Origin of the sequence: Sphaerisporangium sp. TRM90804 (assembly GCF_029846175.1) — a bacterium.
Lineage (GTDB): Bacteria > Actinomycetota > Actinomycetes > Streptosporangiales > Streptosporangiaceae > Sphaerisporangium.
Genome location: NZ_JARWAC010000042.1, coordinates 1 through 49911, shown reverse-complemented (window position 1 = coordinate 49911; position 49911 = coordinate 1). Strand labels below are relative to the sequence as shown.

Below are 49911 nucleotides of genomic sequence, written 5' to 3'. Positions count from 1 at the left end.
CGGGGTTCGTGGCGCTGCAGCGCCGGGACCAGGATCAGGCCGTGACCGTGATGCGGGGTCTGGCCCAGCTCCACGCGAACGGTTTGGCGGTCGACTGGGCCGCGGTGTTCGCCGGGACCGCAGCCGCGCAGGTCGACCTGCCCACCTACGCCTTCCAGCGCCAGAAGTACTGGATCGACAGCGTCGCGCCCGGATCGGCGGAGCAGGCCGGTCCCGGCCCGAACTCCACCGGCCACCCGCTGCTGACCTCGGCCGTCACGCTGGGCGGCGACCAGGGCGCCGTGCTGACCGGCCGGCTGTCGCCGCGCACCCACCCCTGGCTCGCCGGTCACACCCTGGGCGGCACGGCGTTCCTCCCCGTGTCCGCCCTGGTCGACCTGGCCGTCCGCGCCGGTGACGAGGTGGGCTGCCCGCTGCTGGCCGAGCTGGAGATCACCGCGCCGCTGGCCGTCCCGGAGCGCGAAGCCGTCCAGATACAGGTCGTGGTCGGGGCTCCCCGGGACGACGGACGGCGGCCGGTCACGGTCGACGCGCGGCAGGCCACCCCCCCGAAGGCGACGGGCCGTTCCGGCGTCTCCAGCGGGTCCGGGCCCGTCCAGGACCCTCCGGGCTCGTGGGTCCGTCACGCCACCGGCCTGCTCGCCGAGTCGGCGCCAGCGCCGGTGTTCTCGCTGGCCGCGTGGCCGCCGCCCGGCGCGGTCCCGGTCGAGCTCGACGGCTTCTACGACGGGCTCGCCGCGCACGGCCACGGGTGCGGGCCGCTGTTCCAGGGCCTGCGCTCGCTGTGGCGCCAGGGCGATGAGCTGTTCGCCGAGGTGCGGCTGCCCGGCGACGCCGACGCGGCGGGGTTCGGCCTCCATCCCGCCCTGCTGGACGCGGCGCTGCATCCGCTGCTTCCCGGCGCCGGCCCGGCCGCCACGGGCGTGTCGTGGCGCCAGATCGCCCTGCACGCCACCGGAGCGAGCGCGCTGCGCTGCCGGCTCACCCCCGAGGGCCCGGACGCGTTCCGGCTCCGGGTGGCCGACGAGGCCGGGGAGCCGGTCGCCGAGGCCCGCTCGGTCACCCTGCGCGCGCTGCCCGCCGAGGCGGACACCCCGGCCGACGACCTCGCGTCCGGCTCGCTGTTCCGTGTCGCCTGGTCACCGGCCGCCCTCCCCGACGCCGGTGACATCACCGGCCGCTGGGCGCTGCTCGGCGAGACCGGCGGCCGGCTCGGAGCCGTCGCGGGGCTCGGGCTCGCCACCCTGGCGGAGGCCGCCGCCGCCGGAGATCCGGTGGACGCGCTGGTCGTCGTCGCCGGCCGGGACCCGGCCGCCGAAGGCGATGTCGCGGGCTCGGCGCGGCGGGCCACCACCCGCCTGCTGGAGCTGGTGCAGGACTGGCTGGCCGGCGACTGGCTCACGCGCCCCCGCCTGGTGGTGATCACGGGCAACGCGGTGGGCACCCACGCCGGCGAGGACGTCGATCTCACCACGGCCCCGCTGTGGGGCCTGGTCAGGGCGGCCCAGATCGAGCATCCCGGCGGCATCACGCTGATCGACGCCGACGACGACCCCGCCACCACCGCCGTCCTGCCCGCGGCGATCGAATCCGGCCACGACCAGCTCGCCGTCCGCGCGGGCCGCGCGAGCGTCCCCCGCCTGGCCAGGCTGTGCCGAACCCCCCAAGGAGCCCCGGAACCCGGCACGAACGGCACGGCGCCGCCGCTCCTCGCGGGCGCACCCCACCCGGCCATGCCGCACGGGAACGGCGGCCCGGCGCCGGCCCCCCACCCCGACCGCACGCCGCCGCCACTCCGCACGAGCGCGTCCCGGTTCGCCGGGCCGCGGGGGATCGGCGGGCGGGCGCTCGATCCGGACGGAACGGTGCTCGTCACCGGAGGCACGGGGTCGCTCGGCGCGTTGTTCGCCCGGCACCTGGTCACCGAGTACGGGGTCCGGCGGCTGGTGCTGACCAGCCGGCGCGGGGGCGACTCTCCGGGGGCGGCCGACCTGCGCGAGGAGCTGACCGGGCTGGGGGCGCGGGTCGAGATCGTGGCCGGAGACGTCGCCGACCGGGCCACGGTCGCGGCGCTGCTGGCCGGCATCCCGGCCGCGCATCCGCTGACCGGGGTAGTGCACACCGCGGGTGTGATCGACGACGGGATCATCACGTCGCTGACCCCCGGCCGCCTCGCCTCCGTGCTGGCCCCGAAGGTGGACGCGGCCCTGCACCTGCACGAGCTGACCGCGGACCTCGACCTGGCGATGTTCGTGCTGTTCTCCTCGGTCGCGGGCATCATCGGCTCACCCGGGCAGGCGAACTACTCGGCGGCCAACCTGTTCCTGGACGCGCTCGCCCACCACCGCCGGGGGCGCGGGCTGCCCGCCGTCTCCATCGCCTGGGGCGCCTGGGCGCAGACGCACGGCATGGCGGCCCGCCTGACCGAGGCCGACTGGAACCGCGCCACCCAGGCGGGCCTGCGGCCGATCTCGCCGGACGAGGGGCCCGCGCTGTTCGACGCCGCGCTCGCCGCCGACGACGCCGTCCCGGTGCCGATGCACCTGAACCTCGACGTGGTCACCCGGCAGCACGGTCCCGTCCCGCCGTTGCTGCGCGGGCTCATCCGCAAGCCGGTCCGCCGGATCGTCACCTCGGCGGACGGCGGCGGCGCGCTGGCCGACCGGCTGACCGCGCTGGACCCGGCCGAGCAGCGGGCGCTGCTCCTCGGGCTGGTGCGCACCGCGGTCGCCGCGGTGCTCGGACACGGCACCACCGAGGACGTCGCCGACGACGCCGTCTTCACCGACCTCGGCTTCGACTCGCTGACCGCGGTCGAGCTGCGCAACCGGCTGACGTCGGAGACGGGCCTGGCCCTGCCGCCCACGGTGGTGTTCGACCACACCACTCCGGCCGCGCTGGCCGACCACCTCCGCGCGGAGGTGCTCGCCGGGGCGGCGCCGGCCGACTCCGCGCCGTCCAGGTTCGACTTCGACGCGGAGATCCGGCTCGCCGCCGACGTGGTGCCCGCCGCCGAGGTCACCACCGAGCTGGGCGACCCGGCGCACGTCCTCCTCACCGGCGCGACCGGGTTCCTCGGCGCTTTCCTGCTCCGCGACCTCATGCGGTCGACCCGGGCGACGGTGCACTGCCTGGTTCGCGGCGCCGACGAGCGGACCGCGCTGGAGCGGCTGCGGGCCAACCTGGCCTGGTACGGGCTCCTTGACGAGGTGGACGTCCGGCGGCTGGCGATCGTGCTGGGCGACCTGGCCGAACCGCGGTTCGGCCTCGCCCCGGCGGCGTACGACGCCCTGGCCCGCATCGTGGACGGGGTGTACCACGCGGGCGCGACCGTCAACTGGCTGCATCCGTACAGGTCGTTGAAGGCGTCCAACGTCACCGGCACCGAGGAGGTGCTCCGGCTGGCTGCGCTGCACCGCACGGTGCCCGTGCACCACATCTCCAGCACCGGAGTGTTCGCCGGCCCCGCGGCTGACGGCGCCGGGCTGGCGCCGGAGGACCCGATCGGGCCGCCCGACGCACTGACGAACGGGTACCGGCAGTCCAAGTACGTGACCGAGAAGATCATCGAGCTGGCCCGGGAGCGCGGGCTGCCGGTGTCGGTCTACCGGGTCGACGTCGTGTCGGGCGACCAGCGCACCGGCGCGTGCCAGACCCAGGACTTCGTCTGGCTCAGCCTCAAGGGCTGCCTGCAGGCCGGGGCGCTGCCGAAGGGCGCCGACGCCTTCTTCCCGATGGTTCCGGTGGACTACGTCAGCGCGGCGGTGACGCGGCTGTCGCAGGCGCGGGCCGCCGGCGGCACCTTCCACCTCGGCAACCGGACGCCGGTCGCGTTCCAGGACATGGTGGCCTACCTGCGCGACTCCGGCTACGCCGTGGCCGAGACGTCCTGGGACGACTTCGTGGCGACCGTCAAGGCCGACCGCGGCAACGCCCTGTTCCCGGTGATCGACATCTTCCGCGACTACCTGACCGCCGGCGAGGCCGTTTACATGGCCATCGACGCCGGCTCGACCGAGCGCGCCCTCGCCGGCTCGGGCATCGGGTGCCCGCCCATCGACAGGGACCTGTTCGGCAGGTACGCGAGGTTCTTCGCCGAGGCGGGCTACTTCCCCGGCCGCCCGGCCCTGGCCGACGCGGGCTCCTGAACGACCGGCGCGCCTCTCCGCACGGGGGCGCGCCGGCCGTGCCAGGCCGTACCCGGGCCAAGCCGGCCCCGGGTACGGCCGGGCCTGGTTCAGTCGACCTCGACGTCGTCGAGGAGGCGCAGCAGGCGCGAGAGCACGCGCAGGCAGGAGTCGACCTCGACGTCGGTGAGGTCGCCGCCGGCCAGGCGCAGCACCGAACGCTCGCGGTCGAGCACGGCGATGACGGCGGCCCGGCCCTCCTCGGTCAGCCGGATGAGCGAGGACGGGCGACGTGGACGCCTCGGTCGAGGCGTTCCTGACCCTCGGCGCGGGCCCGCACCGTCACCTGAAGGACGTCGACCCCGACGTCGTCGACCGCCTGCGCCGGATGGCCACGACCACCATGTCCAAGCACACCGCCGGCGAGCCGGACCACGTCGTCCCGGTACGCGACACCTGGGAGCGCGTCGGCCGCATCGGCGTCCCCGTGCTGGCGATCAACGGCGCCGCCGACTCCCCCGACCATCTCGCCATGGCCGAACGCCTGGCCGGCGCCGTCCCCCGAGGCCGCTCGATGCTCATCGACGGCACCGCCCACTACCCCAACATGGAGCGCCCCGACCTCTTCACCAAGGCCCTCGAACACTTCCTGCACACCTTGTGACCCCGCCCCCACCCGGCGGCCTCCCGAAACCACCGCCCACGATCGACCGCCCCGGGAACCAGCCGACCACCGCCCCCTGGATGGCGCCTTCGGCACAGCCTTTCTAGGCGACTCCCACCCAGCCCACCACCCACAGTCGCGCAAGCGAAGCCACCCCCGAGTCGACGTGGGCGGGGGTGAGGAGGGTCTTACAACCCTGAGAACAACGGCTTGCGCGACGGGCGCGCGGCGACACTCAGCGATGCCGCCTCTAGAAGGCGCGCCGAAGGCTTCAGGGCGGGCGCCGTCGTGTGGTGGGTGAGGCGGCGTGTCCGCTTGGACGGCGGTTCAGCGGGAACCGCCGTCCAGGAAGGCGAAGAGCTCGTCGTCGGTGGCGTCGTCGACGTCGATGCGGCCGGGGCCGCGGGCCGCGTCACTCATGGCGGTCAGGCGGGCCAGCAGCTCTTCCAGGCGGGCCGCGATGCGCTCGCCCTCACCTCCGGTCACGTCCCGCAGTGCCGACTCCAGCCCGTCGAGGTGCGTGAACGCCGAACCGGCCGGCGGCGTGCTCTTGGAGGCGCTCAGGATCTCGGCGGTGAGGCGGTGGGCCAGCTCGGCGGGGGTCGGGTGGTCGAACACCAGCGTGGCGGGGAGGCGCACCCCGGTCGCGGAGCCCAGGCGATCGCGAAGCTCGACGGCGGTCAGCGAGTCGACCCCGAGCTCCTTGAACGCGCGACCGGCCTCGACCTCCTCCGTCGACGGGAACCCCAGAACATCGGCGAGCTGGGCGCGCACCAGGTCGAGCACCACCCCGTGGTGCTCGACCTCGGGCAGGGCCGCCAGCCGCGACGCCACCGGCGACACCGCGCCCCCGCCGGGCCGTGACGCCGGCCGGGCCCGCCCGCCGGCCAGCCGGCGGAGCAGCGCCGGCACGACCGGCTGGACCCGCACCGTCGCCAGGTCCAGCCGGACCGGCGCCAGCAGCGGCTCGTCCACCGTCAGCGCGGCGTCCAGCAGGGCGGCGCCCTGCTCGGCCGACAGGGGCAGCGCGCCCGTACGCGAGATCCGGCGCAGGTCGGCCTCGCCCAGATCCCTGGTCATCTCGCTGCGCTCGTCCCACATCCCCCATGCCAGCGACACCGCCGGCAGGCCCCGCGCCCGGCGGTGGCACGCGAGGGCGTCCAGGTAGGCGTTCGCGGCGGCGTAGTTGGCCTGCCCCGCCGCGCCCAGCATGCCGGACATGGAGGAGAACAGCACGAACGCCGACAACGGCAGGCCCTCGGTGAGCTCGTGCAGGTTCCACGCCCCGTCCACCTTCGGGCGCAGGACGGTGTCCATCTGCTCCGGGGTCATCGTGGCCAGCAGGCCGTCGGCGAGCACGCCCGCGGCGTGCACCACCGCGGTCAGCGGGAAGCGCGGCGAGATCCCGGCCAGCAGCTCCGCCGCCGCGTCACGGTCGGCCACGTCACACGCGACCACGGTGACCTCGGCGCCCAGCGCCGCCAGGTCGGCCACCAGCCGACCGGCTCCGGCGGAGGCCATGCCGCGGCGGGCGGCCAGCAGCAGGTGCCGCACGCCGTGCCGGGTGACCAGGTGCCGCGCCACCCCCGCCCCGATCATGCCGGTGCCCCCGGTGATCAGCACCGTGCCGTCGGGGTCGAACGCGGCGGGCACCTCCCCGGTGCGCGCGCGGTCGAGCCTGGGCGCCCGCACCTCCCGCGCCCGGACCGCCAGCTGCGGTTCGTCCCCGATCAAGCTCGCGACCGCGGCCCATGGCACGGGCCCGCCGTCCACGTCCAGGAGGCCGAACCGGCCCGGGTGCTCCGTCTGGGCCGAACGCACCAGGCCCCAGACCGCCCCCTGGGCCAGGTCCTCGACCGGCTCCCCCGGCGTGGCGGCCACCGCGCCGTTCGTGACCAGCACCAGGCGCGCGGACGCGAACCGCTCCTCGGCCAGCCAGTCCCGCACGATGCCCAGCACCGTGTGCGCGACCCGCCGGACGTCCGGGCCGGACGGGCACGGCAGGAACACGACGTCCGCGCCGGCCTCCGCCTCGGACAGCGCGTCCGCGCGCGTCCACCGCGGCTCGGCCCGCGGTGAGGCGGGCACCGCCTGCCAGTCGACCCGGAACAGCGCGTCGGCCGGCGCCCCCGCCTCGTCGCGCGGCACCGGCCGGAACCGCAGACCGTCGATCGACGCCACCGGCGCGCCGGAGGCGTCGTACATCCGGACCGAGAGCGTGCCGGGACCGGTGGGCGTCAGCCGTACCCGCACCGCCGGCGCCCCCGGGACGTGCACGGACACGCCGGTCCACGCGAACGGCAGCGCGATGCCGTCCATGCCGCTGAGGAACGGCCCGAGACCGACCGCGTGCAGGGCGGCGTCCAGCAGGGCGGGGTGGATGACGTACCGGCCGGCCTGGCCCGCCTGTTCGCCGGGGAGCGCGACCTCGGCGAACACCTCCTCGCCGCGGCGCCACATCGACGTCAGCCCCTGGAAGACGGGGCCGTATCCGTAGCCGCGCCCGGCCAGCTCGTCGTACGCGCCGTCGACGGCGACCGGGGTGGCGTCCCGCGGCGGCCAGCTCGGCTCTCCCCCGTCCGGCGTGGCGGCGGCCGGGGCGGCGACGCCGGTGGCGTGCAGCGTCCACGGGTGCGGGTCGGGGGTGTCGGGCCGCGAATGCACCCGCACCCGGCACCGCCCCGACTCGTCCGGCCCGTCCACCGTCACCTGGACCCGTGCCCCTCCCCGTCTCGGGAGCACCAGGGGGGCGTGCAGGGTCAGCTCCTCGACCGACGCGCACCCAGTCTCGTTCCCGGCGCGCAGTGCCATCTCGACGAACGCGGTGCCGGGAAGCAGGATCCGGCCGCCCACCTCGTGGTCGGCCAGCCATGGCTGGGCGGTCACCGACAGGCGGCCGGTCACCAGCACGCCACCGGACTCCGGCGCCTCGACCATGGCGGCCAGCAGCGGGTGCCGCACCGTGGACAGCCCCGCCGAGGTCACGTCACCGGCCGGGGCGTCCAGCCAGTAGCGCCGGCGTTGGAAGGCGTAGGTCGGCAGGTCGACGTGGCGGGCCCCGGTGCCGGCGAAGACCTCGGTCCAGTCGACGCTCGCGCCGTGGGCGTGGGCCCGGGCGAGCGCGGTCAGCGCGGTGGCGGCCTGGGGCCGGTCACGGCGTTGCAGGGCGATGAAAGCCGCGTCCGCGACGGCGTGCCCCAGGGCGGTGAGCACGGCGTCGGGTCCGATCTCGACGAAGCGGGTCACGCCGTGGTCGTGCAGCCACCGGACCTGGTCGGCGAACCGCACCGGCCGGCGCACCTGCTCCACCCAGTAGCCCGCCGCCACCCGTTCCGCGTCCCCGGTCAACGGGATGGCCGGGTCGGTGAACGCCACCCCGTCGAGCACCTCGCCGAACTCCGCGAGCATCGGGTCCATCAGCGGGGAGTGGAAGGCGTGGCTCACCCGCAGCCGGCTGGTCCTGCACCCCCGCTCGCGCAGCCGCTCGGCGACCTCGACCACGGCCGCCTCGACACCGGAGATCACCACCGAGTCCGGCGCGTTCACCGCCGCGACCCCCACCTCGGCCTCCCGGCCGACCAGCACAGACACGACCTCATCCTCGGTCGCCTGCACCGCGACCATCGCCCCACCCGACGGCAACCCCTGCATCAACCGCGCCCGCGCCGCCACCACCCGGCACGCGTCCTCCAGCGACCACACCCCGGCCACATACGCCGCAGCCAGCTCACCGATCGAATGCCCCGTCACATAATCCGGAACCACACCCCACGACCGGACCAGCCGGAACAACGCCACCTCGAACGCGAACAGTCCCGGCTGCGTCCACCCCGTCTCATCCAGACCCTCACCGCAGAACACCACATCCTTCAACGACCCGGGCAACAACCCGTCGAAGGCCGCGCACACCTCGTCGAACGCCGCCGCGAACACCGGGAAGTCCGCGTACAGCTCCCGGCCCATCCCCGCCCGCTGGGCGCCCTGACCGGTGAACAGGAAAGCCGTACGACCCGCGCCCGCCACACCGCGCACCACGCGGGAGTCCGAACCGTCCTCCGCCAGCGCCCGCAACCCCGCCAGCAGACCCTCACGGTCACCGGCCACCACCGCCGCACGATGCTCGAACACCGACCGCGACGACACCAGCGAGAACCCCACATCAACCGGATCGATCTCCGGCCGGGACTCCACGAACGACACCAACCGACCCGCCTGCGCCCGCAACGCCCCCGGCGACTTCGCCGACAGCACCCACGGCACCACCCCACCAGGCACGGCCCCCACCAACCCGGCCCCCACCGGCTCGATCGCCTCGGGCTCAGCCCGCTCCGGTCCTACGGCCACCGCGCTCGACGCGGGCTGGACCGGCTCCGGCCCCGCATCTGCCTGTGGGTCCGGCTCGTCTTCGGGGGCCTGCTCCACGACGACGTGGGCGTTGGTGCCGCTGATCCCGAACGACGACACCGCGGCGCGCCTCGGACGTCCCGCCTCGGGCCACGGGCGGGTCTCGGTGAGCAGCTCGATCGCACCGGCCGTCCAGTCGACCTCGGGCGTCGGCTCGTCCACGTGCAAGGTCTTCGGCATCATCCCGTGCCGGAGCGCCAGCACCGTCTTGATCAGGCCGACGACCCCGGCCGCCGCCTGCGCGTGCCCGATGTTCGACTTGACCGATCCCAGCCACACCGGCCGGCCCTCGGGGCGCTCCCGGCCGTACGTCGCCAGGATGGCCCTCGCCTCGATCGGGTCGCCCAGCCGCGTTCCCGTCCCGTGCGCCTCCACCAGGTCGACCTCGGCCGCCGGGACGCGGGCGTTCGCCAGCGCCTGCCGGATGACCCGCTGCTGCGCCAGGCCGTTCGGCGCGGTCAGGCCGTTGGACGCGCCGTCCTGGTTCACCGCCGAGCCGCGGATCACCGCCAGCACCCGGTGCCCGTTCCGCCGGGCGTCGGACAGGCGCTCGACCACGAGCATGCCCGCGCCCTCGGACCACCCGGTGCCGTCCGCGCCGGCCGCGAACGACTTGCACCGGCCGTCGGGCGCCAGCCCGCGCTGCCGGGAGAACTCCACCAGGATGCGCGGGCTCGTGGTGACCATCGCGCCCCCGGCCAGCGCCAGGTCGCACTCGCCCGACCGCAGTGCCGCGATCGCCAGGTGCACGGCGACCAGGGACGACGAGCACGCCGTGTCGACCGTGAGCGCCGGGCCCTCCAGGCCGAGGGAGTAGGAGATCCGGCCGGAGGCGACGCTGCCGAGCGTGCCGGTCATCAGGTAGCCCTCGGCGCCGCCCGCCGTGACGTCGGACTGCGCGCCGTACCCCTGCGGGCCCGTTCCGGCGAACACCCCGGTCCTGCTGCCGCGCAGCGTGTGCGGGTCGATGCCCGCCCGCTCCACCGCCTCCCACGACGTCTCCAGCAGCAGCCGCTGCTGCGGGTCCATCGCGACGGCCTCGCGCGGCGAGATGCCGAAGAACGCCGCGTCGAAGTCCCCCGCGTCGTGCAGGAACCCGCCGCCGCGCGTGTAGTAGGTGCCCGGCCGGTCCGGGTCGGGGTCGTACAGGTTCTCGACGTCCCAGCCGCGATCGGCCGGGATCGCGCCGACCGCGTCGACGCCCTCCACGACCAGGCGCCACAGTTCCTCGGGCGTGGTGACGCCGCCCGGGAGGCGGCACGCCATTCCCACGATCGCGACCGGCTCGTCCGGGGCGGCGGGCGCGGTCGTGACTTCGGGCGGTGCGGGGCGGTCGCCGACCAGCACGGTCAGCAGGTGCTCGCCCAGCGCCTCGGGCGTCGGATGGTCGAACACGACGGTCGCGGGCAGCGCGAGACCGGTGCGCGCGACCAGCCGGTTGCGCAGTTCGACGGCCGTCAGCGAGTCCAGGCCCAGCCGGCGGAACGGGACGTCCCCCGCCACTGCGCCGCCGTCGGCGTGCCCCAGCGCGGCCGCCACCTCGTCGCGCACCAGGCCGACGAGGAACTCCTCGCGGTCGGCGGCGGACATCGCGATGAGACGGTCGGCCAGCCCCGTCCGCCGCACGCCGGTCGCGGCCACGCGGCGGGCGGCGCGGCCGGTCAGCCCGCGCAGGATCGGCGCGGCCACCCCGGCCTGCGAGCGCAGCACCGCGAGGTCGTACCGGGCGGGCACCACGGCGGCGCGACCGGTGCGCGAGGCGCGGTCGAACAGCTCCGTGCCCTCGTCGGTGGAGATGGGCCGCAGGCCCGACCTCAGCCACCGGTCGAGCTCCTCCCGCGGGACCTCGGTCTCCATGCCGCCTGCCGCCCACAGCCCCCACCCCAGCGACGTCGCGGGCAGGCCCCGCGCCCTGCGGTGCGCGGCCAGGGCCTCCAGGAACAGGTTGCCCGCGGCGTAACCGCCCTGGCGGGGGCCGCCGATGGTGGCGGCCAGCGAGGAGAACAGCACGAACATCGTCAGGTCGGTGTCGCGGGTCAGCTCGTGCAGGTGCCAGGCGGCGTCCACCTTGGGACGCAGCACGGCGGAGACCCGGCTCGCGGTCAGCTCGGTGAACGCCACGTCCTCGGCCACCCCCGCCGAGTGCAGCACCCCGGTGAGCGGGTGCTCGGCCGGGATGCCGGCCAGCAGCTCGGCCAGGGCGTCCCGGTCGGCGACGTCGCAGGCCACGATGCGCACCTCGGCGCCCAAGGCCGACAGCTCGTCCCGCAGCTCGGCCGCGCCCGGGGCGGCGGGCCCGCGCCTGCCCGCCAGCACCAGGTGCCGGACGCCGTAGTGGGTGACCAGGTGCCGGGCGAACAGCGCGCCCAGCGCCCCGGTGCCGCCGGTGATCAAAACCGTGCCGTCCGGCGCCGGGTTCGAGTTCGGGTCCGGGTTCGAGTTCGGCTTTCCATCCGAGTTCGGGTTCGGGTTCCCGTCCAGGTTCGGGTTCCCGTCCAGGTTCCGGTTCCCGTCCAGGTTCCGGTTCCCGTCCGGGTTCGGCGCCTGCGCCTGCGGCTCGGTCTCGGCGGGCCTGGCGAGCCTGGGGACCAGCGCCGCGCCGGCCCTGATCGCCACCTGCGGCTCCCCCGAACGCACGGCGGCCGGCAGCAGGCCGGCCGAGGAGGGGTCGTCGTCGAGGTCGACCAGCGTGACGCGCTCCGGGTGCTCGGACTGCGCCGAGCGCAGCAACCCCCACACCGCCGCGCCGGCCAGGTCCGCGGCGTCCTCGCCGGGGCCGGCGGCCACCGCGCCGCGGGTGACCACCACCAACCGGCCGGCGGCCGGCCGCTCGTCGGCCAGCCACCGCTGGACGAGGTCCAGCGCCTCACGCACCGCCGCGTGCACCGCACCGGCGACCTCCGCGCCTTCAGGCGCCTCTCCGGCCCGCACGGCGAGAACGACGCCGGCGCCGTCCGCCCCGGCCGGCTCGCCGTCCGAGCGGGCACGCACCCCGGCCGGCGCCCCGCCGCTCGGCATGGCCACGACGATCTCGGCGCCGTCCGCCCCGGCGAGGTCGCCGCAGCGGCGGACCGGCACCCCGGTGGCCGTCAGGGCTTGTTCGACGCGGTCGCCGGCGGGGCCCAGCAGTGCCCATGGGGCGGACTCGGCGGGCGGGGCGGGCAGGCCGGCCGGGATCCAGTCCACCGCGTAGAGCGCGTCGAGGGCGCCTCCGGTGGCGGTGAGCCGATCGGCGGGCACCGGCCGTGTGAGCAGCGACCGGGCCTCGGCGACCGGCTGCCCGGTCTCGTCGGCCACCTGGAGCGTCGTCGAGTCGTCGTCACGGCTCACCCGCACCCGCAACGCGGTCGCGCCGGTCGCGTGCAGGGTCACCCCGGCCCACTCCAGCGGCAGGGCGATCCCGTCGTCGCCGGCCGGGACGTCGAGCAGCGCCGGGTGCAGGGCGGCGTCCAGCAGCGCCGGATGGATCCCGAAGCGGACGGCCTCGGCGGCCACCCGCTCGGGCAGCCGCACCTCGGCGAACACCTCGGCGCCGCGCCGCCACACCGACTCCAGGCCCTGGAACACCGGCCCGTACCCGTAGCCGCGCCCGGCCAGGTCGGCGTACACGCCGTCGACGGCGACCGGGGCCGCTCCCACAGGCGGCCACGCCTCCAGCGTCCAGTCCGGCGCCGGACCGGGGGCGCCGAGCAGGCCGCCGGCGTGCGCCGTCCACCGCTCGGCGTCGGCGCCGTCCGGGCGGGAGTAGAAGGTCACCGGACGGTTCCCGTCCTCCCGGGGGCCGCCGACCACGATCTGGACGAGCACTCCCGCCCCGCCGGGCACCACCAGCGGCGCCTCGATCACCAGCTCCTCCAGCACCGGGCGGTCGACCTCGCCGCCGGCGCGCAGGGCCAGCTCCACCAGGGCGGCCTCCGGGAGCACCACGGCCTCGCCGACGGTGTGCTCGGCCAGCCAGGGGTGCGTCCCCATCGACAGGCGGCCGGTGAACACCACCTCGTCACCGCCGGCCACCCCGACCACCGCGCCCAGCAGGGGATGCTCCGCGCCCCGCAGCCCCGCCGCGCTGACGTCGCCGGAGGCCGGCTCCGCCAGCCAGTAGAAGTCCCGCTGGAACGGGTACGTCGGCAGCTCGACCCGGCCGGCCCGCGTGCCCGCGAACACCGCCGCCCAGTCGACGCCCGCGCCCCCGGTGTGCGCCTGGGCGAGTGCGGTGATCGCGGTGGCGGTCTCGGGCTGGTCGCGGCGTTGCAGCGCGACGAACTCCGCGTCCACGGTGTGCTGGCCCAGCGCGCTGAGCACCCCGTCCGGGCCGATCTCGACGAACCGGGTGACGCCCTGGTCGCGCAGCCAGCGCACCTGGTCGGTGAAGCGCACCGTCTGGCGCACCTGCCCCACCCAGTACTCCGGGGTGCACACCTCGGCCGCGTCGGCGACCAGCGGGATCTCCGGCTCGGTGAACGCCGCGGCGTCCAGGACGCGGCCGAACTCCGTCAGCATGGGGTCGACCAGGGGCGAGTGGGCCGCCTGCCCGATGCTCAGCCGGCGGGTCTTGCGCCCCTGCCGCTGCAGGTGCGCGGCGACCTCGGTGACGACGGCCTCGACCCCGGAGACGACCACCGAACGCGGCGCGTTGATCGCGGCGATCCCCGCCTCGGACTCCAGCCCGGCCAGCAGGGGCGCGACCTCCTCTTCCGTGGCCTCGACGGCGATCATGGCTCCGCCGCGCGGGAGGGCCTGCATCAGGCGCGCCCGCGCCGCCACCACCCGGCAGGCGTCCGCCAGGGACCACACCCCGGCCGCGTGCGCCGCGGCCAGCTCGCCGATCGAGTGGCCGGTCACGTAGTCGGGGACCAGGCCCCACGACCGCACCAGGCGGTACAGGGCGACCTCGAACGCGAACAGCGCGGGCTTGGTCCACCCGATCTCCTGCAGCCCCTCGCCGGTGAACACCACGTCCTTCAGCGACCCGGGCAGCAGCCCCTCGAACCCGGCGCACACCTCGTCGAACGCCCGCGCGAACACCGGGAAGTCCTCGTACAGCCCGCGGCCCATGCCCGCCCGCTGGGGGCCGGCGCCGGTGAACAGGAAGGCCGTGCGGCCCGCGCCGGCCGTCCCGCGCGTCACGGACGGTCCCGAGGCGTCCTCGGCCAGCATGCGCAGGCCGTTCAGCAGGCCGTCGCGGTCGCCCGCGACCACCGCGGCGCGGTGCTCGAACGCCGAGCGCGTCGTGGCCAGCGAGTACGCCACGTCGGCCGGGCGCAGGCCGGCGTCGGACTCCACCAGCGACACGAGCCGGGCCGCCTGCCCGCGCAGCGCGTCCGGCGTCTTCGCCGACACCAGCCACGGGACCACCGGCAGCGCCGTCTCCGGCCCGGCCTCCTCGGGCTCGGGCGGCGGCGCCTGCTCCAGCACCAGGTGGGCGTTGGTGCCGCTGATCCCGAAGGCGGACACCGCCGCCCGTCGCGGCCCGCCGGTCGGCGGCCAGGGACGGCTCTCGGCCAGCAGCTCCACGGCCCCGGCCGACCAGTCGACCTGGGACGTCGGCCGGTCCACGTGCAGCGTCTTGGGCAGCACGCCGTGCTGGAGGGCGAGCACCGTCTTGATCACGCCGGCGACGCCGGCCGCCGCCTGGGTGTGGCCGATGTTCGACTTCAGCGAGCCCAGCCACACGGGCCGGTCCTCGTCCCGGCCCTGGCCGTAGGTCGCGAGGATGGCCTGCGCCTCGATCGGGTCGCCCAGCCGCGTGCCGGTGCCGTGCGCCTCGACCAGGTCGACCTCGGCGGCGGACAGCCCCGCGTCGGCCAGCGCCTGCCGGATCACCCGCTCCTGCGAGGGCCCGTTCGGCGCGGTCAGCCCGTTGGACGCGCCGTCCTGGTTCACCGCGCTGCCCCGGATCACCGCCAGCACCCGATGCCCCTCGCGCCGCGCGTCCGAAAGTCGCTCCAGCACCAGCATGCCGGCGCCCTCGCCCCACCCGGTGCCGTCCGCGGCGTCGGCGAACGACTTGCACCGGCCGTCGGGCGCCAGGCCGCGCTGGCGGCTGAAGGAGATGAACAGACCGGGCGTGGCCATCACGGTGACGCCGCCGGCCAGCGCCAGCCCGCAGTGGCCGGCCCGCAGGGCGGCCACCGCCAGGTGCAGCGCCACCGACGACGACGAGCACGCCGTGTCCACCGTGATCGCCGGGCCCTCCACGCCGAGCGTGTACGCGACCCTTCCGGAGACGACGCTGGTGGTGGTGCCGGTGAGCAGGTGCGCGTCGGCGTCGTGGTCGGCCAGATGGAGCCGGGGGCCGTACTCCTGGGAGATCACACCCGCGAACACCCCGGCCCGGGTGCCGCGCAGCGACGCCGGGTCGATGCCGGCCCGCTCCAGGGCCTCCCACGAGGTCTCCAGCAGCACCCGCTGCTGCGGATCCATCGCCAGCGCCTCACGCGGCGAGATCCCGAAGAACGCCGCGTCGAACTCCGCCGCGTCGCCCAGGAACCCGCCGTGCCGGGTGGAGGTGCGGCCGGGCGCCTCGGGGTCCGGGTCGTACAGCGCCTCGGCGTCCCAGCCCCGGTCGGCGGGGAACCCGGCGATCGCGTCCTCGCCGCCGGAGACCAGCCGCCACAGGTCCGAGGGCGAGGCCACGCCGCCGGGGAACCGGCAGGCCATGCCGACGATCGCGATCGGCTCCCGGGCCGACCGCTCGACGTCCTGCAGCCGCTGCTTGGTCTGGTGCAGCTCGGCGGTGACACGCTTGAGGTACTCGACGAGCTTCTCTTCGTTGCCCATTACCGCGACCCCACCCTCCCGATGGTGCGCACGCCCGGTCAGGACGTGCCGAGCTCGCTGTCGATGAAGTCGAAGAGCTCGTCGACGCTGGCCGATCTCAGGCGCTCGGCCACCTCCGGCAGCTCGCCCGCCCCGGCGGCGGGGGCCTCCCTGACGTGCGTCAGCAGGCTTTCCAGGCGTGCCATGACGGCGGCACGCAGCTCGTCGTCCGGGGTCAGGCCCACGATGCCGTGCTGGATCCGCTCCAGCTCGGTCAGCAGCGCGGACGGCGGGGGCTCCGCGGGCGCCTGGGCCAGACCCAGCTCGGCGCGCAGGTGCCCGGCCACCGCCGCCGGCGTCGGATGGTCGAACACCAGCGTGGCGCGCAGGCGCAGCCCGGTCGCCGCGCTGAGCCGGTTGCGCAGCTCGACCGCGGTCAGCGAGTCGAACCCGAGCCTCTTGAAGCTCTGCCCGGCGTCGACCTCGCTCGCGGCGCCGTGCGCCAGCACCGTGGCGGTGTGCTCGCGCACCAGGTCGAGCAGGGCCCGTTCCCGGCCCGCTTCGGACATGCGGGCCAGGCGCGCGTCCAGCGGGGCCTCGTCGGAGGCGGTGGCGGCCACGGCGGCCCGCCGCGCCCGGACGGGGCGGACGATCCCGCGCAACAGCGGCGGCACCCGGCCCTGCGCCCGCAGCGCCTCGGCGTCCAGCCGCAGCGGCACCAGCACGGCCTCGCCCGCCCCGGCCGCCGCGTCGAACAGCGCCAGGCCGTCCGGCGTGGACAGCGGGGCCAGCCCGGAGCGGGTCATCCTGCTCAGGTCGGCGGCGGCGAGCCCGCCGGTCATGCCGCCGGGCTGCTGCCACAGTCCCCAGGCCAGCGACACGGCCGGCAGGCCGCGGGCGCGCCGGTGCTGGGCGAGGGCGTCCAGGAGCACGTTGGCCGCCGCGTAGTTCGCCTGGCCCGGCAGGCCGAGGGTTCCGGCGGCCGAGGAGTACAGCACGAACATCGACAGGTCCATGCCGCCGGTCAGTTCGTGCAGGTGCAGCGCGGCGTCGGCCTTCGGCCGCAGCACGCGGTCGAGCTGCCCGGGGCGCAACGCCTCGATGACGCCGTCGTCCAGCAGGCCGGCCGCGTGCACCACCCCGGTGAGCGGATGCTCCGCCGGGACGGACGCCAGCACGGCGGCGAGCGCCTCGCGGTCGCCCGCGTCGCAGGCTGCCAGGGTGACCGTCGCGCCGAGCGCGGTCAGCTCCGCCGCGAGCGCGGCGGCGCCGGGCGTGTCGGGCCCGCGCCTGCCGGTCAGCAGCAGGTGACGCGCACCGTGCCGGGTCACCAGGTGGCGGGCGAGCATGCCGCCAAGTGCGCCGGCGCCGCCGGTGATCAGGATCGTGCCCGCGGGGTCGGGCGGCGCGGGCAGGGTGAGCACCACCTTGCCGATCTGCCTGGCCTGGCTGACGAACCGGAAAGCCGTGCGCGCCCGCGACAGCTCCCACGCGCGCACCGGCACGGGCTGGAGCGCGCCCCGGGCGAACAGCTCCATCAGCTCGGCCAGCATGTCCCCGACGAGGCCGGGGTCGGCTGCCAGCAGGTCGAGCACGCGGTAGTCCACCCCGGGACGGGTCGCCCGGACGTCCTCGGCGGCGCGCACGTCGGTCTTGCCGATCTCCACGAAGCGGCCGCCGGGGTGGAGCAGGCGAAGCGAGGCGTCGACGAACTCCCCGGCCAGCGAGTTCAGCACCACGTCGACCGCGCCGAACCGGTGCTCGAACTCGCGGGTCCGCGAGGAGGCGAGGTGCGCGTCGTCGATGCCCCGGGCGCGCAGCGCGTCCCACTTGCCGGGGCTCGCGGTGGCGAAGACCTCGGCGCCCCAGTGCTTGGCCAGCTCGACGGCGGCGAGGCCCACGCCGCCGGCGGCCGCGTGGACGAGCACCCGCTCGCCCGCACGGAGCCCGGCGTCGTGCCGGAGCGCGTGGTAGGCGGTGAGGAACACGACCGGCACCGAGGCGGCCTGGGCGAACGACCACCCCTGCGGGATCTTGGTCACCAGCCGCCGGTCGGCGACCGCGACCGGGCCGAACGCGCCGCGGAACAGGCCCATGACCCGGTCTCCCGGCGCGAGGCCGGTCACGCCGGGCCCGATGTCGAGCACGACTCCGGCGCCCTCGCACCCCATCTCCCCCGCCTCGGGGTACATGTCGAGGGCGATCAGCACGTCGCGGAAGTTCACGCCCGCGGCGCGCATCGAGACGCGCACCTGCCCGGGGCCCGGGGGCGCGCTCGCCTCGGGGCTGTCGATCGGCGCGAGGTTCTCCAGCGTGCCGCGCTCGGTGACGTCCAGCCGCCACGCCGCGGCACCCGCGGGCGGGGCCGGGGTGTCCGGCGCGGTGAACCTGGCCAGCCTCGGCGCCCGCGGCCGGCCCGCCCGGATGGCGAGCTGCGGCTCGCCTGCGGCCAGCGCGGCCGGCAGCGCCGCGACGGACGCCTCCAGGCCGTCCAGGTCGACCAGCACGAACCGGCCGGGATGCTCCGACTGCGCCGACCGCACCATGCCCCAGGCCGCGGCGCCCGCCAGGCCGCCGGGGTCCGGGGAGGGCTCGGGGGCGTCGGCCGACTCCGCGAAGACGGCGCCGCGCGTGAGCAGCACCAGCGTGGACGCGGCGAACCGCTCCCCGGCCAGCCACTCCTGGAGCAGCTCCAGCACCCGCCCGGCCACGTCCCGCGCCCCTTCGGCGGTGGCCTCCCCGGCGAAGCAGGCCAGCACCACCTCGGGCACCACCCGCCCCCCGGCACCGAGCCCGGCCAGATCCGGGGACGTGACCAGCCCCACCCCGGCGGCGCCAGGCACTCCCGGATCAGAAGACGCACCCAAACCCGACCCACCCGCACCGAAGCCAGCCGGATCAGGGGACGCGACCGAACCCGACCCACCCGCACCGAAGCCAGCCGGATCAGGGGACGCGACCGAACCCGACCCACCGGCGGCGAGGCCGGTCGGGTCGGGGGACGGGGCGAGGCCTGTGGCGAGCGCGAACTCGTCGGGGCCGACGATCGCCCACGAGCGTGGGGCGGTGGGTTCCTCCGGGACGGGGACCTCGGTCCAGTCCAGGCGGAACAGCGCGTCCGACGGGCCGGGAGGCGCGGTGGGAAGGGCGGCGGGGCGCAGGGCCAGGGACTCCACCGAGGCCACCGGGCGGCCGGTGGCGTCGGCCAGGCGCAGGGAGACCGCGCCGTCGCCGTCGGGCGCGATGCGCGCCCGCAGCGTCGTGGCGCCGGTGGCCCGCAGCGAGACGCCGCGCCAGGCGAACGGCAGGCGGCATCCCGGGCCGTCCGCGACGGCGGGGTGCAGGGCGGCGTCCAGCAGCGCGGGATGCAGCCCGAACCGGCCCGCCTCGGGCGCGAGCTCCGGGGGCAGCGCCACCTCGGCGAAGATCTCCGAGCCGCGTCGCCACCAGGAGCGCAGCCCGCGGAACGCGGGCCCGTACCGGTAGCCGAGGTCGGCCCAGCGGGTGTAGTCGCCGTCCCACTCCTCGGCCACCGCGCCGGGCGGCGGCCAGACGCTCAGCTCGAACGACTCCTCTTCTCCGGACGTGAGCACGCCGCTCGCGTGCCTGGTCCAGGCCGTCCCGCCCGAGCCACCGGAACCGCCCGAGCCACCAAGACCGGACGAGCCATCAAGACCGCCTGAGCCACCAGGACCGGCCGAGCCACCGGGGCCGTCCGTGAGCCGGGCGTGCACGGCGAGGTCGCGGCAGCCGGACGCGTCTTGCTCGCCCACGGTGACCCGGATCGCCACCCCGCCGCGCGGCGGCAGGGCCAGCGGCGCCTCCAGGGTCAGCTCGGCCACCCGGTCGCAGCCCACCTCGTCGCCGGCGCGCAGCGCCAGTTCCACCAGGGCCGTGCCCGGCAGCAGGACGGTGTCGAGCACCCCGTGGTCGGCCAGCCACGGCTGGGCCCGCAGGGACAGCTCGCCGGTGAGCACCACGCCGCCGGACTCCGGCAGCTCCACCACCGCGCCCAGCAGCGGATGCCCGGCCGCGCTGAGCCCGGCCGCGCCGATGCCCGCGGAGCCCGGGACGGACGCCGGCTCGAACCAGTAGCGCCGCCGCCGGAACGGGTACGTGGGCAGGTCCACCGGCCGGGCGCCGGGCAGGACGGCCTGCCAGTCGACCGGCACCCCCCGGACGTACACCTCGGCCGCGGAGGTCAGGAACCGCTCCAGGCCGCCCTCGCCGCGGCGCAGCGACCCCACGGCCGCCACGTCGCCGGCGGTGTCCTGGATGGCCATGGTCAGCGTCGGATGCGGGCTGACCTCCACGAAGACGGTGTGGCCCCGCTCGGCCAGCACCGTGGCGGTGTCGGCGAACCGGACCGGCCGGCGAAGGTTGCGGTACCAGTACCCGCCGTCCATGCCGGCGGTGTCGAACGGGCCGGCGGTCACCGTCGAGTAGAAGGGGATCCGCGAAGTGCGGGGCGTGAGCCCGGTCAGCAGGCCGTCGAGGTCGTCCTTGATCCACTCCACCTGCGCGGTGTGCGACGCGTAGTCCACCGCGATCCGGCGGGCGCGCACGCCCTCGGCCTCGCACTCCGCGACCAGCTCGTCCAGCGCCTCTGGCTCGCCGGCGACGACCACCGACTCCGGGCCGTTCACGGCGGCCACCGAGACGCGGCCGTCCCACCGCCGCAGCCGGTCGGCCATTTCCTTCTCGGGAAGCGAGACCGACACCATGCCGCCCCTGCCGGACAGCGCGCGCACCGCCTTGGAGCGCAGGGCGACGACCTTCGCCGCGTCCGCCAGGCTGAGCGCGCCGGCGACGCAGGCGGCCGCGATCTCGCCCTGCGAGTGCCCGACCACCGCGGCGGGCTCCACCCCCAGCGAGCGCCACAGGGCCGACAGCGACACGTTCATCGCGAACAGCGCGGGCTGCACCACGTCGACCCGCTCCAGCGCGGTGGCGTCCCGCAGCACCTGTAGCAGGTCCCAGTCGACATGCGGCGCGAGCGCGCCGGCGCAGGCGCGCATGGACTCGGCGAACACCGGCGACGCCTCCAGCAGGCCCGCCGCCATCCCCGCCCACTGCGAACCCTGCCCGGGGAACACGAACACCACCCGCGGCGTCTCCCCGGCGGTGCCGCGCACCACGCCGGGCGCCGGGCGCCCTTCGGCCAGCGCGGCCAGCCCTCGCCGCAGGGCGGGCAGGCCGTCCCCGACGACGACGCCCCGGTGCGGCAACCCGGCCCGCGCGGCGGCCAGCGAGAACCCGACATCCGCCGCGCCGGGCGCGCCCTCGGCGTCCATCAGGGACGCCAGGCGGCCGGCCAGCTCCCGCAGCGCCTCCTCGTCCCCGGCCGACAGCACCCACGGCACCACGGCCCCGGCGGCCTCACCGTCCGAGACCCGCCCACCGGACGCCTGCCCGAGCGGCCCGGCGGCCTCGCCGTTCGGAACCTGCCCACCGGACGCGCGCCCGAGCGGATCGGCGGCCTCACCATTCGGAACCCGCCCGTCAGACGCGCGCCCGAGCGGGTCGGCGGGCTCGCCGTCCGAGACCCGCCCACCGGACGTCTGCCCGAGCGGCCCGGCGGCCTCACCGTTCGGAACCCGCCCACCGGGCGCGCGCCCGACCGGGTCGGCGGGCTCGCCGTTCGGGGCGTGGTCGGCGGGGGCCTGTTCGAGGATCAGGTGGGCGTTCGTGCCGCTTATGCCGAAGGACGACACCCCGGCGCGCCGGGGACGCCCGGTCCGGGGCCACTCGCGGGGCTCGGTGACCAGCTCGACCGCGCCGGCCGACCAGTCCACCCGGGGGGTCGGCTCTTCGACGTGCAGGGTCTTGGGGACCATGCCGTGGCGCAGGGCCAGCACCGTCTTGATCACGCCGGCGACGCCGGCGGCGGCCTGGGCGTGGCCGATGTTGGACTTCAGCGATCCCAGCAGCAGCGGACGGTCGCGGTCGCGGCCGTAGGCGGCCAGCAGCGCGTCGGCCTCGATGGGGTCGCCGAGGCCGGTGCCGGTGCCGTGCGCCTCCACCACGTCGACGTCCGCGGCGGTCAGGCCGGCGCCGGCCAGCGCGCGGCCGATCAGCCGTTCCTGCGCGACCCCGTTCGGGGCGGTCAGCCCGTTCGAGGCGCCGTCCTGGTTCACCGCGCTGCCGCGCACCACGGCCAGCACCCGGTGGCCGTTCCGCCGGGCGTCCGACAGCCGTTCGAGCACGACCATCCCGGCGCCCTCGGCCCACGCGGTGCCGTCGGCGGACGCCGAGAACGCCTTGCACCGGCCGTCCGGGGACAGGCCGCGCTGCCGGCTGAACTCCACGAACATGCCGGGGTTCGCCATCACGGCGACGCCGCCCGCCAGCGCCAGCGCGCACTCGCCCTGGCGCAGAGCCTGGGCGGCCAGGTGCAGGGCCACCAGCGACGACGAGCAGGCGGTGTCCACGGTGACCGCGGGCCCCTGCAGGCCGAGCGTGTAGGCGACGCGGCCGGACACGACGCTGACCGTGCTGCCGGTCAGCCGGTAGCCGTCGTAGCCGTCCTCGGCCGCGCGCAGGCTGGGGCCGTACTCCTGTGCCATCGCCCCGGCGAACACGCCCACGTTCGCGCCCTTCTGGCGCGCCGGGTCGATCCCGGCGCGCTCCAGCGCCTCCCACGAGGTCTCCAGCAGCAGGCGCTGCTGCGGGTCCATCGCGGTCGCCTCGCGCGGGCTGATGCCGAACAGCTCCGCGTCGAACCGGTCCGCGTCGTGCAGGAAACCGCCGTGGCGGACGTAGGTCGTCCCGGGCCGGTCGGGGTCGGGGTGGTGAAGACGGTCCAGGTCCCAGCCGCGGTCGGCCGGGAACTCCGAGATCGCGTCCGTGCCGTCCGACAGCAGCCGCCACAGGTCCTCGGGCGAGGCCACCCCGCCGGGCAGGCGGCACGCCATGCCCACGATCACGATCGGGTCGTCGCCGCCCGCCTCGGGCGAACCGGGCGAACCGGGCGAGCCCGTCCCCGGTCCGGCGTCCCCGGCGCCGGACAGTGCGGCGCTCAGGTGGCGGACCAGCTCGTCCGGGGTCGGGTGGTTGAACAGCAGGCCGGAGGGCAGCCGCATCCCGGTCGCCGCGCTCAGCCGGTTGCTCAGCTCCACCGACGACAGCGAGGTGAAGCCCAGCTCCCTGAACGTCAGGCCCGGGTCCACCGCGGCCGGCGTGAGGTGCCCCAGGACGATCGCCACGTTCGTGCGGACGATCTCCCGCAGCGCCGCCTCGGCCTCGTGCGCGGGCAGCCCGGCCAGCGCGGGCGCGTCAGCGAGCCCGTCCGCCTCGGCGTCGTGCCCCGACGGCGTCCCGGCGTCCGCGGCCTCCCCCGCGGGCGGGTGGAGCCGCGGCCGGGCCGTGCCGTCGGCGGCGTCCAGCCAGTGCCGGGCGCGCTGGAAGGCGTAGTGGGGCAGGCTGATCCGCCGCGCGCCGGTGCCGGCGTACACGGCGTCCCAGTCGACGACGCCGCCCCCGGCGTGCAGCTCGCCGAGGGAGGTCAGGAACCGGCCGAGCCCGCCGTCGCCGCGGCGCAGCGAGCCGACCACGACGGCGCGGTGCTCGGCCGCGTGCTCGATGGTCTCCTGCACGGCCGGGAGCAGCACCGGGTGCGGGCTGCACTCGACGAACAGGGCGTGGCCGTCGCGCACCAGCGCACGGGTCGCCCGGTCCAGCTCGACGGTCTGGCGCAGGTTGCGATACCAGTGCCCGGCGTCCAGCCCGGCCGTGTCCAGCACGTCACCGGTCACCGTGGAGTAGAACGGCACCGGGGCCGGCCGCGGCTCCACCTCGGCCAGCACGTCCAGCAGCCGCTCGCGGATCGGCTCGACGCCGTCGCAGTGCGAGGCGTAGTCGACCGCGACCCGGCGCGCGTCGACGCCCTCGGCGGCCAGCGACGCGAGCAGCTCGTCCATGGCGGCGGGGACGCCGGACACCGTCACCGACGACGGCCCGTTCACGGCCGCGATCCACAGCGAACCGGCCCAGCGGTCCGTCCGCCGCCGCACCTCCCCGGCCGGCAGCCGGACGGACGCCATCGCGCCGCTGCCGGCCAGCGTGACCAGCGCCCGGCTGCGCAGCGTCACCACACGCGCGGCGTCCTCCAGGGAGAGCGCGCCGCAGACGTGGGCCGCGGCGATCTCGCCCTGGCTGTGGCCGACGACGGCGGACGGCTCCACGCCGTACGACCGCCACAGCCGCGCGAGCGACACCATCATCGCGAACAGCACCGGCTGGACCACGTCCACGCGGTCGGTGCCGGGCGCGCCCGGCGCCGACCGCAGCACGTCGCGCAGCGACCAGTCGACGTACGGCGCGAAGGCGGCCTCGCACGCTTCGATCTGCTCGGCGAACGCCGGGGCGGTGTCGAGGAGGGCGACGCCCATGCCCGCCCACTGCGCCCCCTGCCCGGGGAACACGAACACCGTCTTGCCCGCGACGGCGCCGGACCCGAGCACGACCCCGTCGGCGGCGGCGCCGGCGGCGAGCGTCTCCAGCCGTCGCGTCAGCTCGGCGCGGTCGGCCCCGACGACCACCGCCCGGTGGCGGAACGCCGTGCGGGTGGTGCCCAGGGACAGGCCGACGTCGGCCGCGTCCAGCCCGGGCTTGTCGGCCAGGTGCGACAGCAGGCGCGCGGCCTGCGCGCGCAGCGCCTGCGGCGTGCCGCCCGACACCGGCCAGGCCAGCGCCTTCGGCGCGGAGCGCGAGACCGGCCGGGGGGCGGGGGCGGGGCGCTCGCACAGCACCAGGTGGCAGTTCGTGCCGCCCATGCCGAACGAGCTCACGCCCGCCACCAGGGGACGGTCCGGTTCGGGCCACCCGGTCAGCTCGGTCTGGACCCGCAGGCGCAGGTCGGCCAGCGGGATGCCGGGGTTGGGCGTCTCGAAGTTCAGGCTGGGCGGCAGCTGGCGGTGCCGCAGGCTCAGCGCCACCTTGAGCAGGCCGGCGATGCCCGCGGCGCCCTCCAGGTGGCCGATGTTCGTCTTCACCGAGCCCACCAGCAGCGCGGAGCCCGCCGGGCGCAGACAGCCCAGGGATGAGCCGAGCGCGGCGGCCTCGATCGGGTCGCCCACCTTCGTGCCGGTGCCGTGCAGCTCCACGTACCGCACGTCCAGGGGGTCGACTCCGGAGCGCCGGTAGGCCGCGGCGATGACCTCCTCCTGCGCCGACCGGCTGGGCACGGTCAGCCCGGCGTCCGTGCCGTCACCGTCGCCGTCGTTGTTGACCGCGCCGCCGGCGATGAGGCAGTAGATCTCGTCCCCGCCGGCGAGGGCGGCCGACAGCGGCTTGAGCACCACGGCCCCGCCGCCCTCACCGCGCACGTAGCCGTTGGCGCGGGCGTCGAAGGTGTAGCAGCGGCCGTCCGGCGACAGGCCGCCGAACCGCACCGCGCCGAGCGTGGTCTCGGCCAGGATATTCAGGTTCACGCCGCCGGCGATGGCGACCGCGCAGTCGCCGCGCCGCAGGGCCTCGGCGGCGAGGTGGACGGCGACCAGCGACGAGGACTGGGCGGCGTCCACGGTCATGCTCGGGCCCCGCAGCCCCAGCGCGTGCGAGATCCGGTTCGCGATGATGGCGCGGCGCGACCCGGTCATGGTGTGCTGGTCGACGGCGCCGGGGCCGAGGCGGTCCTGCAGCAGGGCGTAGTCGTCACCCATCACGCCGACGAACACCCCGACCTGGCCGCCCGCGAGGGCGGCCGGCACGATGCGCGCGTCCTCCAGCGCCTCCCAGCTCAGCTCCAGCATGAGCCGCTGCTGCGGGTCCATCGCCGCGGCCTCGCGGGGGGAGACGCGGAAGAATCCCGCGTCGAACCGGTCGACCGCGTCGAGGAACCCGCCGAAACGGTGGGGCAGCGAGCCGCCGGGCCACCGGTCCTCCGGGGCCTCGGCGACCGCGTTCACCCCGTCCCGCAGCAACCGCCAGAAGTGCGCGGCGTCCGGCGCCTTCGGCAGCCGGCACGACAGCCCGACCACGGCGATCGGCTCGCCGTCCGCCTCAGCGCCCTCGCTCGGCCGGGTGGGCGCACCCCTCAGTGGATCCACGTCACCGAGGGCCGGATGTCGAGCAGGGCGCGACTGTAGTCCTCGAAGATGATCGGGGCGTTCAGGCTGTTGTGCCGGCTGCCGACGTTCAGGTCGCGCCAGTACCGCTGCAGGGGGTTCGACAGCGCGAAGCCGCTGGCGCCCGCGACGTCGAGCAGCTTGTCGACGCCCTCCCTCGCCCGGCCCAGGGCCGACGCCATGTGGGCCCTGACCCGGCTCCGCTCCACCCAGGGCACCGGGGCGGCGGGGTCGATCCCGTCGAGCGCCTCCCCCGCGTGCAGCATGTGCAGCACGGCGGTGTCGATCAGGTGGGCCGCCTCGGCGAACCGGAGCTGCACCGCCGGGGAGTCCGCCGATGAGGTGTAGGTGGTGAAGGTGATCGGCCTGCCCTTGGCGAGGATCTCGCGCGTCGTGTCCAGCGCCCCCTGGGCGGCGCCCACGAGCGCGGCCAGCGACTGCAGGCTTCCCTTGATGACGTCGGTGCCCCGGTCGTCCTCGCCGGGCTGGTTCTCGCCGGACAGGTCGTAGACCAGCGTCCGGTAGTCGGGGATGAACAGGTCCGTCGCGACGATGGTGTGGGTGCCGGTGCCGGACATGCCGGCGCAGCTCCACGTCTTCTCGACGGTCACCTGGTCGATCGGCACCAGGCCGAACATCAGCGCGCCCGGCTGCTCGCCGTCGAAAACGAAGACCGGCCCCATGAACACCCAGTCGGAGAACTCGCTGCCCGAGCTCCAGGGGAAGCGTCCGGAGATGGTGTGGCCGCCGTCGACCCGGACGGCCTTCGCGCCGCTCAGGTTGGAGGTGGACAGCACCAGCACGTCGGGGTTGCCGGCGTACATGTCGTCGAGCGCGGCCTCGGGGAAGGTGAGCGTGAAGCTGGTCGACGCGGCGTCGTTGGCGACGATCCAGCCGGTCGAGGCGCATCCCCGGCCCACCTCGAAGATGATCTTCAGCAGGTCGGGCAGGCTGAGGTCGTGTCCCCCGTACCTGACCGGGGTGGTGAGCCGGAACAGGCCGGCCTTGCGCAGCGCTTCCAGGTTGTCGGCCACGGGACGCATGTCGCGTTCGGTCTGCGGGGCGTTGGCGCGCAGCAGCGGGACGAGCTCGCGAGCACGGTCCAGCAGCTCCTTCGCGTCGTCCGGCCGCCCGATGGTGCCGCCCGACTCCCCGGGCATGACTACGGTCACAGGTCCTCCTCCGTCAGAGCGCGCACTCGCGTAGCCCTCGCCCGCCAGTAAACGCCGCAGATCCCCTGGTGCCTTGCTTCGTGGTGACAAATCCGGGCGGCCGGTCTGGTTCCCCGGACCAGGCCGCCCGGACCGTGGATCAGACGACCTGCCGGAAGCCGTGCCGCTCGGCCAGCTCGGCGATCTCGCGCACCCGCGCGCCGGTGAGGGGGCCGCCGGCGTGGCCGGAGCCGGCCAGCGCGAGGACGACGGCCTCGACGGCGGCGGCGGACATCCGCCCCTCCCCGAGGGACCCTCGCGCCCCCGGCGGCATGCCCGCGCCGTCCGGGGCGCTCAGCACGCCGCCCAGGACGAACCGCAGGTCGTCGCGGAGCGCCCGGAGGCCGGGCGAGAGGGCGCCGGACCCGGCGACGTCGCAGACCACCGTGCCGTCGGCGAGGTGCTCACCGGTGAGGACGGGGCCCAGGCCCGGGGCCGCGGAGACCACCAGCTCGGCCTCCCGCACCGCGAAGGGGTCGTCGGTCAGGACGACGAACGGGTCGCCGCCGTACCGCTCTTCGAGGTACGCGGCGATCAGCTCGCCGCTGGGGACGCTCGCGTCGCGCTTCTCCCGCATCCACTCGTCGATCAGCGGCTCCTTGGACAGCAGCGCCGGGATGCCGGCGACCGCGCCGCCCTCGGCGATCAGGGACCACGCGTCCTGGTAGACGCGGTGGGCCGTCGCCCGGAGCCGCCCGGCCGAGCCGTCGCGGCCGCTGCCCAGCAGGATGATCTTGGATACCCGTTCCGCGCCGAGCGCGGCGCAGACGGATCCGACGCGCCCGCCGCCGCCGGCGACGGCCAGCGTCAGCCCGTCCAGGCCGCCGAAGCGCTCGCGCGCCGCGGACTCCAGCGCGTTCATGGCGGACGCGACGGTGAGCGCGGTTCCGGAGGTGAGCGTGATCCGCGGCACCCGCAGCGCGGCGCCGTGGCCGCTCAGCGCCCCGATGGCGAAGCCGAGCCCGGCGACCTCGCAGCCGTCCTCCCTGGCCGCGAGGACCCGGGCCTGGATGTCGGGCAGGACGGCTCCGGCCTGTCCCGCGGCGAGGTAGCCGTTCATCTGCCCGGCGGTGGCCAGCAGCGGGTAGACGGTGAGGTCCACCGACGCGCCCTCGGAGGTGTCGACCCGCACCGCCGGGAGCGGCGTCGTCGCCTTGAGCGGCTCGTGCCTGCGGACGTACGCCTCCAGGTCGTCGTCGCCGAGCTCCGCCAGCGACGGGTCCAGCTCGCGCAGCAGCCCTGGCTCCGTCAGGTAGGTGACGAACGCGGCCTTGCGCGCGGGCGGGCCCGCCTGCTCGGCCCGGCCGCCGTCGGCCGGCGCCTGCGCGGCGGCCCGGAACTCCCTGATCTCGGCGCGCGGCTTCACCGACCCCGGCCGGGTCAGCGGGTGCACCAGGTGCAGGGCGTCGGAGGCGCGCAGGATCAGGCACAGCTGCTCGACGCCCCTCTCCAGCCGCTCGATGTCGTCGTCCGAGATGAGGATCGACGGCTCGATGCGCAGCACCCCCGGGTCGCTCGCGGTCGGCCCGATGCGGATGCCGTGGACGTGCAGCAGGTAGCTGGCCAGCGTGTAGCTGAGGGTGCCCGAGCGGGCCTTGTCCCTGACGATCGCCGACGGGGCGGCGCTCTGGTCGGCGAACTCCAGCCCGATGAGCAGCCCCCTGCCGCGGACCTCCTTGATGACGTCCGGGAACCTGGCGGCCAGCCCGTTCAGCACGCCGATGATCCGCTCGCCGCGCTCGGCGGCGACCCGGTAGGCCTGCCCCCCGTCGGCTTCGAGAAGGCGCAGCGTGGCGAGCGCGACGGCGGTGGAGAACCCGTCCTTGGCGAAGGTCGAGCTGTGCATCAGCCCGAACTCCGGGCGGTAGAGGGAGTCGCGCACCAGCGTCGCGGACACCTTCGCGACGCCGCCGCCCAGCGACTTGCCGAGGGTGTAGTAGTCGCCGCGCAGCCCGATGTGCGAGCCGGCGAAGAAGGCGCCCGTCCGGCCCATGCCGCTCTGGATCTCGTCCACGATGATCGGGCAGGAGATCTCGTCGCAGATCCGCCGCAGGTGCCGCGCGTAGTCCTCGGTGAGCGGGCGGATGCCGCCCTCGCCCTGGATCGGCTCGACCAGGAAGCCGGCGAAGATCGGGAAGTCCCGTTCGACGACCCGCACCCTGCCGTCCACCACCGCGACGTCGAACACGGTGGCGCGCTCCTCGGCGACGATCCGCTCGACCGCCTCCGGGTCGCCGGCCGGCACGAACTTGACGGCCGGGCCGAGGGTCTGGAACGCCGCCCGGTAGAGCGGGTTGTGCGTGAACTGCACGGCGCCGGTGAGCTTGCCGTGGAAGGCGCCCTCCAGGGCGAAGAAGACCGGCGGGCGGGCCAGGTGCGCGAGGTTGCCCCCGGCCAGCGCGGTCAGCGACGCCACCAGGGCCTCGACGTCGGCCGGCGGCTCGTGGCCGCCGGGCATCGTGTCCGGCAGCTCCGCCTCCCCGCCGCCGACGGCGGCGACCGCGGCGCCGATGTTCCACTCGATCTCCTCGAACAGCGCCTTCACCCGCAGCAGCCGGTCGAGCTCGGCGTGCTTGAGCGCGACCTCGATCGCCTCGGCCCCGCTGTTGGCGTAGGTGACGGCGTAACGCTCGACCCCGGGGAACTCCCGGCGCAGGACGTCGTTCAGCAGGCCGCTGAGCTCGTCGGCGGCGGCGGCAACGGAGAGCTGCGCGTGCACCGGCGAGTCGGCGTCCAGGAACTCCTTGGCCCGGGCCACGATCTCCGGAGGGTTGTGGCCGAGCAGCAGCGCGCCCCACCCGCCCACCAGGTCGAGGGCCGCCACCTCGGCGCCGTTCTCGTCCCGGTGGTACAGGGTGCCGCCCTTGGCGCGGGTGTAGACGACGTCCATCCTGCTGACGGCCAGCAGCGCGGTCAGGAACCAGTCGGAGTAGGGGGTCGGCGTGGTCATCGGGGACTCCTCGGATCGGTGGGAGGGGCGCGGATCGGCCGTCAGTCGAGGGCGCGGCCCAGTTCGTTGTCGATGAAGGCGAAAACCTCGTCCTCGGTGGCCGCCTCGATCGCGCCGGCCACGTCGTCCCCGTCGCCGGGGCCCGCCGCCTGGTTCCAGCGGGACAGGATGGCGGCCAGCCGGGCCGCGATCGCGGCGTGCTCGCCGTTCGCCGCGGGGGCGGACATCAGGGCCGCCTCCAGCTTGTCCAGCTCGGCCAGCACGGTGCGGTGCGTGCCGCCGCCGGCCACGGCCAGCCGGTCGGTGAGATGCTCGACCAGCGCGGCCGGGGTGGCGTAGTCGAACACCAGCGTGGTCGGCAGGGACAGGCCGGTCCGCTCGACCAGCCGGTTGCGGAACTGCACCGCGGCCAGCGAGTCGAACCCCGAGTCCTTGAACGACGTGGTCAGCGCGACCTGGTCGGGGGCGGCGTGCCCGAGCACCCGGGACGCCTCCGCCCGCACCAGGTCTCGCAGGTACTGCTCGGCCTCCTCCCGGCTCATCCCGGCCAGCCGGTCGGCGCCGGCCGCCGCGCCCGCCGTCCTGCGGGCGCTCGCCGGCACCAGGTCGCGCAGGACGGCCGGGACCCGCTCGCGGCGGATCCAGGCCAGGTCGAGCGGGGCGGGCGCGACCACGGCCGGCCCGGCCGACAGCGCCGCGTCGAACAGCTCGGCGGCCTCGTCCGGGGCGATCAGCCGCAGCGCGCCGCGCGCGCCGTCGGTCATCCGCCCCCACGCCATCGACACCGCGGGCAGGCCACGCGAGCGGCGATGCCGGGCCAGCGCATCCAGGACGGTGCTCGCCGCGGCGAGCGTGCCCTGTCCGGCGCTGCCCAGCACGCCGACGACCGAGGAGGACAGCACGAACATCCCGAGGTCGGCGCCGGAGGTCAGCTCGTGCAGGTGCCAGGCCCCGTCGGCGTTGTCGCGCAGCATCCGGGCCACCCGGTCGGCGGTCAGGGAGGTGAGCACGCCGTCGTCCAGGGCGCTCGCGGCGTGCACGACCCCGGTCAGCGGACGGTCGGCGGGGATGCCCGCCAGCACCCCTCGCACGGCGGCCCGGTCGGCCGCGTCGCACTCCACCACCTCGACGCGTGCGCCCAGGGCGGTCAGCTCCTCGCGCAGCTCGGCCGCGCCCGGGGCGTCCGGGCCGTCGTGGCCGGTCAGGAGCAGGTTGCGGACGTGATGCCGGGTGACCAGGTGCCGGGCGATCAGCGCGCCGACCGCGCCGGTGCCGCCGGTGACCAGCACGGTTCCGTCCGGGTCCAGCTCGGGCGCGCGGGTCGCAGCGGCCGTGACGCGGGCCAGCCTGGGCACCAGCATGGTCCCGGCGCGGACCGCCGCCTGGGGTTCGCCCGACTCGAGCACCCCGGGCAGCAGGTCGGCCGACGACGGGTCGTCGTCCAGGTCGACCAGCACGATGCGGCCCGGGTTCTCCGACTGCGCCGAGCGCAGCAGGCCCCACACCGCCGCGCCCGCGAGGTCGCGCACGTCCTCGTCCGGGCCGGCGGCGACCGCGCCGCGGGTCACGACGGCCAGCCGGTTGTCGGGGAGGTCGGTCACGCCGACCCACTCGCGCGCCCAGTCCAGCGCGCGCTCCACGGCCCGCCGTGCCGAGGCCGCCGGTTCGCCGCCCACGGCAGAGCCGTCGGAGGCGTCAGAGGCGCCGGAGGGTTCGGCGAGCAGGACGTCCCACGGCATGTACGACTCGGCGGCCTCGGCGATGTCGGCGAACGCCAGTTCCGCCACCCGGTCGAGGTCACCGGCCGCGGTGCCGAGCACCGCCAGGCCGCCCGACTGCTCCGCGGTCGTCTTCGGCGGCTCGGCCGTGATCCATCGCAGCTCCAGCAGCGCGTCCGCGGCGTCCGTCCCCGCCGGGACGAGCGTGTCCAGCGGCACAGGGCCGAGCCGCACAGAGCTCGCCTCGGCCACCGGCCGCCCGTCCTCGCCGGCCGCCTGGAGCAGGAACGCGCCCTGGCCGTCCGGTGCGAGCCGGACGCGCAGCACCGTCGCGCCGACGGCGTGCAGCCGCACGCCGGCCCACTCGACCGGCAGGCGGGTGACGTCGTCGCCTGCGGTTCCCGGCCCGGCGAGCAGCGGGTGCAGGGCCGCGTCGAGCAGGGCCGGATGCAGCCCGAACCCGGCCGCGTCGGCGGCCGCCCCCTCGGGCAGCCGCACCTGCGCGAACAGCTCGCCGCCCAGCCGGAACAGCGACTCCACGCAACGGAAGACCGGCCCGTACTCGTACCCGGCGTCCGCGAGGTCGTCGTACAGTCCGGCGACCGCGACCGGTTCGGCGTTCGCCGGGGGCCAGGCGGGCCAGGCGAAGTCCGGCTCGGCCCCTGCCGGGCCGAGCACGCCGGTGGCGTGCAGCGTCCAGTCCCGCACCACCGCCCCGGCGTCGCCGGGCCTGGCGTGCACCGCCACCGGCCGACGTCCGCCCTCCCCCGGGGCTCCCACCACGACCTGCACCTGGACGCCGCCGCGCTCGGGCACCGTCAGCGGCGTCACGGCCGTCAGCTCGGCCAGCGTCGGGCAGCCGACCTCGTCGCCGGCGCGGATGGCCAGCTCCACCAGGGCTGCCTCCGCCAGCGGCGTGACCCCGGCGACGGCGCGGTCGGCCAGCCACGGGTGCGCGCCGCGCGACAGCCGGCAGGTGAACACGACCTCGTCGGTCCCGGCCACGGCGATGGCGGCGCCCAGCAGGGCGTGACCGGCGGCGTGCAGGCCGAGGCTGCCGGCGTCCACCGCCGTGGTGGCGCGGTCGGCCATCCAGTACGACTCGTGCTGGAAGGCGTACGTGGGCAGTTCCACGCGGCGGGCGCCGGTGCCGGTGAACACGGCCGCCCAGTCGACGGCCGCCCCGGAGGCCGACAGCCCGGCCAGCGCGGCCACGGCGCTCCACACCGGGGGCCGGTCCGCGTGGCGCACGGCGATGAGCCGGTCGTCCGCCAGGCCGGCGGCCTCGTCGGCGAGCCCGCCGGCCGGGCCGACGGCCACGAACCTGGTCACCTCCCGTGCGCGCAGCCAGCGCACCGCCTCGGCCGGCCCCCGCCCGTGCTCCGGGGAGCCGGGGCCGGCGGCCGTCGTCGCGGGCCCGGCCGGGTGCTCCGGCGGGCTCGGGTCCTCGGCCGTGAGCGGCCGGCCGGTGGCCATCGACACCACCGGGATCGGCGCGGGGCCCCAGGTCTCCTCCCCCGCCGCGTCCCCGGCCGCCACGAGGCGGCAGGCGTCCGGCAGGGAGAGCGCGCCGGCGAGATGCAGGGCGGTGAGCTCGCCGATGCCGTGCCCGGCCAGGTAGTCGGGGGTCACCCCCCACGAGCGGATCAGCCGGAACAGGGCGACCTCGTAGGCGAACACCTCCGGTCCGTCAGCGCCGGGCGCCTGGCCTCGCGCCGGCTCCGGCAGCTCCTCGAACGCCGCCCGGACCCGCTCGATCGCCTCGGCGAACACCGGGAACGCGGCGGACAGCTCGGCCGTGCCGTCGGGGCCCGCCCCCTCGCCGGGGAACAGGAACGCGGTGCGGCCCGGGCCGGCCACGTCGTGCACCACGCCGGGGCCGGAGCCGCCTTCGGCGACGGCGCGCAGCCCCGCCACCAGCCGGTCGCGGTCCGCCGCGACCACGGCGGCGCGATGGGCGAACACCGAGCGGGTGGTGGCCAGCGAGTACGCCACGTCGGCCGGGCCGAGGCCGGGGTCGGCGTCCACGAACGACAGCAGGCGCTCGGCCTGCCGCCGCAGCGCCTCCGGCGTCTTGCCGGACAGCACGCACGGCGCGGGGCGCTCCGCCCCCGGCCCGGTCGGCTCGGGCTCGGGCTCGGGGACCTGCTCCAAGATGACGTGGGCGTTGGTGCCGCTGACGCCGAACGAGGACACCGCGGCCCGCCGCGGCCGGTCGACGTCCGGCCACGGGCGGGCCTCGGTGAGCAGCCCGACCGCGCCGGCCGACCAGTCCACCTGCGGGGTCGGCTCCTCCAGGTGCAGCGTCTTCGGCATGAGCCCGTGCCGCAGGGCCAGCACGGTCTTGATCACCCCGGCCACGCCCGCGGCGGACTGCGCGTGGCCGAGGTTGGACTTCACCGAGCCCAGCCACACCGGCCGGTCCTCGTCCCGTCCCTGCCCGTAGGTCGCGAGAACGGCCTGCGCCTCGATCGGGTCGCCCAGGCGGGTGCCGGTGCCGTGCGCCTCGACCAGGTCGACCTCTGCCGGGGACAGGCGCGCGTTGGCCAGCGCCTGCCGGATCACCCGCTGCTGCGAGGGGCCGTTGGGCGCGGTCAGGCCGTTGGAGGCGCCGTCCTGGTTCACCGCGCTGCCGCGCACCAGGGCGAGCACCGGGTGGCCGTTGCGCCGCGCGTCGGCCAGGCGCTCCACCAGGAGCACGCCGACGCCCTCGGACCAGCCGGTGCCGTCGGCGGTGGCGGCGAACGACTTGCACCGGCCGTCCGGGGCCAGCCCGCGCTGCCGGGAGAACTCCACGAACACCCCCGGCGACGCCATCACGGTCGCGCCGCCGGCGATCGCCAGGTCGCACTCGCCCGACCGCAGCGCCTGCGCGGCCAGGTGCAGGGCCACCAGCGACGACGAGCACGCGGTGTCCACGGTGATCGCCGGTCCCTCCAGGCCCAGCGTGTAGGAGATGCGGCCGGAGGCGACGCTGCCCAGCGTGCCGGTCATCAGGTACCCCTCGGCGCCCTCCAGCGCGACGCCCGACCTGGTCCCGTACCCCTGGGGCGCGGCGCCCACGAACACGCCGGTGGCGCTCCCCCGCAACGCGTGGGGGTCGATGCCGGCCCGCTCCAGGGCCTCCCACGAGGTCTCCAGCAGCACCCGCTGCTGCGGATCCATCGCCAGCGCCTCACGCGGCGAGATCCCGAAGAACGCCGCGTCGAACTCCGCCGCGTCCGCCAGGAACCCGCCGTGCCGCGTGGTGCTGCGGCCGAGCGACTCCGCGTCCGGGTCGTACAGCGCCTCGACGTCCCAGCCCCGGTCCAGCGGGAACTCGCCGATCACGTCGACGCCGTCGGCGGCCATCCGCCACAGGCCCTCAGGTGAGGAGACCCCGCCGGGGAACCGGCAGGCCATGCCGACGATCGCGACCGGCTCGTCCAGGTCGACCGGCACGGCGGTGCCCTCCACCGGGGCCGCCGGGTCGCCGGCCACCTCGGCCAGCAGGTGGTCGGCCAGGGCGAGCGGCGTCGGGTAGTCGAAGACCACCGTCAGGGGCAGCGCCACGCCGGTCGCCGAGGCCAGCCGGTTGCGCAGCTCGACCGCGGTCAGCGAGTCGATCCCCAGCCCGCGGAACGCCACGTCCTCGGCGATCCCGTCTGCGCCGGCGTGCCCGAGCACGACGGCCGCCTCCCCGCGCACCAGGTCGACCAGGGTCCGGCGCCGCCGGTCGGCCGGCAGCGCGGCCAGCCGGTCGGCGAGCCCGCCCGCCGCGCCGGACGCGGACCGCGCGACCGGGCGCGCGCCCCTGCCCGCCAGCCCGCGCAGGATCGGCGCGACCGCCCCGGGCGCCGACCGCAGCGCGGGCAGGTCGAAGTCGACGGGCAGCAGCACGCCGCGGCCCATGGCGTGCGCCTGGTCGAAGAGCGCGACGCCGACCTGCGGGGTGATGGGCCGCAGGCCCGACCGGGTCATGCGGTCGCGGTCCTCCTGGGTCAGCCGCGCGTCCATGCCGCCGCCGGAGGCCCACAGACCCCAGCCGAGCGAGACGGCGGGCAGGCCCTGGGCGGCCCGGTGCCGGGCGAGCCCGTCGAGGAACGCGTTGGCGGCGGCGTAGTTGCCCTGGCCCGCACCGCCGGTGGTGCCGACGAGGGAGGAGAACAGCACGAACATGCCGAGATCCATGGTTCTGGTCAGCTCGTGCAGGTGCCACGCGGCGTCGGCCTTGGGCCGCAGGACGCCGGACACGCGCTCGGGCGTCAGGGCGTCGATCACGCCGTCGTCCAGCACCCCGGCGGCGTGCACCACGCCGGTCAGCGGGTGACCGGCCGGGATGCCGGCCAGGAGGCGTCGCAGCGCCTCGCGGTCCGCGGTGTCACAGGCGACGATCTCCACCCGGGCGCCGAGCGCGGACAGCTCGGCGCGCAGCTCGGCCGCGCCCTCGGCGCCGGGGCCGCGGCGGCCGGCGAGCACCAGGTTCCTGACCCCGTGCCGGGTGACCAGGTGCCGCGCGAACACCGCTCCCAGGGCGCCGGTGCCACCGGTGACCAGCACCGTGCCGTCGGGGCGCAGCGGGGCGGGGAAGGTGAGGGCGACCTTGCCGATGTGCCTGGCCTGCCCGATGTGCCGGAACGCCGCCTGGGCCTGGGTGATGTCCCAGGTGGTCACCGGGAGCGGCCGCAGCGCGCCCCGCCCGAACAGGTCGAGCAGGAACCGCAGCATCTCGCCGATCCGGTCCGGCGTCGCCTCGGCGAGGTCGAAGGCGCGGTAGCGGACGCCGGGGTGCTCGCGGGCGACCTGGTCGGGGTCGCGGACGTCGCTCTTGCCCATCTCCAGGAACCGGCCGCCGCCGGGCAGCAGGCGCAGCGAGGCGTCCACGAACTCGTCGGCCAGCGCGTCCAGCACGACGTCCACGCCGCGGCCGCCGGTGGCCTCGCGGAACCGCTGCTCGAACTCCAGGGTGCGGGAGTTGGCCAGGTGGTCGCCGTCCACGCCGAGCGCCCGCACCGCGTGCCACTTGCCGGGGCTCGCGGTGGCGTACACCTCGGCGCCGAGGTGCCGGGCCAGCTGCACCGCGGCCATGCCGACGCCGCCCGCCGCCGCGTGGACCAGCACGGACTCGCCCTCGCGCAGCCCGGCCAGGTCGCGCAGGCCGTACAGGGCGGTGAGGAACACCATGGGCATCGTCGCGCCCTGCGCGAACGACCAGTCCTGCGGCATGACCGCCAGGTAGCGGTGGTCGGTCACCGCGACGGGGCCGAAGGCGCCGGACACCAGGCCCATCACCCGGTCGCCGGGCGCCAGCCCGGTCACGCCCGGCCCGACCTCGGTCACCACGCCGGCGGCCTCGCCGCCCATCTCCGCCTCACCGGCGTACATGGCCAGGGCGATCAGGACGTCCCGGAAGTTCACGCCGGCCGCGCGGACGTCTATGCGCACCTGGCCCTCGCCCAGCGGGGCGGCCGCCCCCGGCCAGGGGAGCAGCGCCAGGTTCTCCAGCGTTCCCCGGGCGGTGCTGTCCAGCCGCCACGGCACGTCCTCGGGCGCTGCCAGCCGGTCGCCGGCGCTCGCGGGCGTGAGCCGGGGCGCCAGGGCCTTGCCCGCGCGGACGGCCACCTGCGGCTCGCCCGACTCCAGGACGGCCGGCAGCAGGGCGGCGGACGCGGGGTCGTCGTCGAGGTCGGCGAGCACGATGCGGCCGGGGTGCTCGGCCTGCGCCGAGCGCAGCAGCCCCCACACCGCCGCGCCCGCGAGGTCCGGCACGTCGCCGGCCGGGTCGGCGGCCACCGCGCCGCGGGTGACGACCAGCAGGCGGCCGGCGGCCGGCTGCTGGACCAGGGCCAGCGCCCGCAGGAGGGCCGCGCGCACCGTCTCGCCGACGTGCCCGCCGTCCGCGGCCCCACCGGTGAGCGTCACGAGGGCCACGGGGGCGTCGGCGGCCTCGGCCGGATCCTCGTGGAGCCGCACGCCCGCGGCCGTCAACGCCCGGCCGATCCGGTCGTCGACCTGGTCGAGCAGTGCCCACGGGCCGGCCTGGGCCGGCGCGGCGGGCAGCGGGGCGGCGACCCAGTCGACCGTGTAGAGCGCGCCGGCCGTCGCGCCGCCGGCCCCGGCGAGCGGGTCGACCGGCCGCATCACCAGCGACCGCACCTCCGCGACCGGCCGCCCGGTCTCGTCGGCCACCTCCAGCCGCACCGCGTCCGCGTCCCCGCGTGCCAGCCGTACACGCAACGCCGAGGCGCCCGTGGCGTACAGGCTCACGCCGTTCCAGGCGAAGGGCACCATCACGCCGGCATCGGCGACCGACGGCCCGAAGCCGATCGTGTGCAGCGCGGCGTCCAGCAGCGCCGGGTGGACGCCGAACCGGGCGGCGTCGGCGACCTCCCGCTTGGGCAGCCGAACCTCGGCGAAGACGTCCTCGCCGCGCCGCCACACCGATCGCAGCCCCTGGAACACCGGGCCGTACCCGTAGCCGGCCTCGGCCATCCGGTCGTAGGCGCCCGCCAGCTCGACGGGCTCCGCGCCGGCGGGCGGCCAGGCCTCCAGCGAGAACGCCGGCACCGGGCCGGCCGGGGCGAGCGTGCCGGAGGCGTGCGCCGTCCAGCGTGAAGCGGGGTCGCCGTCCGGGCGGGAGTAGACGGCCACCGGGCGGTGCCCGGTCTCGCGGGCCTCGCCCACCACCACCTGGATCTGCACCGCGCCGCGGTCCGGCACCACCAGGGGGGCGGCGATCAGCAGCTCGTCGAGCACCGGGCGGTCGACCTCGTCACCGGCCCAGATGGCCAGCTCGACCAGGGCGGTCCCCGGGAGCAGCGCCACACCGCCGACGCGGTGGTCGGCGAGCCAGGCGTGGGTGCTCAGCGACAGCCGGCCGGTGAGCACGACCTCGTCGCTGCCGGCCACGACGACCATCGCGCCCAGCAGGGGATGCTCGGCGGTGCGAAGGCCCGCCGCGGTGACGTCACCGGCGGCCGACCCCTTCAGCCAGTACGAGTCGCGCTGGAAGGCGTAGGTGGGCAGCTCGACGCGGCGCGCTCCCGTCCCGAACACCGCCGCCCAGTCCACGGCCGCGCCGCGGGCGTGGGCCCGGGCCAGCGCCGTGACGGCGGCGCGGCTCTGGGGATGGTCGCGGTGGTGCAGGGGGATGAAGTCGGCGTCGACGGTGTGCTGGCCGAGTGCGGTCAGAACGGCGTCGGGGCCGATCTCGAGGAAGGTGGTGACCTCGTGGTCGTGCAGCCACCGGACCTGGTCGGCGAACCGGACGGGGCGGCGCACCTGCTCCACCCAGTAGGCGGCCGAACGCACCCGCTCGGGGTCGGCGGACAGCGGGATGTCAGGTGCGGCGAACTCGACCCCGTCGAGCACCTCGCCGAACTCCTCCAGCATCGGGTCCATCAACGGCGAGTGGAAGGCGTGGCTCACCCGCAGCCGGCTGGTCTTACGCCCCTGTGCCTTGAGCCGTTCGGCGACCTCCAGCACGACCGCCTCGACACCGGAGATCACCACCGAGTCCGGCGCGTTCACCGCCGCGATCCCCACCTCGGCCTCCCGGCCGGCCAGCAAAGGCGCGACCTCGCCTTCGCTGGCCTGCACGGCGACCATCGCCCCGCCCGACGGCAACGCCTGCATCAGACGAGCCCGCGCGGCCACCACCCGGCACGCGTCGGCGAGTGACCAGACGCCGGCCACGTGCGCCGCCGCCAGCTCACCGATCGAATGCCCCGTCACATAATCCGGGACCACACCCCAAGACCGGACCAGCCGGAACAGCGCCACCTCGAACGCGAACAGTCCCGGCTGCGTCCACCCGGTCTCATCCAGCCCCTCACCGGAGAACACCACATCCTTCAACGACCCCGGCAACAGCCCCTCGAAGGCCGCGCACACCTCGTCGAACGCCGCCGCGAACACCGGGAAGTCCGCGTACAGCTCCCGGCCCATGCCCGCCCGCTGGGCGCCCTGACCGGTGAACAGGAAAGCCGTACGACCCGCGCCCGCCACGCCGCGCACCACGCGGGAGTCCGAGCCGTTCTCGGCCAGGGTCAGCAGGCCCGCCAGCAGTTCCTCGCGGTCGCCGGCCACCACGGCGGCACGGTGCTCGAACGCCGTCCGCGTCGTCGCCAGCGAGTACCCGACGTCCACCGGGGCGAGGCCGGGAGCCGTCCGCAGGTGGGACGCGAGCTGGGCGGCCTGGGCGCGCACCGCCTCCGGCGTCTTCGCCGACAGCACCCACGGCACCACCGGCGGCGCCGCCGCCGGCTCGGCGGTCTCCGGCTCGGGTTCGGGGGCCTGTTCCAGCACGACGTGGGCGTTGGTGCCGCTGACCCCGAACGACGACACCGCGCCGCGGCGCGGACGCCCGGTCTCCGGCCAGGGGCGGTTCTCGGTCAGCAGCGCCACCGCGCCGGCCGTCCAGTCGGCCTGCGGGGTCGGCTCGTCCACGTGCAGCGTCCTCGGCATGAGCCCGTGCCGGAGCGCCAGCACGGTCTTGATCACTCCGGCCACGCCCGCGGCGGACTGGGTGTGACCGATGTTCGACTTCACCGACCCCAGCCACACCGGCCGACCCTCGGCGCGCTCCTGGCCGTAGGTGGCGAGCAGTGCCTGGGCCTCGATCGGGTCGCCCAGGCGGGTGCCGGTGCCGTGCGCCTCGACCAGGTCGACCTCGGCCGGGGACAGGCGCGCGTTGGCCAGCGCCTGCCGGATCACCCGCTGCTGCGAGGGGCCGTTGGGCGCGGTGAGGCCGTTGGACGCGCCGTCCTGGTTCACCGCCGAGCCCCGGATCACCGCCAGCACCGGGTGCCCGAGCCGTCGCGCGTCCGACAGCCGCTCCAGCACGAGCATGCCGGCGCCCTCGGCCCATCCGGTGCCGTCCGCCGCCGCGGCGAAGGACTTGCACCGGCCGTCCGGGGACAGCCCGCGCTGCCGGGAGAACTCCACGAACGTGCCGAGCGAGGCCATCACGGTCGCGCCGCCGGCGAGCGCCAGCGTGCACTCGCCGCCGCGCAGCGCCTGGGCGGCGAGGTGCAGGGCCACCAGCGACGACGAGCAGGCGGTGTCCACGGTGATCGCCGGGCCTTCCAGGCCCAGCGTGTAGGAGATGCGTCCGGAGGCGACGCTGCCGATCGTGCCGGTCATCAGGTAACCCTCGGTGCCGGCCACGGCGGCGTCGGGTTGCGCGCCGTACCCCTGGGGTGGCGCTCCGGCGAACACGCCGGTCCTGCTCCCGCGCAGCGAGACCGGGTCGATGCCCGCCCGCTCCAGCGCCTCCCACGACGTCTCCAGCAGCAGCCGCTGCTGCGGATCCATCGTCACCGCCTCACGCGGCGAGATGCCGAAGAACCCCGCGTCGAACTCCGCCGCGTCATACAGGAACCCGCCACCACGCGCGTAGAACGTGCCCGGCCGATCGGGATCAGGGTCGTAGTGACTCTCGGCGTCCCAGCCCCGGTCCTCGGGGAAACCGCCGATCGCGTCGACGCCGCCGGCGACCACCCGCCAGAGGGCGTCGGGCGAGGACACGCCGCCGGGGAAGCGGCACGCCATGCCGACGATCGCCACCGGCTCGTCCGCGCCGGCCATCGCCGCGACGGTCTCCACCGGGGCGGCCTGGTCGCCGGCCACCTCGGCCAGCAGGTGGTCGGCCAGCGCGAGCGGCGTCGGGTAGTCGAAGACGACGGTGGGGGCCAGCGCCACGCCGGTCGCCGAGGCCAGCCGGTTGCGCAGCTCGACCGCGGTCAGCGAGTCGACGCCCATCTGCCGGAACGCGACGTCCTCGGCGAGGCCGTCGCCGCCTGAGTGCCCCAGCACCATGGCCGCCTCGCCGCGCACCAGGTCGACCAGCGACCGGCGCCGCCGGTCGGCCGGCAGCGCGGCCAGGCGGTCGGCGAACCGTCCCGCCGCGCCCGTCGCAGACCGCGCGACCGGGCGGGTGCCCCTGCCCGCCAGGGCCCGCATGATCGGCGGGACCGGCCCGGGGGCCGAGCGCAGCGCGCGCAGGTCGATCGGCACGGGCAGCAGCGCCGCCCGGCCGGTGGCGAGGGCCTGGTCGAACATGACCAGTCCCTCGTCGGCGGAGATGGGGCGCAGGCCCGCCTGGGCCATCCGGCCGCGCTCGGCCTGCGTCACGCCCGAGCCCATTCCGCCGGCGGTCGCCCACATGCCCCACCCGAGCGAGACGGCGGGCAGTCCCTTCGCCGCGCGGTGCTGCGCGAGCCCGTCGAGGAACGCGTTCGCGGCGGCGTAGTTGGCCTGTCCGGCGCTGCGCATCGTGCCCGCCATCGACGAGAACAGGACGAACATGCGCAGGTCCAGGCCCTCGGTGAGCTCGTGGAGGTGCCAGGCGGCGTCCACCTTGGGGCGCAGGATGTCGATCATCCGCTGCGCGGTGAGCGTGGTGACCACCCCGGCGTCCGCCGTCCCGGCGGTGTGCACTACCCCGGTCAGCGGGTGCTCCGCCGGTACAGCGGCCAGCAGCGCGGCCACGGCCTCACGGTCGGCCGCGTCACAGGCGACGATCTCCACCCGGGCACCCAGCTCCGACAGCTCGTCCCGCAACTCGACCGCACCCGGCGCGTCCAGCCCACGACGGCTGGTCAGCACCAGATGCCGCACCCCATAACCCACCACCAGATGCCGCGCGAACAACGCCCCCAACGCCCCGGTACCACCGGTCACCAGCACCGTCCCACCCGGCTCCAGCACCGGTGATCCGGCCGCCGGGCTCGCGTCCGGCGCATCGCCGCCGGTCTCCCGCGCCGACCCGTCCCGGTCCGGCGCCGGCGACTCTCCCGGCGAGGCCGTACCCGGTGCGCCGGCGCCATCGGTGACCGGCGCCGACCCGTTCCACCGCGGCACCGGCGCCTGGCCGGCCGAGACCGCGTCCACAACACCGGTGGCCGGCGCGGTTCCGTTCGCGTTCGGCGCCGGCGGTTCACTCGGCGAGGCCGCGCCCAGTCTGGCTACCAGCAGCGTTCCCGAGCGGACGGCGATCTCGGGTTCGCCGGAGCGCAGCGCGGCCGGGAGCAGGGCCGTCGAGGAGGGGGCGTCGTCGAGGTCGACGAGCGTGATGCGGCCGGGGTGCTCGGCCTGCGCCGAGCGCACCAGACCCCACACCGCCGCGCCCGCCAGATCGGGCACCTCGTCGGCGGGGCCCGCGGCGACCGCACCCCGGGTGACCACACCGAGCAGGCGCCCTGCGAGCCGCTCGTCGGACAGCCAGTCCTGCACCCAGGCCAGCACCCGCACGGCGGCGTCGCGCACCGAGCCCGGCACCCCGGCACCCGTGGCGGGTGACTCGGCGACCAGGACGTCCCAGTCGCCTGCCGCCTCGGCGGCCTCCGCGACGCTCGTGTACCGCGCCCGGGCCAGCCCGTCCAGCCCGCCGTCCGGGGCCTCCAGCGACGCGAGCCGGTCCACGGGCTCGGCGGACACCTCCGCGTCCACGGGCTCCGTGGGCTGCCCATCCACGGGCACCGCGGCGGCCACACGGTCAGCGGGGGTCGCGGGCGGCTCGGCGCCGGCCGGCTTCGCGGACGGCTCGACGGCCGCGCGACCCACGGGCCGCTCGACGGCGGCGGAGCGCGCGGGAGGGTCGACGCGGTGCCACCGGATCTCGAACAGGGAGTCCGCCGCGCTGTCCCGCACCGTGCCGGGGGTCAGGGCGCCGAGGCGTACGGAGTGCGCGGCGGCGACCGGGCGGCCGGTCTCGTCGAAGGCCTCGAAGCGGAACGTGTCCCGCCCATGCTGCGTGAGGCGCACGCGCAGGGCGGTCGCGCCGGAGGCGTGCAGGGTCACGCCCTCCCAGGAGGTCGCCGCGCGGGCGGCACCGGGTGCCGCGCCCAGCAGGGGGTGCAGTGCCGCGTCCAGCAGGGCGGGGTGGATGCCGAACCGGGCGGCCTCGGCGAGCGACCGCTCGGGCAGCCGCACCTCGCCGAACCGGTCGTCACCCAGCCGCCACGCGGCCTCCAGGCCCTGGAACACCGGCCCGTACCCGTGGCCGGCGTCCGCCAGGTCCGCGTACAGCTCGTCCACCTCGACCGGTTCGGCCCCGGCCGGGGGCCAGCTCGGCTCCGCCGCGTCCGGCTCGGCCTCGGCCGGGCTCAGCGCCCCGGCGGCGTGCTGGGTCCAGCGCGGGCGTGTGTCGCCGGTGTCGGGGCGGGAGTGGACGGACACCGGGCGGCGGCCCGTCTCGCCGGGTTCGCCCACCACCACCTGGACGAGCACGCCGCCGCGGTCGGGCACGACCAGCGGCGCCGTGACGTCCAGCTCCTCAAGCGTCGGGCAGTCGACCTCGTCTCCTGCGCGGATCGCCAGCTCGACCAGCGCGGCCGGCGGCAGCAGCGCCACGCCCTCGACCCGGTGGTCGGCGAGCCAGGGGTGCGTGCTCACCGAGAGCCTGCTGGTGAACACCACCTCGCCGCTGCCCGCCATGGTGAGCACCGCGCCCAGCAGCGGGTGCCCCGGAGCCTGGAGCCCCGCCGCGGTGACGTCGCCCGCCTCGGCGTCCCCGCTCAGCCAGTAGGCCTCACGCTGGAAGGCGTAGGTGGGCAGGTCGACCTGCGCGGCTCCCGTCCCGGCGAACACCGCCGCCCAGTCGACGGTCACGCCATGTGCGTGGGCCTGGGCCAGGCCGCGCATCACGGTGTGCGCCTGGGGCCGGTCGCGGCGTTGCAGCGCGACGAACCCCGCCTCGACCGTGCGCGACCCGAGCGCGGTGAGCACGCCGTCCGGCCCGACCTCGATGAACCGGGTCACGCCGTGCTCGTGCAGCCGGCGCACCTGGTCGGCGAACCGGACGGGGCGGCGCACCTGCTCCACCCAGTAGGCGGCCGAACGCACCCGTTCGGCCCCGGCGCTCAGCGCGATCACCGGCTCGGCGAACTCCACCGTGGACAGGACCTCGGCGAACTCCTCCAGCATCGGATCCATCAACGGCGAATGGAAGGCGTGGCTCACCGTCAACCGGCTGGTCTTACGCCCCCGAAGCTTGAGCCGCTCGGCGACCTCGACCACGGCCGCCTCGGCGCCGGAGATCACCACCGAGTCGGGCGCGTTCACCGCCGCGATGTCCAGCTCGGCCTCCCGGCCGGCCAGCAAGGGCGCGATCTCGTCCTCGGTGGCCTGCACCGCGACCATCGCCCCGCCCGGCGGCAGCGCCTGCATCAACCGCGCCCGCGCGGCCACCACCCGGCAGGCATCGGCCAATGACCACACCCCGGCCACATGGGCCGCCGCCAGCTCACCGATCGAATGCCCGGTCACGTGGTCGGGGGTGATCCCCCACGACCGGACCAGCCGGAAAAGGGCCACTTCGAAGGCGAACAACGCGGGCTGGGTCCATCCGGTGTCGTTCAGCCCGTCACCGGAGAACACCACGTCCTTCAACGGCCCGGGCAGCAGTCCATCGAACGCGGCGCACACCTCGTCGAACGCCGCCGCGAACACCGGGAAGCCCTCATACAGCTCCCGGCCCATCCCGGCCTGCTGCGCGCCCTGACCGGTGAACAGCAGCGCCGTGCGGCCCGCGCCCGCGACACCACGCACGACGGCGGGCCCCGAACCGTCCTCGGCCAGCGCCCGCAGCCCCGCCAGCAGACCCTCACGGTCACCGGCCACCACGGCGGCACGGTGCTCGAACACCGACCGCGTCGACACCAGCGAGAATCCGACATCCACCAGCGACAGACCCGGATCAGACTCCACGAACGACACCAACCGGCCCGCCTGCGCCCGCAACGCCCCCGGCGTCTTCGCCGACACCAGCCACGGCATCACCGGCAATGCGGACCGCACCGTGTCCGGCACCGTGTCCGGCACCGTGTCCGGCACCGCCTCGGCCTGCCCGGCCGCGTCCGGTCCGCCCGTGCTCAGCAGCGCCGCGTCCGGCTCCGCTCCGTCATGCCGCACCGCATCCGGCAGGGCCGCGTCCGTCGCGGCTGGGGCGAGGATCCCCCGGGCCGGTTCCGGCTCGGGGGCCTCTTCCACGATGACGTGGGCGTTGGTGCCGCTGACCCCGAACGACGACACCGCGCCACGGCGCGGACGCCCGGTCTCCGGCCACGGACGGTTCTGCGTCAGCAGCGCCACCGCGCCGGCCGACCAGTCGGCCTGCGGGGTCGGCTCGTCCACGTGCAGCGTCCTGGGCATGAGCCCGTGCCGGAGCGCCATCACCATCTTGACGACCCCGGCCAGCCCGGCCGCCGCCTGGGCGTGGCCGATGTTCGACTTCACCGAGCCCAGCCACACCGGCCGGTCCCCGGGGCGCTCCTGGCCGTAGGTAGCGAGAATGGCCTGCGCCTCGATCGGGTCGCCCAGCCGCGTTCCGGTCCCGTGCGCCTCGACCACGTCGACGTCGGCGGCGGTCAGTCCGGCGTTCGTGAGCGCCTGGCGGATCACCCGCTGCTGCGAGGGGCCGTTGGGCGCGGTCAGGCCGTTGGACGCGCCGTCCTGGTTCACCGCCGAGCCGCGCACGACGGCCAGCACGCGGTGGCCGTGACGTCGCGCGTCCGACAGCCGTTCGACGAGGAGCATGCCGGCGCCTTCGGACCAGGAGGTGCCGTCGGCCGCCGCGGCGAACGCCTTGCACCGGCCGTCCGGGGACAGCCCGCGCTGGCGGGAGAACTCCACGAACCCCTGCAGGGTGGACATCACGGTGACGCCGCCGGCGAGCGCGAGATCGCACTCCCCCGACCTCAGCGCCTGCGCGGCCAGGTGCAGAGCTACGAGCGAGGAGGAGCACGCGGTGTCCACGGTGATCGCCGGACCCTCCAGGCCCAGCGTGTAGGAGATGCGGCCCGAGGCGACGCTGCCGATCGTGCCGGTCATCAGGTAACCCTCGGTGCCCTCCACCTTCAGGTCCGACCGCATGCCGTAGCCCTGCATGGTGACGCCGGCGAACACGCCGGTCCTGCTCCCGCGCAGCGAGACCGGGTCGATGCCCGCCCGCTCCAGCGCCTCCCACGACGTCTCCAGCAGCAGCCGCTGCTGCGGATCCATCGTCACCGCCTCACGCGGCGAGATCCCGAAGAACCCCGCGTCGAACTCCGCCGCGTCATACAGGAACCCGCCACCACGCGCGTAGAACGTGCCCGGCCGATCGGGATCGGGGTCGTAGTGACTCTCGGCGTCCCATCCCCGGTCGTCCGGGAATCCGCCGATCACGTCGGCACCCTCGGCGACCAGGCGCCACAGCTCCTCGGGGCTGGCAGCGCCGCCGGGGAACCGGCAGGCCATGCCGACGATCGCCACCGGCTCGTCCGCACCGGCCGTCACGGCGGCGCTCTCGACCGGGGCGGCTTCGTCGCCGGCCAGCTCGGTGAGCAGGTGTTCGGCCAGGGCGAGAGGGCTGGGGTAGTCGAAGACGACGGTGGCCGACAGCCGCAACCCGGTGCGGGTCCCCAACCGGTTGCGCAACTCGACCGCCGTCATCGAGTCGAACCCCAACTGCCGGAACGCCACCTCCCCCGCCACCCGGCCCACATCGGCATGCCCCAACGCCGCAGCCGCCTCCGTACGCACCAGCTCAACCACCAACTCCAACCGCCGCGCCACCGGCAACCCCGCCAACCGGCCCACCAACCCCGCATCGGCCACACCCGCCGCCGCCACCCGACGACCCCCGCCACCGATCAACCCCTCCAGAACCGGCGCCACCAAACCAGCCCGCGACCGCAACACCCCCAGGTCATACCGAGCCGGCACCACCACAGCCCGACCCACACCCAACGCACGATCAAACAACACCCGACCCTCATCAACCGAGATCGCCCGCAACCCCGACCACAACCACCGATCCACCTCCGAACGCGCCACCCCCGCGTCCAGACCACCCTCAGTCGCCCACAACCCCCACCCCAACGACACCGCACTCAAACCCCGCGCCGCCCGAAACTGCGCCAACCCATCCAAAAACGCATTCCCCGCGGCATAACCCCCCTGCCCCGGACCCCCCACCGTCCCCGCCAACGACGAGAACAACACAAACAACCGCAACCCCAAGCCCTCGGTCAGCTCATGCAACACCCACGCCGCATCCACCTTCGGCCGCATCACCCCCGACACCCGACCCGGCGTCAACTCAGCGACCACACCCTCTTCGGCCACCCCGGCGGCGTGCACCACGCCGACCAGGGGATGCTCCGCCGGTACGGCGCCCAGCAGCGCGGCCACGGCCTCACGGTCGGCCGCGTCACAGGCCACGATCTCCACCTGCGCGCCCAGCTCCGACAGCTCGTCCCGCAGCTCGACCGCACCCGGCGCGTCCAGCCCACGACGGCTGGTCAGCACCAGATGCCGCACCCCATAACCCACCACCAGATGCCGCGCGAACAACGCCCCCAACGCCCCGGTACCACCGGTCACCAACACCGTCCCACCCGGCTCCAGCACCGGCACCGGCGCCTCGGGCTTCGCCAGCCTTGACAGCCGGGGCACAAGCACCCGTCCCGCGCGAACCGCCGCCTGCGGGTCGGCAGAGTCGACGACCTCGGGCAGCGACCCGAGCGAGGACGGATCGTCGTCGACGTCGACGATCACGATGCGGCCGGGGTGCTCGGCCTGCGCCGAACGCAACAACCCCCACACCGCCGCACCCGCCAGATCCACCACATCCTCGGCCGGACCAGCGGCCACCGCACCCCGCGTCACCACCACCAGACGGCTCTCCGGCCCCGCACCCGCCAACCAGCGCTGAACCAGATCCACCGCCCAGCGAACCTCGGCGTGCACCGCCTCCGCGACAACGTCGCCGCCGTCAACGCCGGTCAGCGCCCCGCGCACCGGAAGCGCGACGACAACGTCGGCGCCGTCTGTCTCGATGGGCTCCTCGCACCAGCGGACCGGCACGCCCGCGGCCGCCAGGCGGCGCTCGACGTCGTCGTCGGCCTCGCCCAGCACCGCCCAGGCGCCGGGGTCCCCCCGCCTGCCGCCACCGGTGGCCGGGACCCAGTCCAGCCCGAACAGCCAGTCGCCGACCGCGCCGGCGAGCTCGTCGGCCACGACCGGGCGCAGCACCAGCGAACCCGCCTCGGCGACGGGCTCGCCCATCCCGTCCGCGACCTGGACCACCAGCGCGTCGGCGCCGGCCGGCGCCAGCCGCACCCGGAGCATCGAGGCCCCGGACGCGTGCAGCGCCACGTCGGTCCACGCGAACGGCAGCGCGACGCCGTCCACGCCGGCGAAGAACGAGCCGTAGTTGATGGCGTGCAGGGCGGCGTCGAGCAGGGCCGGGTGCAGTCCGAACGCGGTGATTTGGGACACCTGCTCCTCCGGCAATGCGACCTCGGCGAACACCTCATCGCCGCGCCGCCACACCGACTTCAGGCACCGGAACGCCGGCCCGTAGTCGTAACCGCGCTCGGCCAGTTCCTCGTACACGTCCCCGGCCGCGACCGCGACCGCGCCGGGCGGCGGCCACGCCCGCAGGTCATAGCCGGGCCGCCGGTCGGCGGCGGCCAGGACCCCTGCGGCGTGGCGGACCCACGCCGTGGCGTCCTGCCGGGAGTGCACGGTCACCGGTCGCCGGCCCGATTCGTCCGCGTCGTCCACCGTGATCTGCACCTGAACGCGCCCGGACCGGGGCAGCACCAACGGTGCGTGCAGGGTCAGCTCTTCCAGAAGCTCGCAGCCGACCTCGCCGCCGGCCCGTAGGACCATCTCCACGAACGCGGTCCCGGGCAGGATGACCGCGCCCAGCACCGCGTGGTCGGCGAGCCAGGGCTGCGCGGCCAGGGACAGGCTGCCGGTGAGCACCACCGCGCCCGACTCGGGCGACTCGACCATCGCGCTGAGCAGCGGGTGCCCCACGGTGGTCAACCCGGCCGCGGCCACGTCGCCTGAGCCGGAGCTCTTCATCCAGTACGAGTCGCGCTGGAAGGCGTAGGTGGGCAGGTCGACACGGCGGGCCCCGGCCCCGGCGAACACCGCGGCCCAGTCGACCGCCACACCCTGCGCGTGGAGCTGGGCCAGACCCCGCATCACGGTCACGGCCTGAGCCTGGTCCCGGCGCTGCAGCGCCACGAACCCCG

The 49911-nt window shown here is 76.0% G+C and carries 8 protein-coding genes; 2 read left to right on the top strand and 6 right to left on the bottom strand.

Annotation, left to right across the window (positions count from 1 at the left end):
• Positions 1–50: 50 nt before the first annotated feature.
• Positions 51–4148 (top strand): thioester reductase domain-containing protein, encoded by a 4098-nt coding sequence (locus PYR91_RS35695; protein WP_279787334.1) that lies wholly within the window; start codon positions 51–53, stop codon positions 4146–4148.
• Positions 4149–4237: 89 nt separating this feature from the next.
• Here PYR91_RS35695 and PYR91_RS35690 read toward each other — a convergent pair whose 3' ends face one another.
• Positions 4238–4363, bottom strand: coding sequence for a hypothetical protein (locus PYR91_RS35690; protein WP_279787331.1), 126 nt, complete (start codon positions 4361–4363; stop codon positions 4238–4240).
• Between the two features lie 56 nt (positions 4364–4419).
• Here PYR91_RS35690 and PYR91_RS35685 point away from each other — a divergent pair, with 56 nt between their 5' ends.
• Positions 4420–4791 (top strand): alpha/beta hydrolase, encoded by a 372-nt coding sequence (locus PYR91_RS35685; protein ID WP_279787329.1) that lies wholly within the window; start codon positions 4420–4422, stop codon positions 4789–4791.
• Between the two features lie 327 nt (positions 4792–5118).
• Here the strand turns inward: PYR91_RS35685 and PYR91_RS35680 are convergent, their stop codons facing one another.
• From PYR91_RS35680 to PYR91_RS35660, 5 genes are all read right to left on the bottom strand, one after another.
• The gene (locus tag PYR91_RS35680) at positions 5119–15975 is read right to left on the bottom strand and encodes a type I polyketide synthase (RefSeq protein WP_279787328.1); all 10857 of its coding nucleotides are present in this window, start codon (positions 15973–15975) and stop codon (positions 5119–5121) included.
• A gap of 38 nt (positions 15976–16013) precedes the next feature.
• On the bottom strand, positions 16014–26003 hold the full coding sequence (locus PYR91_RS35675) for a type I polyketide synthase (RefSeq protein WP_279787326.1): 9990 nt from the start codon (positions 26001–26003) through the stop codon (positions 16014–16016).
• The gene (locus PYR91_RS35670) at positions 25991–27193 is read right to left on the bottom strand and encodes an acyl-CoA dehydrogenase family protein (RefSeq protein WP_279787325.1); all 1203 of its coding nucleotides are present in this window, start codon (positions 27191–27193) and stop codon (positions 25991–25993) included. The genes PYR91_RS35675 and PYR91_RS35670 overlap by 13 nt, the downstream gene beginning before the upstream one ends.
• 139 nt (positions 27194–27332) lie before the next feature.
• Complete coding sequence (locus PYR91_RS35665; RefSeq protein WP_279787323.1) at positions 27333–30182, bottom strand: aminotransferase class III-fold pyridoxal phosphate-dependent enzyme; 2850 nt, start codon at positions 30180–30182, stop codon at positions 27333–27335.
• A 41-nt stretch (positions 30183–30223) separates the two neighbouring features.
• Positions 30224–49861 (bottom strand): SDR family NAD(P)-dependent oxidoreductase, encoded by a 19638-nt coding sequence (locus PYR91_RS35660; protein ID WP_347944030.1) that lies wholly within the window; start codon positions 49859–49861, stop codon positions 30224–30226.
• Between the last annotated feature and the right edge of the window lie 50 nt (positions 49862–49911).

Bases quoted from the DNA above. Each gene is read 5' to 3' on its own strand.
- PYR91_RS35695 (WP_279787334.1), top strand. From the start codon at position 51: ATGCGGGGTCTGGCCCAGCTCCACGCGAACGGTTTGGCGGTCGACTGG.
- PYR91_RS35680 (WP_279787328.1), bottom strand. From the start codon at position 15,975: ATGGGCAACGAAGAGAAGCTCGTCGAGTACCTCAAGCGTGTCACCGCC.
- PYR91_RS35665 (WP_279787323.1), bottom strand. From the start codon at position 30,182: ATGACCACGCCGACCCCCTACTCCGACTGGTTCCTGACCGCGCTGCTG.
- PYR91_RS35660 (WP_347944030.1), bottom strand. From the start codon at position 49,861: ATGCGGGGTCTGGCCCAGCTCCACGCGCAGGGTGTGGCGGTCGACTGG.